At 53.1% G+C, this 57,671-nt stretch carries 48 protein-coding genes and 1 pseudogene (1 of these 49 running past the window's edge); 24 read left to right on the top strand and 25 right to left on the bottom strand.

Annotation, left to right across the window (positions count from 1 at the left end; genetic code table 11):
- The 10 genes and pseudogenes from ACKWMY_RS21920 to ACKWMY_RS21875 form a co-directional block, all read right to left on the bottom strand.
- A protein-coding gene (locus ACKWMY_RS21920; RefSeq protein WP_409487030.1) for a phosphoenolpyruvate synthase crosses the window boundary here: on the bottom strand, positions 1 to 1,602 show its 5' portion. Its footprint begins 1,152 nt before the window's first position; only the first 1,602 of its 2,754 coding nucleotides appear in the window; it begins with the start codon at positions 1,600 to 1,602; the stop codon falls past the left edge of the window.
- A gap of 79 nt (positions 1,603 to 1,681) precedes the next feature.
- On the bottom strand, positions 1,682 to 4,057 hold the full coding sequence (locus ACKWMY_RS21915; RefSeq protein ID WP_409487029.1) for a phosphotransferase: 2,376 nt from the start codon (positions 4,055 to 4,057) through the stop codon (positions 1,682 to 1,684).
- 17 nt (positions 4,058 to 4,074) lie between these two features.
- On the bottom strand, positions 4,075 to 5,016 hold the full coding sequence (locus ACKWMY_RS21910) for a UbiA family prenyltransferase (protein ID WP_409487028.1): 942 nt from the start codon (positions 5,014 to 5,016) through the stop codon (positions 4,075 to 4,077).
- A gap of 43 nt (positions 5,017 to 5,059) precedes the next feature.
- Positions 5,060 to 5,536 (bottom strand): ABC transporter permease, encoded by a 477-nt coding sequence (locus ACKWMY_RS21905; RefSeq protein ID WP_409487038.1) that lies wholly within the window; start codon positions 5,534 to 5,536, stop codon positions 5,060 to 5,062.
- A gap of 51 nt (positions 5,537 to 5,587) precedes the next feature.
- Positions 5,588 to 5,734, bottom strand: a pseudogene (locus tag ACKWMY_RS21900) (ATP-binding cassette domain-containing protein); the annotation flags it as partial.
- Positions 5,735 to 6,988: 1,254 nt separating this feature from the next.
- On the bottom strand, positions 6,989 to 8,362 hold the full coding sequence (locus tag ACKWMY_RS21895) for a DUF3999 family protein (protein ID WP_409487027.1): 1,374 nt from the start codon (positions 8,360 to 8,362) through the stop codon (positions 6,989 to 6,991).
- Positions 8,359 to 11,130 carry a DUF2339 domain-containing protein gene (locus ACKWMY_RS21890; protein ID WP_409487026.1) on the bottom strand — a complete coding sequence of 924 codons (2,772 nt, stop codon included), beginning with the start codon at positions 11,128 to 11,130 and terminating at the stop codon, positions 8,359 to 8,361. The genes ACKWMY_RS21895 and ACKWMY_RS21890 overlap by 4 nt, the downstream gene beginning before the upstream one ends.
- 103 nt (positions 11,131 to 11,233) lie before the next feature.
- Positions 11,234 to 12,691, bottom strand: coding sequence for an EmmdR/YeeO family multidrug/toxin efflux MATE transporter (locus ACKWMY_RS21885; RefSeq protein WP_024528198.1), 1,458 nt, complete (start codon positions 12,689 to 12,691; stop codon positions 11,234 to 11,236).
- A gap of 731 nt (positions 12,692 to 13,422) precedes the next feature.
- A complete protein-coding gene (locus ACKWMY_RS21880; protein ID WP_098929743.1) occupies positions 13,423 to 13,896 on the bottom strand; it encodes a FidL-like protein in 474 nt (157 codons plus the stop codon).
- Positions 13,897 to 13,904: 8 nt separating this feature from the next.
- Complete coding sequence (locus ACKWMY_RS21875; protein WP_409487025.1) at positions 13,905 to 14,720, bottom strand: transcriptional regulator; 816 nt, start codon at positions 14,718 to 14,720, stop codon at positions 13,905 to 13,907.
- Between the two features lie 468 nt (positions 14,721 to 15,188).
- Here ACKWMY_RS21875 and ACKWMY_RS21870 point away from each other — a divergent pair, with 468 nt between their 5' ends.
- From ACKWMY_RS21870 to ACKWMY_RS21850, 5 genes are all read left to right on the top strand, one after another.
- Positions 15,189 to 15,836 carry a fimbrial protein gene (locus tag ACKWMY_RS21870; protein ID WP_309046697.1) on the top strand — a complete coding sequence of 216 codons (648 nt, stop codon included), beginning with the start codon at positions 15,189 to 15,191 and terminating at the stop codon, positions 15,834 to 15,836.
- Positions 15,837 to 15,883: 47 nt separating this feature from the next.
- Positions 15,884 to 16,390, top strand: a complete 507-nt coding sequence (locus tag ACKWMY_RS21865; protein WP_309046698.1) for a CS1 type fimbrial major subunit — start codon at positions 15,884 to 15,886, stop codon at positions 16,388 to 16,390.
- A gap of 62 nt (positions 16,391 to 16,452) precedes the next feature.
- Positions 16,453 to 19,143 (top strand): TcfC E-set like domain-containing protein, encoded by a 2,691-nt coding sequence (locus tag ACKWMY_RS21860; RefSeq protein WP_409487024.1) that lies wholly within the window; start codon positions 16,453 to 16,455, stop codon positions 19,141 to 19,143.
- Positions 19,144 to 19,173: 30 nt separating this feature from the next.
- Positions 19,174 to 20,424 carry a CfaE/CblD family pilus tip adhesin gene (locus ACKWMY_RS21855; protein WP_409487023.1) on the top strand — a complete coding sequence of 417 codons (1,251 nt, stop codon included), beginning with the start codon at positions 19,174 to 19,176 and terminating at the stop codon, positions 20,422 to 20,424.
- Positions 20,425 to 20,694: 270 nt separating this feature from the next.
- Entirely contained in the window at positions 20,695 to 21,318 is a 624-nt protein-coding gene (locus tag ACKWMY_RS21850) for a LuxR C-terminal-related transcriptional regulator (RefSeq protein WP_409487022.1), read from the top strand.
- Positions 21,319 to 21,699: 381 nt separating this feature from the next.
- Here the strand turns inward: ACKWMY_RS21850 and ACKWMY_RS21845 are convergent, their stop codons facing one another.
- From ACKWMY_RS21845 to ACKWMY_RS21820, 6 genes are read right to left on the bottom strand one after another with little or no spacing between them, the layout of a single operon-like run.
- Positions 21,700 to 22,389, bottom strand: coding sequence for a VIT family protein (locus tag ACKWMY_RS21845; RefSeq protein WP_065684708.1), 690 nt, complete (start codon positions 22,387 to 22,389; stop codon positions 21,700 to 21,702).
- 26 nt (positions 22,390 to 22,415) lie between these two features.
- Positions 22,416 to 23,027: a tetratricopeptide repeat protein gene (locus tag ACKWMY_RS21840; RefSeq protein WP_173408649.1), complete on the bottom strand. Its 612-nt coding sequence runs from the start codon at positions 23,025 to 23,027 to the stop codon at positions 22,416 to 22,418.
- Positions 23,024 to 23,833, bottom strand: a complete 810-nt coding sequence (locus ACKWMY_RS21835; RefSeq protein ID WP_309046702.1) for an SDR family oxidoreductase — start codon at positions 23,831 to 23,833, stop codon at positions 23,024 to 23,026. The genes ACKWMY_RS21840 and ACKWMY_RS21835 overlap by 4 nt, the downstream gene beginning before the upstream one ends.
- Positions 23,830 to 24,486 carry a TenA family transcriptional regulator gene (locus ACKWMY_RS21830; RefSeq protein ID WP_409487021.1) on the bottom strand — a complete coding sequence of 219 codons (657 nt, stop codon included), beginning with the start codon at positions 24,484 to 24,486 and terminating at the stop codon, positions 23,830 to 23,832. The genes ACKWMY_RS21835 and ACKWMY_RS21830 overlap by 4 nt, the downstream gene beginning before the upstream one ends.
- On the bottom strand, positions 24,483 to 25,922 hold the full coding sequence (locus ACKWMY_RS21825; RefSeq protein ID WP_409487020.1) for an AMP-dependent synthetase/ligase: 1,440 nt from the start codon (positions 25,920 to 25,922) through the stop codon (positions 24,483 to 24,485). Before ACKWMY_RS21825 ends, ACKWMY_RS21830 begins: the two co-directional genes overlap by 4 nt.
- Positions 25,919 to 26,566 (bottom strand): thermostable hemolysin, encoded by a 648-nt coding sequence (locus ACKWMY_RS21820; RefSeq protein ID WP_409487019.1) that lies wholly within the window; start codon positions 26,564 to 26,566, stop codon positions 25,919 to 25,921. The genes ACKWMY_RS21825 and ACKWMY_RS21820 overlap by 4 nt, the downstream gene beginning before the upstream one ends.
- 188 nt (positions 26,567 to 26,754) lie before the next feature.
- Here ACKWMY_RS21820 and ACKWMY_RS21815 point away from each other — a divergent pair, with 188 nt between their 5' ends.
- Both ACKWMY_RS21815 and yfcF read left to right on the top strand, forming a co-directional pair.
- On the top strand, positions 26,755 to 27,408 hold the full coding sequence (locus tag ACKWMY_RS21815) for a Qnr family pentapeptide repeat protein (protein WP_074031196.1): 654 nt from the start codon (positions 26,755 to 26,757) through the stop codon (positions 27,406 to 27,408).
- A gap of 119 nt (positions 27,409 to 27,527) precedes the next feature.
- Positions 27,528 to 28,163, top strand: a complete 636-nt coding sequence (gene yfcF / locus ACKWMY_RS21810) for a glutathione transferase (protein WP_409487018.1) — start codon at positions 27,528 to 27,530, stop codon at positions 28,161 to 28,163.
- 111 nt (positions 28,164 to 28,274) lie between these two features.
- Here yfcF and ACKWMY_RS21805 read toward each other — a convergent pair whose 3' ends face one another.
- Together ACKWMY_RS21805 and ACKWMY_RS21800 are read right to left on the bottom strand one after the other, a co-directional pair.
- The gene (locus ACKWMY_RS21805) at positions 28,275 to 29,729 is read right to left on the bottom strand and encodes an NAD-dependent succinate-semialdehyde dehydrogenase (RefSeq protein WP_021180637.1); all 1,455 of its coding nucleotides are present in this window, start codon (positions 29,727 to 29,729) and stop codon (positions 28,275 to 28,277) included.
- A gap of 12 nt (positions 29,730 to 29,741) precedes the next feature.
- Positions 29,742 to 31,007, bottom strand: coding sequence for a 4-aminobutyrate--2-oxoglutarate transaminase (locus tag ACKWMY_RS21800; RefSeq protein ID WP_024528194.1), 1,266 nt, complete (start codon positions 31,005 to 31,007; stop codon positions 29,742 to 29,744).
- A 120-nt stretch (positions 31,008 to 31,127) separates the two neighbouring features.
- On the opposite strand from ACKWMY_RS21800, the gene ACKWMY_RS21795 reads away from it, so the two are divergent.
- Complete coding sequence (locus ACKWMY_RS21795) at positions 31,128 to 32,600, top strand: PLP-dependent aminotransferase family protein (protein ID WP_409487017.1); 1,473 nt, start codon at positions 31,128 to 31,130, stop codon at positions 32,598 to 32,600.
- Between the two features lie 573 nt (positions 32,601 to 33,173).
- On the opposite strand, the gene ACKWMY_RS21790 is transcribed toward ACKWMY_RS21795, so the two are convergent.
- From ACKWMY_RS21790 to ACKWMY_RS21780, 3 genes are all read right to left on the bottom strand, one after another.
- Positions 33,174 to 34,514, bottom strand: coding sequence for an APC family permease (locus ACKWMY_RS21790; RefSeq protein ID WP_309046709.1), 1,341 nt, complete (start codon positions 34,512 to 34,514; stop codon positions 33,174 to 33,176).
- A 303-nt stretch (positions 34,515 to 34,817) separates the two neighbouring features.
- Positions 34,818 to 36,524: an amidohydrolase gene (locus tag ACKWMY_RS21785; RefSeq protein ID WP_409487037.1), complete on the bottom strand. Its 1,707-nt coding sequence runs from the start codon at positions 36,522 to 36,524 to the stop codon at positions 34,818 to 34,820.
- 74 nt (positions 36,525 to 36,598) lie between these two features.
- Positions 36,599 to 38,218 carry an ABC-F family ATP-binding cassette domain-containing protein gene (locus ACKWMY_RS21780; protein ID WP_409487016.1) on the bottom strand — a complete coding sequence of 540 codons (1,620 nt, stop codon included), beginning with the start codon at positions 38,216 to 38,218 and terminating at the stop codon, positions 36,599 to 36,601.
- A 286-nt stretch (positions 38,219 to 38,504) separates the two neighbouring features.
- Between ACKWMY_RS21780 and ACKWMY_RS21775 the strand changes: the two genes are divergently transcribed.
- Positions 38,505 to 40,526, top strand: coding sequence for an FAD-dependent oxidoreductase (locus ACKWMY_RS21775; RefSeq protein WP_409487015.1), 2,022 nt, complete (start codon positions 38,505 to 38,507; stop codon positions 40,524 to 40,526).
- 39 nt (positions 40,527 to 40,565) lie between these two features.
- Here ACKWMY_RS21775 and rlmG read toward each other — a convergent pair whose 3' ends face one another.
- A complete protein-coding gene (rlmG, locus tag ACKWMY_RS21770; RefSeq protein WP_409487014.1) occupies positions 40,566 to 41,705 on the bottom strand; it encodes a 23S rRNA (guanine(1835)-N(2))-methyltransferase RlmG in 1,140 nt (379 codons plus the stop codon).
- A gap of 149 nt (positions 41,706 to 41,854) precedes the next feature.
- Here rlmG and ACKWMY_RS21765 point away from each other — a divergent pair, with 149 nt between their 5' ends.
- The 4 genes from ACKWMY_RS21765 to sstT all read left to right on the top strand — a co-directional run bounded on the left by ACKWMY_RS21765 (position 41,855) and on the right by sstT (position 45,699).
- Positions 41,855 to 42,361 (top strand): M48 family metallopeptidase, encoded by a 507-nt coding sequence (locus tag ACKWMY_RS21765; RefSeq protein WP_024528187.1) that lies wholly within the window; start codon positions 41,855 to 41,857, stop codon positions 42,359 to 42,361.
- Between the two features lie 89 nt (positions 42,362 to 42,450).
- Positions 42,451 to 43,431, top strand: coding sequence for a Gfo/Idh/MocA family protein (locus tag ACKWMY_RS21760; RefSeq protein WP_409487013.1), 981 nt, complete (start codon positions 42,451 to 42,453; stop codon positions 43,429 to 43,431).
- A 1-nt stretch (position 43,432) separates the two neighbouring features.
- On the top strand, positions 43,433 to 44,170 hold the full coding sequence (locus ACKWMY_RS21755) for a glutamine amidotransferase (protein ID WP_409487012.1): 738 nt from the start codon (positions 43,433 to 43,435) through the stop codon (positions 44,168 to 44,170).
- Between the two features lie 293 nt (positions 44,171 to 44,463).
- Positions 44,464 to 45,699 carry a serine/threonine transporter SstT gene (sstT, locus tag ACKWMY_RS21750; protein ID WP_024528185.1) on the top strand — a complete coding sequence of 412 codons (1,236 nt, stop codon included), beginning with the start codon at positions 44,464 to 44,466 and terminating at the stop codon, positions 45,697 to 45,699.
- Positions 45,700 to 45,984: 285 nt separating this feature from the next.
- Here sstT and ACKWMY_RS21745 read toward each other — a convergent pair whose 3' ends face one another.
- From ACKWMY_RS21745 to uxaC, 3 genes are all read right to left on the bottom strand, one after another.
- Entirely contained in the window at positions 45,985 to 46,548 is a 564-nt protein-coding gene (locus tag ACKWMY_RS21745) for a YgjV family protein (RefSeq protein WP_065684720.1), read from the bottom strand.
- Between the two features lie 76 nt (positions 46,549 to 46,624).
- Positions 46,625 to 48,115, bottom strand: coding sequence for a UxaA family hydrolase (locus ACKWMY_RS21740; RefSeq protein ID WP_199062749.1), 1,491 nt, complete (start codon positions 48,113 to 48,115; stop codon positions 46,625 to 46,627).
- Between the two features lie 20 nt (positions 48,116 to 48,135).
- Positions 48,136 to 49,548, bottom strand: coding sequence for a glucuronate isomerase (gene uxaC / locus ACKWMY_RS21735; RefSeq protein ID WP_308870982.1), 1,413 nt, complete (start codon positions 49,546 to 49,548; stop codon positions 48,136 to 48,138).
- 396 nt (positions 49,549 to 49,944) lie between these two features.
- Here uxaC and ACKWMY_RS21730 point away from each other — a divergent pair, with 396 nt between their 5' ends.
- From ACKWMY_RS21730 to ACKWMY_RS21680, 11 genes are all read left to right on the top strand, one after another.
- Positions 49,945 to 51,243, top strand: coding sequence for an MFS transporter (locus ACKWMY_RS21730; RefSeq protein WP_024528181.1), 1,299 nt, complete (start codon positions 49,945 to 49,947; stop codon positions 51,241 to 51,243).
- 117 nt (positions 51,244 to 51,360) lie between these two features.
- Positions 51,361 to 52,137: a transcriptional regulator ExuR gene (exuR, locus tag ACKWMY_RS21725; protein ID WP_024528180.1), complete on the top strand. Its 777-nt coding sequence runs from the start codon at positions 51,361 to 51,363 to the stop codon at positions 52,135 to 52,137.
- A 187-nt stretch (positions 52,138 to 52,324) separates the two neighbouring features.
- Positions 52,325 to 52,774 carry a hypothetical protein gene (locus ACKWMY_RS21720; RefSeq protein WP_024528179.1) on the top strand — a complete coding sequence of 150 codons (450 nt, stop codon included), beginning with the start codon at positions 52,325 to 52,327 and terminating at the stop codon, positions 52,772 to 52,774.
- 199 nt (positions 52,775 to 52,973) lie between these two features.
- Positions 52,974 to 53,648, top strand: coding sequence for a DedA family protein (locus ACKWMY_RS21715; RefSeq protein ID WP_024528178.1), 675 nt, complete (start codon positions 52,974 to 52,976; stop codon positions 53,646 to 53,648).
- Complete coding sequence (gene mzrA, locus ACKWMY_RS21710; RefSeq protein ID WP_409487036.1) at positions 53,648 to 54,019, top strand: EnvZ/OmpR regulon moderator MzrA; 372 nt, start codon at positions 53,648 to 53,650, stop codon at positions 54,017 to 54,019. Before ACKWMY_RS21715 ends, mzrA begins: the two co-directional genes overlap by 1 nt.
- A gap of 213 nt (positions 54,020 to 54,232) precedes the next feature.
- Positions 54,233 to 54,604, top strand: coding sequence for a DUF1090 domain-containing protein (locus tag ACKWMY_RS21705; RefSeq protein WP_024528177.1), 372 nt, complete (start codon positions 54,233 to 54,235; stop codon positions 54,602 to 54,604).
- A gap of 163 nt (positions 54,605 to 54,767) precedes the next feature.
- Entirely contained in the window at positions 54,768 to 55,073 is a 306-nt protein-coding gene (locus tag ACKWMY_RS21700) for a YqjD family protein (protein WP_021180656.1), read from the top strand.
- A gap of 2 nt (positions 55,074 to 55,075) precedes the next feature.
- Positions 55,076 to 55,495, top strand: a complete 420-nt coding sequence (locus ACKWMY_RS21695) for a phage holin family protein (protein ID WP_024528176.1) — start codon at positions 55,076 to 55,078, stop codon at positions 55,493 to 55,495.
- Positions 55,473 to 55,760, top strand: a complete 288-nt coding sequence (locus ACKWMY_RS21690) for a YqjK-like family protein (RefSeq protein ID WP_024528175.1) — start codon at positions 55,473 to 55,475, stop codon at positions 55,758 to 55,760. Before ACKWMY_RS21695 ends, ACKWMY_RS21690 begins: the two co-directional genes overlap by 23 nt.
- Positions 55,761 to 56,039: 279 nt before the next feature.
- A complete protein-coding gene (locus ACKWMY_RS21685; RefSeq protein ID WP_024528174.1) occupies positions 56,040 to 56,435 on the top strand; it encodes a DoxX family protein in 396 nt (131 codons plus the stop codon).
- A gap of 117 nt (positions 56,436 to 56,552) precedes the next feature.
- Positions 56,553 to 57,539 (top strand): glutathione S-transferase family protein, encoded by a 987-nt coding sequence (locus ACKWMY_RS21680; RefSeq protein WP_024528173.1) that lies wholly within the window; start codon positions 56,553 to 56,555, stop codon positions 57,537 to 57,539.
- Positions 57,540 to 57,671 lie beyond the last annotated feature (132 nt).

The following is a 57,671-nucleotide window of genomic DNA, read 5'->3' as shown; positions in this document are numbered from 1 at the left end:
TTCAACTCCCGCAGCAGCCAAAGTACGGTATACCCGCCCGTTGTACATCATGACGTAAAAGTCATTGAGGATCGGCGTAGTCCAGCGCCGTAGCAAGTGTGTATCCAGATACCTAAGCAGTTCTGTCAGTTGGTTCGCCGTGAGCGTATGCAGGCGGTCGCGCGGAATGTTTGCCGTGAGGGTCCTGAACTGCTGTAAAAACTGTTCAACGTGGTTATCCATATTGCGAAACGAAGCCAGCAGGCGGACCAAAGCCTTCACCATGCCCGGCAGTTTGGCCGCTTTCTCCCACAGGGTGAACTGCCTGGATTGGACAAAATCCACCTGTTCCGTCAGCCCCATCATCCGTTCCATATCCTGCTTGTTGGTTTTGAATGATGGCAGTATCAGCAGGCAGCGATACCAGTTATTGATATTGTAATAAACCCGCCCTTTAATCAGCCCCAGCATGTTATCTAACATCTCCTGAGACTGGCTAACTTGCTTATCAGAACAGCCAAGAATACGTAGGGTTTGCTCATATACCGTCGCATAGGCGGCTCTGGCAAACGAGAACGTCAACGGCGTGGTTACCCCACAATAGGATTCCTGAATATTGGCGTTGTTAAACACCAGACAGCGGTCAACCGGTTCGGCGACTTTCGGCAGGCGGGTAATCGGACGAGTTTGTAAAATATAGAGCAACTGGTCTTTAATGGTCCACTCAATATCCTGCGGGCAACCGCAGTGGTGGGCAATGCTATTACCTATATCCCGTAACGCATAAATTTGTACATCGGTGAGCGTTTCGGCCCACTGGCTGGCTTGATCAATATTCTGAGTGACCGTACCCCGCTGACGGGTTTTATCAAACACTAACGCAACGCGCTTTGCGACAATACGGCGCTCAATCTCATCCTTGAACAGATGGACACTAAACTCATCCGTATCACATTCACCAGAAACCACCCCTTCACCGACACCCCAGGCTGAGGAGATCAATCCATGCTGGCGGCTCCCTGTCACAGGATTTGCAGTAAACATCACGCCGGAAACCTCACCGTCCACCATTTTCTGAATAATGACGGCACTGCGGATATTATCCACAGGTATTCCCCTGTGCAGCCGATATTGCAGTGCCCGGGTATTAAAAGCAGAAGCCATCACGGCACAAATGCTTGCGCTAATCGCTTCAACCCCCTGCTGGAACAGATAGCTGTCCATCTGCCCGGCAAAAGAGGCATTATCCGCATCTTCACCAATGGCTGACGAACGAACAGAAAAGAAAGTATCGGGATAGTCCGCCAACAGTGCCGACAGGGGTTTTCGTAGACCCGCAGGCAACTGTGCCTGCTGTATCCGTTGTCGCAACGGGGTGGCTAGCTCTTCCAGTGCCTCAAAGGTGATATCCGCTGTGACGGTAGTTAACCGCTGCACCATTTCGGCAGTAACCGGATCCTGAGTGACCAGTTGAGTAAGGATATCGCTTGGCACCACCCACCATTCTGGTACGGGATACTGTTCCAACGATAACCATAAAAGATTGGCGGCTTTTCCGCCCAATTGATCCAGAGTTAATTGTACGGCCTGATGCTGAGAGTATAAGTTTGTCATAGAGTCCATTTGAGCGATCAGATCGGGTCAGTTGCCCAACAGAAGAACTTCTGACCAATCTTGCACGCCTCTCCTTGGCTAAAATGAATTAAGTGGTGCTGTGAGCTCGTGTCAGTTCAATAAGTTTTCGCAGGGTCTGCATAGCTCGATCGATAAACGGATAGGGGCTGACGTGGTGTACCATTAAATAGAATGGAATACGCCGTAGCCAAAAATCATGCAGTGCCAGCACGTAACCTCTCTGCCACTGAATGGCATCAACAGCGCTTTGGCTATGGTGCTCTAGCTGCTGGCGGTGAAATTCGAGGTAGTGCGCCACCGCCTCAGCGCTAATATCTGCCTGCTGAGTAAAAACCAACAGCTCGACCAAATCCCTCTGAGGCAGGTGCAGCGTGGCCAGTTCCCAATCCCAGCAGCATAGCTCCAGCCCCTCATCACACTGCCGAAAGGCAATATTGCGCGGATTAAAATCGTTATGTACCAGCGTGCGTGGCATCTGCTCTATTTCGCTGCACCAGATTTCTATGCTGGCTACCCATGACAAGAAATCGTCATGCTCTGAAGGGGTAAAGTAGTGGGCTAAGTTTTGGGCCATAAAACCCGCAAATGCCTGTAGCAGGGGACGTTGCGCCAGAGTGTTCTCTTTGCCCTGCGGGCTGATTTCAGGGAATTGCTGTAACAGCGCGCCCTCCTGCCCCAGCCAAACAGCATGGATTTCTGCAATACCAGCGATTGCTACTTCAATATGGCGGGGTTGCCATAAGCCGATGCCGTTGGCGGAATCCATCAGCACTAAATCGTGTAGGTGCTCTTCAATCAAGGCATAGGTGCGCGTTTTGTCATCACGAATAACACCATAAACCTTTGGCATATACCGCGTCAGACGTGGATCCTGCTGATTCATTACCGCCACTTCGCGGCTGTGGGTGTTAACAAACTCTATCAGGTGTGTCGCATCTGAAAGAGCCTGAAGCAGAACCGGTGAACTCTTCCCGGCAAAAAACTTCATCATTGTGAAGATGTCTTGATCCAGAGGCTTGAGCTTCAGCATCACCGGAATATCCTGCCGTGCCGCATTGGTCAAAGTACCGGGAAACAGCCCCATCAGCCTGTCCGAGTGTTCGGTGCTGAGGGTGGTTAACAGACTGTATTTTTCGTCTGAACCTGCCGATATAGCAGCAGATACCGGCAGTTTACTGCCCCAGACCGGGTTATAGGATGCGGAGTGGAAGAAAGCGAGATTGAGCTCCGCCAATGTGGTGGGAGCGGCGGCAAGGTGTGGGCGGTTGCGCCCCAGCTTCTCATGGGATTTGGCAAATTCATCTGCCGCGATAGCGGACAGCGTGGAAATATCCAGGGCAAGGCAATAGCTGGCAATAATTTCCGCCAGCTTGCTGGTACCGTCCGGCCCACTACAGCCTAACATGTTCAAACATTCACGCTGATGAGGGAGATAAGTGCCGCCGCCAACGGTACCTATGACCAGAGAAGGCAATGTGATGCTGCAATAAAGCGCCCCCTCGTTGTTCAGCTCCATGCGTAAATGAGCTACGGAAGATTCATGGATGCAGGCAATATCCTGCCCTAGGGCAGTAAACAGTGCCGCAATAACATTAGCAACGTTGATATTCACACCGACCATACCGGCAGCTATGGCGCCTTCCACAGCACGGTGGTAAGCATTAACTAACTGAACAGGAGTGACCCGCAGGATGGATTGACACACTCTGGCACTCAGGTACACCTCGGCAATCACCCGCGTACCCCGGCCGTGGATCAGCGACTGATAAGAGACTTTCTTATCGCTGGATAAATTACCATCGATCATAAAGTGATGAGGCTTAAGATCAGTGGTCGTCGCCAGCTTCTCCTGGATCCACCGGCAGACATGCCAGGTGCAGGTTGTCGTCATATTCTGCCCGGCGGCAGCACCTGTTTCATAGATAAAGTGTAGGTGTACACTGCGCCCGATAATCTGAGGTGTTAAGGCCACCAACTGCGCATAACGAGAGTGGCTGGAAATTTCGCTGCGTAACTCATCGAGATAGTTGACTACCCAATGACTGAACTCCAGCGCCTCTGTCACACTGAGAAATTCAAAGTGTGGCACACGCATCATACGCTGGCCCAGCACCCTGGCCATGGCACCGCCAGAACGGGTAATCGCCGTGGCGCCCCGTGAAATAGAAGCGATCAATGCCCCTTCCGTTGTCGCAAACGGGGCGTAGAACAGCCCCTGAGCGTGCAGCCCGTTGATTTGCAGCGGGCCACCAATACCTACAGGGACTTCCACCGAGCCAATAAACCCTTCAATGTTGTTGGATAGCGCGGTGGCATCAAACGAGTTCTGGGCAACCTTATCCAGCGAACACTGCATGTGCTTTGACAGATAGGCTAAACGCTGCTGCCGGGCTTTTTCCGTATAGGTATACAGATGACGTGGTGACAGACCTTTCATCGACATGATAATATCCTTAAATATCAAACTATTATGGAGTTTAAAATCGTTATTGCACACACCAGATAACCAACGGCCAGGTAGAGGCCAACAATGGCTTCATTGCGCTTTCGGTTGCGAATATAGGGGTGATGTAAAAACGTAACGAGCTGATACAGGGTTAAAATATAGAAAATCACTAACGGGATTAGGGATAAGAAAGGAACATTCCCGATAGTCGCCATAATCAACTCTAGCTGGATGAGCAGCATCACAGAAATCAGTATGTTCAGAATGATAAAAATGGTTTTTATCCCATAAATTGAGGAGTAGGTAGGGATCTCTTGCCTATCTTCATCCGGGCCTTTAAATTTACGAGTGATTTCGAAAATAAATCCCGCAGTAAAAGAGAGAAGCATCAATATTTGCATCGGAGCGCTGAGCGTAACGCCAGGAACCGCTATATTGGCCAGCCACAAGATGATTAACGGCATCACCAACATATGGGAGATGGCATAACAGGTCAGGTATTGATTGAGCCACTGACCAATAAAGAACTCTTTACCCATCAGGCATGTCCAGGCGAATAGCAGCACCCACGCCAAGGTCGCCCCAGCGATACCCCCATCAATGGCCATACTGGCGAAAAGCTGTAGTACAATACAACCTGCACCGACAAATTTAAGATGTTTGAGCGTAATCAATCCCCGTTGAAGAACCCGCTGAGGATGGTGCTCACAATCGATGAGATAATCCTTATGTTCGTCAAAAATTCGCAACAGCAGAAAATAGGACCAGGATAGTAGGCAGCCTATAATAATATTCCATGAGAAAATCACTTCCCTCTTTTCTGAACTGGCCGCCACGGCATAAGCGACAATAAACAGCAGAACAAAGAAGGGGGCATTCGGCAGTGGAAAACGCTCGTGTACCCATAGCATAAAGCGCCATACCAGCGGCTTTTCATATAATCCATTATCTTTCATAAATCACTTCCATCGGGTTTTGAAATCGGGATAGCGGTATTAATTAATCAAGAGTGCGGTGGTGGAAATAGAGGCCTATGAGCATAAATCCGCAGGTAAATCCGATCAGCGGCCAAACATCTGACCCCATCTCAAAGATGGTGTTACCCTTCAGGATCACGCCACGGGCCAGCCGGATAAAATAGGTCATAGGTAAAAAACAACCAATAACCTGCGCCCACTCTGGCATCCCCCGGAACGGGAACATAAATCCGGTCAACAACACCGAAGGTAAAAAATAGAAGAAAGTGAGTTGCATTGACTGCAACTGGTTTTTAGCAAAGGCGGACAGCGCAGCTTCAGGCAAGTTTCTGTTTAACACCCGTTCCGACAGCATATTCGCGGCCATCAGCGGTTGAATAATGGCTACCGGTTCGGTGGCGTCAGCCTCAATCAGCATACTGGCTTTTTCACCGCGCAATAATTTATGACTAAAGTCAGAGGGGAAATTAATAACAAACTGTACTTTTCCCTGTGCCAACGCCTCTGCCGCCTGTTGCTCCGTGGCCAATTCCGTTTTAAAAGAGAAATAACCGGAATTATGTAGCGCATACAACATTTGCCAAAACTCCTGCCGGGCGTTAGGGTCAACCCCTGCAGTGGGTTCATCCAGCAACAAGAGTTTCGGGTTATGCAGCAGGCTGGCGGAGAGTGCCAACCGCTGCTTCCAACCGCCGGAACCCACTCCCCGACCTGATAAAAAGTGTCAAATACTTGCGCGTTTACCAAGGAAGCGCGTGTCATTTGATCCAGTGCCCACTTGCTTTGATTAAGCACCGACTTTGCCGCTTCAATACGGGCTGTTTGAGCCCGTTGTTGAGCATCGCGGGCGGGGAGTTCATCAGCGGAAAGGCGATTTTGTAACTCCTCAACTACCGCTGCTTTTTGATTATAGTCCGAGCGGTAGGCTTCCAGTTCAAACTCAGAAATAGCCCCGCATTTTGCCTGTTTTTCATTACGTGCCAGTTTTGAATGGGCGAGCCGCGTTGCAATAATGGCACCGTTGAGCTGGGCTCGCAGAACATCTAATTCCGTTTTTCTTCTACCAGACTGTAAATCCACAAGCGTGGATTGTTCTATATCTAACTGATGCTGCACCTGTAAGTAGCGCTGGGTTTCACGTTCATTATCCAAAGCAAACAATAAAGCATCAGATTGAATTCGATCGCCTTTTTTGACATAGAGATTTTTTAGCATACCAGAGACTGGGGCGGCAATATACATAAATTCCCCCTCGACATCCCCCTGGATCAACAGATCATTCTTATTATCACAGGCAGAAAGCAACCATGACATTAGAGTGCACGCTATTATCTTTTTAAATCTAATAGCGATACTCAGCGACAAATAGAGCATCAGGGAATTATCCTTTTCCATAACACCATAATAATTAAGCAGTAAGACAAAACCGTTTTACATACCCGAGCGATTCTCCCGTTAAGCTACTGGTCGTGGCTGCATCCTAAATGCAGCATACGATTTCAGGGAGCAGACTGCTTACACCACTTCATCAGCAATGAGTAGGAAGCAAAGAATAGCCATGATATCTATATCGGTCAACATTATTAGTTAATGAAATCAATACCTATAACGGGCAGCCGAATATCCACCGACTGGAAATACTGAATATATAAGAATTTATTAGAATACTCTTTAAATCATAACCCAGTTACTTTAATCAATGGCAGGTTATTAATTTTCAGTGGTTTTATTATGGTATTTAGCTATTAGTACCGAAGTAAAAATGCCCATACATCAATATAAATCAGACCCACCTGAGGTAAAACTGATCCTACCTACGAACAATGGGCACCATCTTTACTGGATAGCGCCTTAGCCTATAGGGCGCTTCTATATCTATAAATGCACAAGGGGCAACGCCACCGCGTCACCCCTTGTTTTCTATCCCACCAGCCAGCAATCACCTGCCCTATTACGGCTTCTGCTGAACCTCTTTCCACAGCTTCAAGGCCAGCAACACTAAACCACCCGCCCCTAGAACCAGCAGGAGCCAGAGCAGGCCTTTCTTCCACATGCTGGCCTCTTCTGCGGCATCCACCGAGCTCAAGCGTTCGGTGCCGCCTAGGGTCACTTGAGATTGCAACCCGGCCTGTGGCAATGCATCGGCATCTATCGTTTTACGCAGCTCTGCCGGGATCAGGCTATCTAAAGGGATCGCCTGAGGCTGGGCCGCTTTATTTCCCCACGCCAGCAGGAATGGTGTGGTTCCCTGGGCATTGAATATCAAGGTTTGGCTATCGCGCTCCGCCTTAACCTCTGGCAGCGAATCGCCCCATTGCTGGTTGATGCCTTTCAAACGAATACCCTGCACCAGTAAGCCATTCATCGGGATTGCCTCTGCGGTGCGGCCATTCACCGAGAACACCACCTGCTTGGTCAGAGGGTGCCAATTGTCACTGGCTGCGCTGCGGTAATCGATCTCGAGTGGCAGCACCGTATTCCCTTGCGTCGGCCGAATGCTGATATTGTTCAAGGGCTGAGGATTCGGCCAGCTATATTCAGCCTCACTGGCCGAAATGGCTTTTTGGTTGAAGGTCAGGCCGATCCTTTGCTGTTCGGTGTGTCTGGAGGCCGCAATCCCCTGTACTGACTGGATCTTCAAATCAGGGGCCGTTTTGGCATCGTTGAACACCAATAGCAGATAACGAGGTCTGGCATAGTCATCAAGATCGATGGTATCCAACAGCAACCGATCGCTGCCGGAGACCAGATCCATCAAGGGCACATCCTCAGCGCTGCTCGACCAGTCTTTTAAATCGCTGCTATAAAACAGGCTAACGCGGGTCTGCCAATTCTCGGGCAGACGCTCCCAGGACAGTTTCAGCTGGGTCAGGCGGGGATAGTTGCCCTCATGCTGCGGGATCTCCAGCAGATAGGTGTTCCCCATTGGCTTGTCACTATCCACTGGCAAGGTCACTTCAACACCACCTGCGGATTTTAACGAAATCACCTGCTGTTCCTGATTGGTGACCCTTTTGCCATTCATTGGGAACAGGCGCAGAGGGAAAGTCTGGCTATTCTCCTGAGTGGTGACGTTCGCGGCCAGCGCAAAGGGGACAGCCTGCCCCTGATTGTTGAACACCCGCACATCGCGCAGATCTGGCCAAACGCTCTCGGTATACACCGCCTCAGGCAGTTCAATACGGAAAAACGGCGCGCTGCCTTCAGTGGCTAGCGAGATGCCATAGGCGAAATCCTGCGGTTTTTCAGCTACCGGCTGCGCATTGGCTACACCAGCCAGACAAAGTGACCCCAGCAGCAACCCGTTATTCAATTTTACTTTCATACATTCCCTCGTTCGCTTGCCACATTGGGTTCCTTACCGCGCACCGCTTTGGGTGGCAATGGGGAAAAATATCCCACGATCAACACCAGTATCGCCACGCCGATAAACGCGATGGCACGAGCCAATCCACCACCCCGGGCGCTATCCACCAGCATCAGTTTAACAATGACGATACCGAGCAACGCCGCACCGCCAAACCAGACCTCACGTTGTCCACGGCGGGTTGATAGCACCATGACGATCAGCGCTATCAGCATCCACAGCAAAGCGAAGGTGGTCTGTACCAGGCGCGAGCCCCAGAGCGTATCGGCCCGCCAGGCAATATCGGCGTAATAGGCCAGCGCACGCAGAACCGCCCCATTGCCCCACCAGAAAAGCACTGCGATAGTAAACAGCGGCAGCGCCTGTCGCAGCAATGCGGCAAATTGCGGGTATTCCCGCCGGATAAACAGCCCCAGGGTCACCAGCGCCAAGAGTGCAAAACCAGCGCCCTCTTCCAACGGGTTTAACAGCGGCAAATAACGCCAGCCTAGACTGACCCCATCAAACACGTTGCCTACCAGCAACAGCAGCAGAGCCAACGCCGCCAATGGAGCCAAGGCAATCGCACCATACAACTGACGATGCTCGGCAAACGGCCAGCATCCTTTGCGCAGCGCACCATGTGTAGCCAGGATGATCAGGGAGAGGAAGCCCATTTGCAGGCCCAGTTGCCACTCATCCATGCCCCATGGCAAGCGCATCGTGCGCCAAAAGACTTCATAACCCAGCGCAAACACCACCATCCAGAACAGCGACAGGTGTAACCCTTGCTGCATACGCAGTAACCGCAGAGAGCCCGCTTCACGCTTCAGCAGCCAGTACGCCACCGGCAAGGCCAGCAACCAGACCAGATTCGGCCAGCCGAAGGACAATAAAGAATCAAAGTCAACCAATTGGAACATCAGCATGGCCAACATGCCCGGCCACAGCAGCCAAATGCTATAACGCAGTTCGAGCCAGGCCAGCCTTTGTGCCACCCAACGCCAAAGCACTACGGATAGCGTCAACAAGGCCAACGCCAGGAAGGCTCCATAACCATAGTTGAGCGGCAATCGGCCAGCAAAACCGAGCAGGCAAACCAGCCAGAGCAGGATGCCGCCAGCCAGGAAGGAACGGCTGACAACCTGTCTGAATGCGGCTTCGCTCTCCAGATCGCGCCAGAGGAATGCCACCGCGAGCCAAGTTAATGCCAGTACGGCGAACACAAACGTGAAGGAGAGCGTCGTCATTCCAGCGCCAAGAGCGACCAGGGCAGAAGCCAAGGCCAGCACCAACAGACCAGAACCGCTGAGGCTCATGCGGATTTGCTTTTGCTCACGACCAAGCCACAGAATGCCCAGCCCTTCCAGCGCCCAAGCCATGGATGTCCACTCAGCAGACAGTGCCAATGGGATCGCCAGCGTAGTGAACACCCCGCCCAGCGCCAAACCGGAGACCGCCAACATACGGCCCAGGGATGGGTAGCGCTTCAATGCTGCCCAGGCCAGTAACAGGTAAGCCAAACCGAAGCCCAGCGCCGAGAACGCCGGGCCAAACTCCCACTGGCGAACGATCAGATACTGCATGCCAAAACCGATTAACGGCGGGCCAAACAGCAGCGCGCCATCGATAATCTTCTCGCCAGGCAACTGTGCGCGCAGAGTCAAAGCCAGGCATAGCACGCCAAAAATCACGATATTGGCAATCAGGAACAGCTGGCAACCCAGGTAGTATTCCGGCAGGTAGTTGTTTACTCCCCACATCCCAGCGACGCCAAAGGAAAAAACAAAACCCAGCAGGTTAAGTGGCCGCCACGGTTGCCAGACGCTGATCGCCAAAATGCCCAGCGAAAGCAGCAGGTAATAGGAGAATAGCGCGATATAACTGCCGCCACCGGTGGACAGCAACAACGGTGAAAGGTAGCCACCAATGCTGGCAAGCATCGCCAGGCTGAGGGCGCGCTGCAATACGGCCAGCCCCACGCTGGCGGCGCAGATCACCAGCATCAGGCCAAATGCCAGCATATGGGGCAACAGTTGATAAAGCCGGAAGGCACCAAATACGGTGATATAGAGCGCGCCAACCGCGCCCCCTTGCAGGATCAGGGCATACATCGTCTGTTTAACACGCAGACGCCAGCCAAACCACAGTAAAACGCCGCTCGCCACCGCCGCGCCCATTAACCTGAACTCAATAGGCAACATGTCGCGTTCAACGGTGTATTTCATCAGGTAGGCCAAACCGAAGAACAGCAGCAAGACCCCCAGCTTCGCCAACGGGTTGCCTTGCATAAACCAGCCCACCAGCCCGCTGAGCAGGTCGTTTTTCGGTTGCTGCGGCTTATCAATGGCGGGTTTATCAGAAACAGGTGGGTGAGGGATGGTTGTTACTGGTGCGGGTGGTTTTGGAACTGCAGACTCCCATGGCGATATAACCGAAGGGGGGGCGGCCATGTCAGCTGCGGGTTTAACGGTAGACTGTTGTGCCGCATGCGCCGCAAAGTCATGCCTTGTCTTCGCAGCCACAGGTTGCGCCTGAGAAACGGGCGTTGGCGTTGGCCACGATCTCCCGGTTTCCTCGAAGCGGAGATCATCCACCTGTTTTTGCAACTGGGTGATGGTCAGTGTCAGTTGGGCAATTTCCCGCTGGTTACGGTTGCCACGGCCAAGCGATACCACCACAGAAATGGGTAATACCACCAGGCACAGGAACAACGCCAAGCCAGCGATAAATATCAATCCATCCATGGTGCACCTTTAGATCATTTATCGTGGCATCAGTCTTACACCAAAACATAACCGCCGACAATGGATTGATACCGCCAACCCGGCTCAGGCTAATAAAATACCGTTAGCTTGGTGGCTGTTCTTCGGCTGACTCTGGCTGGTTTTTTCTCAGGCGTGGATATTTCCATAACCAGCGCCCGCTGACCATACGCCAATAGAAGAAGACTCCACGCACGGCCCAGTCCAAGAACATCCCCAGCCAGACACCCACCACGCCCATACCAAGCACGATGCCCAGGATATAGCCAGCGACCACTCGACAGCCCCACATGCCCAACATCGTCACCCACATGGCAAACCGGACATCACGTGCGCCCTTCAACCCGGCGGGTAACACCCAGGACGCGGCCCAAATCGGCATAAACGCGGCGTTGAGCCAAATCAGGATTTTGACCACCTCTTTAACATCGTCTTCCTGGGTATAAAATGAGGCAAACAGCCCGGCAAAGGGGGCGGTTCCCCAGGCAATCACCGTCAGGCCAATCGTCGCCAGCCAAAAGACGTGCTTCATCTGCCGCTCGGCCTGAGCAATTTGCCCTTTCCCCAGACGCCTACCGACGATAATGGTCGAAGCAGATCCCAAGGCATTCCCCGGCAGGTTAATCAGGGCCGCGATAGAGAAAGCGATAAAGTTACCGGCGATGACGTTGGTCCCCATCCCCGCCACAAACATTTGTGTCAGCAGCTTGCCAGCGTTGAACAGCACCGATTCGATACTGGCGGGAATACCAATCCCCAGCACCTCACGCAGTATGCTGCTGTTGAGTGGCGTAAAATAGCTTTTGAGCGTAATACGCAGCGCCGGATTAAAGCCCACCGCCAGAACGGCAATAATGGCGATCGCGCCGATATAGCGGGCAATGGTCAGCCCCAGCCCCGCGCCAACAAAACCCAGGCCTTGCCAGCTAAATACCCCATAAATCAGCGTACTGCTGATGAGGATGTTGAGGATATTCATACCGCCATTGATCAACAGCGGGATCTTGGTGTTACCCGCCCCACGCAGGGCGCCGCTACCAATCAGGGCGATGGCGGCTGCCGGATAGCTCCAGACGGTGGTTTGCAGATAAGAGAGCGCCAGCGCTTTGACTTCGGGCGTGGCTTCACCGGCGATCACGTTAATGATCTGTTGCCCGGCTAAATGGATCCCAACCGCCAGCAGCACCGCCAGCACGGTCATTAATACCAGCGACTGGCGTGCCGCCGCCCGCGCCCGTTTGCGATCGCGAGTGCCAAGGCTAAAGGCCACAACCACTGTAGTACCCAGATCCACCGCCGCGAAAAAGGCCATGATGACCATGTTGAAGCTGTCTGCCAGGCCAACGCCTGCCATCGACTCTTTGCCGAGCCAACTCACCAGGAAGGTGCTGAGGACCCCCATCAGCAGTACGCAGGTGTTCTCTAGAAAGATCGGTACTGCCAGTGGCGTGATTTCGCGCCAAAAAAGCACCCGATAGCTTTTTCGCTTGGCATACCAATGCGTCTTGGCAACGCGCTGGGGCAGTAGCCCGTGTAAGTTCAAGGTTGACCTGTAGCAAGGAAGTGAAACGTCGTTTCAAATGATGATTTATCGGCGCTTATTCTGCAAGGCATTTTTTGGGTTGTGTATTCAATAAGTTGATACCGCTTCAAACGTAATACTCTTGTTCAATGGAAGTACCGATGATCCTGTTTTGCATGTCGGATGATTTTGAATACCCCTACGTCTTACAATTGAGGCGTTCAACATATTGAGTATTTGACCCGGCGGTGTCTACTTTAAAAGAATCGATAAAATAGTTGGGCCGAAAAATTGATGTATGCAGTTTTCCTGGTCAGGTGTGGTCTTCTTTCCCCTGGCCGGGATCACTCTTTCCGATGTCTGCTCTTCTCGGAAGGTCTCCGCCAGCTCTGGGCCGTGGTTTTCGTTCTCGGGTAAAGTTGGAAAGTCACAATTGCGATACTGCTTGCCCCGGCAGAACCTGGCTTCGTAATGCAGCCTGTCTACCGTCTGGTTTTCAAGACAATTTTTCCAGTAGAACCAGTTGAGCGAATTAGCATTTCACCTCTGCGATAAAATTTTTTATTTTTCACTGCATTACCCGTTTAGCTCAGAGGTGAACATATCACCTCTGTTTAGGTAGCCAAATTCAGTGTGCCACTACGCTGTAGCTGGAAGACTCAGGTATTCCGTGCGTCGGCGAGAACCCTATTTCTGGGCACAGGTGGTTACTATATTCCTCTTCATTCCCTGAAGCTAATTGCAGATGTCACCTAATTTTCTGTGCGTACGCATACTAACAGTGGATTAGAAAGCGACTGAAGTAATATTGCATTTTTGTTCAATTCCCTCACCTCAGAGTAAAATTCAACACCTGTAGACTTCGGGAAAACATATTTCAGCCATAAATCCTCTGGAAGCTCATCTCTTTTATCAATTTCTTCACGACTTATTTCTACTTTATAATTATTTTTCAATCCTGATTTTTTGATAGTAAAAAATAGCGTTCTGCTTACAAGATAGTCTTTATCATTCTGTTTAATTGTTCCTGTCATTGATACCAGCCCTTCAGTAGGTAACGTCAATATGAGATTGTCATGCAGATTTAGCTCAACATGATTACTATCCTGTTCGACAAGTGCAATCAAATGAGCATCGCAGCGAAAGGGTTTGCTGCTATAATTTTTATGATAAAATGAGCCGCATAAAGCGACGATAAATAGCAACGAAATAATAATTTTTTTCATTTATAAGCTTACCTGACAATTTTATAATTTTCGCAATTCTGATAATGGCCATCATCGATAGGGTAACAAACAGCCATAAAACGAACCGTCAATACGTTACTGCCTTGGCGTGTGTCAGTGTAATAAATTTCAACGGGCTCATTGTTACAGTCCACTTTCTTTTTTTTGATCATATCTTGCACATGCTCAATAAAATTGGAGCGAGTGGGGGTGTTACTTAAGCTATGGATGCTACATTTCCCGATGGTGGTAACCGGGCGAATAACTTCGCTTTGAAGCAAGATCGTGAGAGTGATACCTACAGTAACAGCAGTCACAAGTATACCTATACCAGCGACAAGGACGCTTGTTTTCGGCCCACTTTGTTTTTGTACCTTGTCTGCTTGATCTTCTGATGGAGATAGGACATGTTCATTAATTTGTGGTGAGGATTCATCCATAATGGCCACATTTTCAACTTCTGTCTTCATCTCTTCGACTAATTTATCTTTTTTATTTGCCGGGTGAATTTCCGCCTCCATTCTGAAACCTATTTTCGGCACGGTGACAATGATTTCCCTATCGAACCCCAGATTTGAGAAAGCTTTCCTTAACTCACTGATGTTGTTATTCAAGGTGGCCACTGATGTTGAAAACCCATAATCTGCCCACACTTTTTTAATAATATCCTCTCGAGCAAGAGTGATATTGTTGTTAATAATTAGCTCGCATAACAATCGATTAGCGGGTTTTGATAACTCCATGGATAAAGTGTCATCGTTTTTTAGAGCTAGCATTCTGGTGTTAGAGTCAAAAAAAAGAACAAGATTAATTATATATTTCATATAGATAGGAATCTTCTTGGTGTTGAAATTTAAACTCCAAGGACTTGAAATAGTCCTTTTGTGCTGAGCATAATTTATTTTAGATGTCTACCAAGAGTCAACCATTGATTACTATATTTATTTTTTATTTAAAAAAATCACATAATGAATAAAATTAAACACTAAAAAAAATCATTATTAAATACTATATTAGCATAAAATGCTTAATTTTTTGATTAAAAAAGAGAAATATTCTTAATGTTAAAATTAAGCAGTATTAAATATAAATATAATTTCTTTGGCAGTAAACTTTATTGAGTTATCGAAGCACAGTGAAGCCGTGCGAATAACAAATATTTTTCTCCAGAGAAGGTTTTATAGGAAACACCAATGAACAGGTATTTTTTGCTACAACGCCCTCTAGCGTGCGTCGCCTTTGCACTGGCTTTATTTTGTTTTACAAGTCGGGCATCTATGGTGGTGTACCCGATGGAGACCTCAGTAGATAAAAATGGCTCAGCGCAAATTAAAGTGCTTTCTCAAAGCGATGAGGTGCAATTTATTAAGGTTAGTTTAAAAAGAATAACCAACCCTGGAACTCCAAATGAAAAAGAGGTTCCCGCTGATATATCCTCTGGAGAGGCACTTATCGTCACACCGCAAAAACTGGCGCTTACGGCGGGGGGGGAAAGAATTGTACGACTGGTTTCTCTTTCTTTTCCACCAAAGGAAACCACTTGGCGCGTTTACTTTGAAAGTGTATCTGAAAATATTTTCAACAAGACAAACAACGAAGAAAGTCCCAAGCGCAGTACGGCAGAAGTTGGCGTTAGCATCGTATGGGGCGCATTGGTGCATGTTGCACCTGCGCACACTATTGTTAGCCTGAAATATACCCCTGACTCAGCAGAGGTGATGAATAGCGGTACCATTCGTCTGCCACTGCGAGAATTAGCAATATGCGACACAACAGGTGCTTGTTCATGGAAAAAAGAGACGTCGACTCTGTATCCAGGTACGACGATACGACTTGCCAACGCGCGTTTCTCACCCCAAAAAAAATACCGCGTAAAATATTACAATTGGCTTAAAAACGCGACGGAAGAAATCGAATTACCTGCCAGTCAGGTGAACTAACCCCTTTTGAATTAAAGGGAGCATCAATATCACTTATGGAGTCTTCAATGAAAAGTATTTTCAAAATAGCACTGAGCTCAGCGGCTTTATTGACCGCCATTAACGCCAACGCCGTTCAGCAGGATATTACCGTGACGGCAGATATCGATCCCACTATCGCCATCACGCAGGCCGATAACAGTGCGCTGCCAGCCAGCATTACGATGCAGTATCTACCGAGCAAGGGGTTGGAGGCGTATCGTAATAACATCAAGCTGTGGTCAAACACTGCCGATCGCGATCTCAACGTCAGCCTGGCCTCTTCTCCTTCATTGACCGACCAGAGCGGTAACAATGCCATTCCGCTTAGCGTGACGTTGAACGGGCAGAAATTGAGCGCGACCACTACGGTGTTTAACTACGCCACGACCTTCCCTGCAGGCATCACTAATGGTTCTGCGGCAATGCCGCTGATTATCTCGCAGACTACCGCTGGTGTGGCCACTGCCTCGGGTAAGTACAGCGGTATTGTCAGCCTTGTCGTTACCCAAGCAACTGCAAAAAACGCTGGCTAACGGCACGTATTACCTCTGACAGGCGAGGCTTATAGCCTCGCCTGATTTCCTGGATGTCACGGATGAATATCAGAATAAAGCCTTTATCCGCTGCGCTGGCAGCCCTGTTTTGGGTCGGCACCCACTCGGCGGCTTCCCCTCTTGTTCCCGCTGGCTTTGAAGACCTGGCCAAAGGGCAGGTTATCTGGCTGGAGATATCGCTGTACGGACGATCTCTGGGGCTTTTTCAGGCCAACGTCGATCTCGAAAATGTGTTTTTTTTGCAACCTGATCAAATTGCCTCCGCGATCCAGGAAAAATATAACGATCCATCTGCGCCTCAATTACTGCTGCGCAGCTCATTAAACCAGCCGTTTAAACGCAATGGCAACCTTGCATGCAGCACCAGCGGCAATGCGCCGGGCTGTGACTTTATTGATACTGACACCGTCGCCATTATTTATGACGAAAACTACGGGCGAATTAGCCTGTTCCTCGGAAAAGCATTTCTGCCAGAAAAGAAAAACGACGATAAATATTACGATGTTACGATCGACAGCCGTAACGCCCTTGTACACCAGCAAAACGTTAATTTTGTCGCCGATCAGGACTATCAATCGGCTTCGGTGCAAGGCAACGGTTCTCTGGGGGTAACGGAAAACGGCTTTATCAACGTCGACTGGAACTGGCAGGGGCAACGCTTCCGCTCGGACAGTGTTCAGCAGATTGACGTGAACAACGCCTATTTTCGCCAGGACATCCTGAAACAGATCTACCTGCAGAGCGGCATCATGGACTCACGGGATATATTCAGCAACATGGGTGGCAACATCAACCTCAGCCAGCTTCCGCTGGGTAAAATCCGTGGTGCCCGCATTGGCTCGACGCTGGCGTGGATCAATCGGGACAACGTTGTTCAGGGAACGCCGGTGACCGTTTTCCTGGCGCGGGAAGCACGCGTAGACGCCTACCGTGATGGTCAACTGCTGTCATCATTTTATCTGAGGGCCGGTGCGCAGACGCTGGATACCCGAACCTTTCCCGTCGGCAGCTATACGGTGACCCTACGTATCCATGAAGATAATCAACTGATCAGGACGGAAACCCTTCCCTACACCGCTACGGGCAGTGCACCGCTGAATACTTTTCAGTGGTTTTTACAGGGGGGCAACCTGGTTAGCCGTGAACAACATCGCGCCGACGAGAGTCAACGTGTGGTTCAGGGCGGTATCCGTATTCCTCTAACCGATACGTTCTCCCTCACGGCAGGTAGCACCCTGTTGAGCGATGCCCGCTATTGGGAAAACGCCGCGGACTGGAGCCACGGTTTCAGTAGCGGCCCCCTCGATGGCGTATTGACCTCGCGGATAAGCTATTTGCACGGTAGCGAGGGTTCCCAGGGCAATATTCAACAGTTGAATTATAACGATGGCTTTTCACTCAGTTTTTACCGTGCAGAAATGACGGCTGCAGACTGTAGCCAGCGGGTGGAGAACCGCTACAGCTATAGCGGTTGTTACAAGAGTACTAACCTGATGTTGTCGGTTCCCATCGCACAATGGAACGCCAGCCTGGGCTATGCAATTAGCAGCAACCAAGGGAGTTACGTCTATCGCCGCGAGCTTTCGGACGAGGACATAAAACACCGGGGTGGCGCGCCATGGGAGCAGGTCTACACCCGGCGCTCTAACAGTCGCACCTGGCAGGTGGGGCTCAGCCGCGCCTTCACGATGAATGATATCAACATCAATACCAACATTAACGCCTTTACCCGCCGGGAATCGAGCGTTGATAGGATCGACAACGTGGCGTTTTTGAATGTTAGCCTGACGTTTGGCAACAAGCGCAGCCAATCCTCGCTGGGGGCCAACTGGCAGAAAAGTCAGCGTAGAGGGGAGCGACTGAGCTACAACGCCGCCTACAGCCGCTACGCCGACAGCAACGGTGAAAACGAACTCGGTGCATCGCTTTACGGCATCAATGCGCAGACGGCAACCGCATCGGCATATGGTCGCATGGGGGGGCAGTACGGTAACGCCATGCTCACCGTCAGCGACGCGTATGACCGGGCGGAAAACCGCCACGCGGTGAGCAGCAGCGGTAACTACGGTTCCTCGCTGGTTATTGATCGGACTGGTCTCCTATGGGGGCGCTGGGGGGACGGCTCTCCCTCATCTGCCATTGCGTTGAGTGTGGCGACGCCTGAAGGGGATTGGGCTTCACGGGTTAACGTATCCGTCGACAGTGCCGGGCAGGCTGACGTCAGAGGCAACAGCCGGACGGTATTTACCGTACCTGCCTATCGCCAGTCGACTTTTAGTGTCAACGAGTCCTCCTCTGCGCTGGCGGGGATTAACAGCCAAATCAGCAAAGGGGCCGGTTCGCGCACGGTATTTTTGACGCCAGGTAAAGTGTTTAACCGCAGTATCGAAGTGACATCCCACTACACCTGGCTGGGCAGGATGGCCGATGAAAATAACCAGCCACTTGAGGGGGCGATCCCGCTAAACGTACTGTCCTGGACGCCGCTTGGGCAGGGCGGTTTTACGCTGGAAACAACGAACTTGCTGAAAACGCTGTACTTGATGAAAGAAAACACGTTCTGGCAGTGCCAACTGAAGGTAAAAGCGATACGAGATGTGGTGCGCTGGGTAGGCACCACACAATGCGCCAGCACTGAGATGGCGAATCTGCCCAATGCCGAGCAAAAACAGGTGGAACTGATGACGGCGGGTAACCGCCATAAAGACAGCAGCACAGTTCAAAACAGGTGATGGTAAAAAACCATCAGATCAGGAGTTGTCATGTATCGCATTTTTTCTTTTGGGTTTAATCCCGTTGTTGTCGTCAAACTATTGCTGTTATTGACGTATGGTTTCCTCTGCTCCGCCTCTGCGGCGGATATGCCGGGTTCCGCGTCAGCGGTGGATGTGCCCCGTTCCCTGTTAACGCGAAACGCACCTCGTTCCGTCACTATGGTGGACGTTCCTCCTCAGCCACAGAATACGTCGATCAATGTGAAGTTTGACAAAAAGGGCACGCCGGCTCGCCTGTCTATTTGGGATAACGTTTTTGGCGGAAGTTCAAACCCTGGATGCGCAGATAGCAATGACTGTAATAATAGGGATATCCTGAATAATTTGATTTGTTACTCACAAAACGACGCGACCAATGGCGCCTGCCCGACAAAACTTGTCTGGTACAGTACCGTGCCAGCTAACAGCCTCAAGCTCATCTTCAAACATGAGGGTAATACCAGCGTTACGCTAAATTTAACCAGTGGTAAAGTTCGTGACGTGAGCATGTCTGCATCATGGAATGCAGCCACTCTTCAGAACGGGTTCTCTGTTTATATTCCCGCATCGGAGCTTAATAAACTTAACTTGTCAGGAAGATGGCAGGCCCGTTTAAAAATGCGTGTGATGGCATGGAGTACCTGCAGCACACATTTAACCACCGGGTGTGACGGTTTTCACCGGGCTGACTGGAATGCCGACATCGTGCTGAACGTAACAGACGTCGGTAGACAGCAAATCTACTTCCCGGCATCCCCTAATGCTACGCCGCAGGTAAGCCTTAACCTGAATAACCGGCCGGGGGCGCAAAACACCACCGCTAGCGGCACAACCTCGTTGGATATGTGCTTGTATGATGGCAGCAATTCATCCAGTAACCGCATCAGCCTGCTATTTCAGGACGAAGGTGCCAGCGCGTCTGGCCGCCCGGCTGGGCAGTTCTCCGTTTACCGGCAAGGAGCGGATAAAAATCAGGCGGCTAATCGGCTGGACTATCAGGTCAGCGTGATAAACCCGACAACGGGAGCGGTACAGAATGTGTCAAACGGCAGCGAAATCATCTGGACGAATACCAATCGGCGTAATATCCAGCGGCAGGTAGTATTACCGGGTGTGCAAGGTGTCGCGCTGTGTGTACCTGCACCCATAACCCTGACAACGCCAATCTTTCGTCTGGCAGACAAGACGGCTGGACGTTATACCGGCAGTTTGCGCATCATTTATACCCCCACAACGCAGACCAGTACGCCATTACTATAAAGTCTCATCCTCACCAGATTGGTTGGGTATAAATATCGCCCTCCAGCCTGGGCAGGACGGTGTGAAATCCAGACAGATATGACCAGTTTCACAGTTACGCCTTATTTATAGATACATGCAGGAGGGCTATTGTGATCACCAGAGAAGAGAATATTACTTAGGCAATTAATCAATATATAATCAGAAAACCAAAGTAAGACTTATTATTTTTAGTAAAAATAATTAAGCAATGAGCCATTTATTTCTTATAATTTATGAGTGAAAAAAATCATGCTAAGTATAGTCATAAGAGACAGTAATAAATTTTATACGGATGCCTTGCACATCGTATTAAATCAATATTTTACCGATAGGAATACTCAGATCATCTTTACCGATCCTGATTGTACTTTCTTGTCGCACGCAGACTTAGTTTTTCAGGAGATTGAACATGAAACTCACTACCTCGATGCCCTGCCACTTCTAGGAAGGCATTTTATGGGTATTATTTTCCCCATCTGTGAATATGAAGCGAACAAAATAACCCCCAATCAAAGACATACCTGTATTCAAGAACTCCCAATTATCTATAGGCAAGATCCGCCATCGACAGTCATCCAAAAGGTCAGCAGACAACTGTCTCGCCTGCATGAAAAAGACAAATACTTCTATAACAAAATCATGCAAAAACAATGTGATATATGCGACAAGCATCAAATGACGAAAAATGAAATCGAGGTACTTAGATTAATTAATCAGGAGTACGGCCTAACCTCGATTGCCAACATCTTGAATAGAAACGTCAAGACAGTCCATTCGCAGAAAAAATCCGCCATGAATAAGCTTAACATCACTAGTAATATCGGGCTCTATGCCTTCCTTAGGAAAAATTGGAAACTTTTAGAGTACTGTTAACTTAAAAAACACCCTATCGCAAAAACCACTACTGCAGGTATTTACCACCAATGGCCCAACTCAGAAGTGGGCCGCCGACATCACTAGCTTATGATTGGATTGTGAATAACTCATAAATTCCACTAAAAACTGCTTAGTAAGTTATCAGACAAGTCACTTTAACTTATGATAATTAAAATAAGGTAATATTTGAATGGGAAAATAAAGAATTGATATTATATTCAATCACAATTAAATGGATCTCTACGTGACCTTGGCTTTATCGGAACATGCAGCTCCCTTTTATACCTAACACTATCCACAGGAATTACCCCTTTGAGAAAGGCCGTACTTTTGAGTGACTGCGACGCAGAGAAAAATATCGCGCTATTGGTTTACCCCTTACCCCGTAACCAAACCAAATAACGCCCCGATCCCCGATGACACCCCCATGGCCAGTGCGCTCCAGAAGGTAATGCGCATCACTCCAGGGCCTATGGGTGCGCCGCCCACTTTGGCCGAAACGCCCCCAAGCACCGCCAGTGAGACCAATGCTGAGCAGGCAATGGCGGGGATGGTCCATTCAGTTGTCGCGATGGCCGCTACACATAGCGGTAATATTGCCCCGGCAGCAAAACTCAATGCTGAAGCCCACGCGGCCTGTAAAGGACGCGCGGTGGTGATTTCTGAGATCCCCAGCTCATCACGCGCATGGGCGCCTAGCGCATCATGGTGCATCAGTTTTTCTGCCACTTGTTTAGCCAGAGCCAAATCAAGCCCACGATGGACATAAATCGAGGTTAACTCCCGGTGTTCACCCTGAAAATCGCTATTCAGCTCAGCTTGCTCTTCAGCCAGAGCGGCCTTTTCAGTATCAGCCTGGGAAGACACTGAAACATACTCACCGGTTGCCATCGACATCGCACCAGCCACCAAGCCAGCCACCCCGGTCAAGAGCAAACTTTGCTGAGTTACGTTAGCCGACGCTACGCCCAACAGCAGACTGGCGGTAGACACTATCCCGTCATTAGCCCCGAGAACGGCAGCCCGCAACCAGCCTATTTTTTCCATGCTGTGTCGTTCCCGGTGCATTTTGTTTCCCTTTATTGACCCTAGTATCAAAGTTTATCGAGTCGTTGTTGAATGTCCTGATGGCGGCCTTTATCGGCTAATTCTCTGCCTGGGCGGGCAGGGGCCGCCAGTGCTTTCTGTAAATAGAGTTTGCCCTGTGCCTTATGCCCTTGATCTATCAGAAAGTCACCGTAGAAATAGTTGGGATCGATACCCGTTGGATTAATCTGTAAAGCCTGTTTCAACAACAGTTCAGCCTGCTTGTCATCACCAAAGCCAATGGGCCAGCCAGGAACCTGATAATAGAGGGCGCCAAGACTGGTATAGGCTGAGCCATCCAGCGCCTTGGCATCCAACTTTATTGCCAGTTCCAACTTCATTTTCGCCTCTTTGGCCAGTTCCAAAGCACCCAGCCCCCCTTTCTCACCGGCCCAACTACTCTTGACGATCGCAGACCAGATCAACAGGTCTGCGCGTGACCCGTTAGCTGCACTGGCTTTATCCGCAACGGCGCTGAGTTGTTCCAGACAGCTTTCTTTCTGTTTCGCCGCAACCTGATACTGGCAAACTGCCCATTGGTTCTGAATATCGGCCAAATCACTCTGGGCAACAGCGGTTGTACTACCAAAGAGCGTCAACACCAACAATAACTTTTTCATCGCGAGTCCTTCTTCTCAAGGGCAGCATTGGCATGGCGGGCAATAATATGCCGCTGTTTAGCCAGCGCTTTATCGACCACTGCAGGGAACAGTGCATTAAGTTTGACAAAGAACCGCTCTGGCCAACCCAACCATCGTCGTTTTATCTGTTTGTCTAACGCAACAATCACCTCATCAGCAACCCATTCAGCACTGTCACTTTTGGTGCCTAACTCAGCATTCATGGCATTAACAGCCGCAGAGTTAAGCGTGGTTTTTGTCGCCCGGGGGGCAAAATAGAGCACGTTAATGGATGAACCGGCAAGTTCTCTGCCGAGTGCTTCACTAAAACCACGCAGCGCGAACTTGCTCGCGCAATACACGCTATATCCGGCATAACCAATGCTGCCAAAGCTGGAGCCGATATTCATAATGATGCCGGGCCGGTCTATATAAGGCAGTAAAGCCCGAGTCAATAATATTGGAGCCTGAATATTTACGGCTAACTGCTGCATTATTTGTTGTTCGCTTTGATCCTCAAGCCAGGCAAAATGATTGGCCCCGGCATTGTTGATCAGGATATCAATACGCTGTTGTTGGCAAAGCAGCTCAACTTGCTGTGTCAATTGGGTGAAATCGCCAAGATCGGCGATCCAAACCTGATGTTTTTCCGGGTGGGGCAATGTGTTAAGCAGCGCGGTGAGCGCCGTTTCATTACGCCCATGTAATATTAGACAAGCCCCCTGCTTTGCCAAGGCATGAGCCAGTGCCTGGCCAATACCGCCACTGGCACCGGTAAGCAAAATACGGCTGTTGTCGAGCCTCATTGTGCTGGCTCCATCAGGCCACGCAGCATGTCGCCATAAAGTTGGTAGACCACTTTGGCAGTATGGATAATCGCGGCACGATCTTCGCTCTTTTCCACCTGGTCCATTAATGATGCAAAAAAGGCCAGATGTTCTTTGTCCAGTTCCCCATGCGAGCTGAGGTAACTCATGGCTTTCTCTGGTAATCCCAGTCCCTGTTTAAGCTGCTCGGCAACGGTGGTGGCAATGGCGACGCTGGTGCCCTCAAGGACATGCACCATACCGAAAATACCCATAGGGTTGAGGCGAGAGACGTGATCGTAGAGGAACGCAATCATCAACTCGATTGCCAATACCGGCTGGCCATGACGAACCGCTTCTGCATCCCCGCCACACGTCCTGATATCATTTAATATCCATTCCTGATGGCCATACTCTTCATCAATATATTCGGCAATGGCTCCGCGAACCCATTCATATTCTGAGTTCATCCGGCCGCCCGCTGTCATCAATAAAGGCACGGTATGGCTGACATGATAAAAAGCCTGTGTCAAAAAGGCGATATACATTTCGGCATTAATATTTCCGCAGCGGCAAGCTTCTATGACCGGGGAGGAAAGGAGCTTCTCTCTGTCCACCGCCGTCTCTCGCTGTAACAATTGATAAAAACTCATGTGATATCTCCCGCGATTAACTGATGAATACGTGTGTGATAGGTGGACAAAATCTGCTGTCTTTTCGGGCGCCCATTGGTGGTTAATAAACCGTTTTCAACCGTTAACTGTGCCAAAAAATAATGATGGATCCGTGCATAGTCAGGTAACCGTCCATTAAGTTGAGATAGCTGCTCGGCAAGGCTACTTTCATAACCGGCTGTCACTTGGATCAGCGCAACATTTACGGGTAAACCATCACCAAAGATGACCATGCGGGATATTGCTGGAAAAAGCTGAGCCTCTGCCTCGATCCATTCCGGTGAAAAATTTCGGCCAAAGGCGGTGATCTGAATATTCTTTTTGCGGCCGGTGATATGAAGGAAGCCTTGGGCATCAAAATGGCCGAGATCGCCGGTTGCTACCGGGGATCTTGCAGCAAGTTCCCCCAGATATCCCAGCATTGTCGCGCCAGAAATCAAGATCTCCCCATCCGGTGCGATGGTTATCCGGCAGTGCGGTAACGGTTCACCCACCGAGCCAGGCAATGCACGCCCTAGCGCATTGAGGGCAACAACCGAGCCGCATTCTGATAAGCCATACCCTTCAAAAACCGGCAAACCCAACTGATGCGATTTAACCACTAAATCCGCAGCAACCTTACCCCCGCCGACGGCAACAAAACGCAGGCTCTCCGCCAACCCTGGGTTGTGGGTGCACAACATGACGAATAGACGCAGCAATTCAGGTACCAATACCAGACTGTGCGGCCGCCATTGAGTAATGGCTTGGGCAAGGATCTGAGCGGAAAACTGGCTAGAGCCTGTCAATCCCACTTCCGCCAGCGAGGGGATACGGCTACATACGCCACTGAGCAACGGAACATACAGCCCGGTAATGTTTTCAAGCAAGGTCGACAGTGGCAGCAATGTCAGATGCTGCTGTATGTTTGCCGCAGCAACCCGCTCGGCAAGCGCCAGACTGACCTGCATCAAGTGCTCCTGACTCAAACATACCCCTTTGGGATGCCCGGTTGTCCCTGATGTATAGGTGATTTTGGCTGTATTAGCGGGTAATTCAGCAACAGATAGTGGCTGCCGACGTTGCAAAGGGTAATCAAGGAAAGGGGTCGTTATCCACCCTTGCCGGGCAGGCCCAATCAAGGCATCGGCACCGCTACTTTCCAACAACCAGTCTTGTTGTTCGGCACTGAAAAAAACGGGCACCGGTATAATGACAATATTGGCTAACAAGCAAGCCAGATCGATCATGGCCCACTCCAGGCCGTTATTCAAAAACAGGGCCAGCCGCGATATTTTCTCATTACTGAGTCGCTCGGCCAGAGAGGTAGTTTGCCGCAATAAATCAGCGTAGCTGATGCTCTGCTGACTATCACATAACGCAGGGCGAGAGCCATCTGTGACCGCGATGTGTTCAATTCGCTCAAAAAGGATCATAGCTGCACGCTCATTTGCACGGGAAAGATATCCGGCATGGGGCCAAACAATGAAAGCAATAAGCTGGTTTCACTCAGAATTTGGCGGCCTTGTTTAAGATCGCCAACCATGACACAGGGCTGCCCCTGATAATATTCTCCCCAGGCCTGGGCATCTTCACCCATTCGATCCGGCAATGCAGGGGCGAGTTCCAGAGGGGTCAGGTGCAACCGGTGGAAGATATTTCTCAACTTTTTGGTCCCGGTAAATGCCACGTATTCGAATTGGTTTTCGTAGAGTAGCCGGCAAATCGCCGCAAACATGATCCGGGCATTTCCGGATTCAGAACAGGCAAAGTTTCCTATTTCAACCAGACGGTTACGTGGCAAGATTATTCCCGTCTGCGCGACAGCCACCTCTTCAATCGGCGCATCCAGATAACGCTCAAGGTACAGCACCGAGTTGTCAGCACGGTTCAGACCACAGGCACCAACCAGAACGCCATCAGCGCGGTACATGCCTAACAGATAAGGCAGGAAGTGAGGAATGAGCGCATTAAACTGCCGACCGTATTCGTGCTGTATATAAGCCTGTAATAAGGCCCTGTGCTCATGGTCCTCAGCAAACGACAGCTGGTACGGTGCCTGGATATATATACTCATCATCGCGCCCCTCTGACTGATAATGAGCAGTGTAGTGATATAAGCTTAAGAAAGAGTTAAGCCGATGAGAGCACAAACCTCTATTTAAAACCCAAGGCCATCAAGCAAGCTGACCGCTTTATACACTATTTCCCTTCACCGTTAACCTCAGGTAGTATCACCATAAGCTGTATAAAAAAACAGGTAACAACATGCAACCCTTACTGCTGCATTCCGCCAAGATTTCCCGTGATCAATTCCGTGGTGAAACCATCACCAACGGCAAGTTTCTGAACTGCGATTTCTCCGGCACCGATCTGACTGATACCCAGTTTATCGGCTGTGTTTTCTATGACGAAGAGACCCAGCTCGGGTGTAACTTCAGCCGCGCGGTGTTGAAAGATGCCAGCTTTAAAAGCTGCGATCTCTCACTGGCCGATTTCAGAAATACCCAGGCCCTCGGCCTGGAGATCCGCGAATGCAAGGCACAGGGGGCTGATTTCCGTGGTGCCAGCTTTATGAACATGATTTCGCAGCGCAGCTATTTTTGCAGCGCCTTTATCATCAAAAGCAATCTGAGCTACAGCAACTTCTCCAAGGTGGTACTGGAGAAATGTGAGCTGTGGGAAAACCGCTGGAGTGGCGCTAACGTGTTGGGAGCCAGCTTTATTGGCTCTGATCTGTCCGGCGGGGAGTTCAACCAGTTTGACTGGCGGGCCGCCACCTTCAACCACTGCAATCTGACCGGCGCAGAGCTGGGGGAGATGGATATCCGCCAGGTTGATCTGGAGGGAGTACAGCTGGATAGCCAGCAGGTCGTTGGGTTAATCGATCGGCTGGGGATAATCCTGGTCAGTGACTCCTGATTACCAGCCGCCATCACGGTGCCTAATACGCCATTACGATTAATCATCGGCCATCGCCTTGATTTTATTGCGCCCTTCGCCAATGATTCCAAATACCTTTCCCATCCTCAAGGATCCGTATGAACCCATCGGCCACTGTTCTCTACACCGATAGCGACTTTTTCAGCCCCTATGCCATGTCGACCTTTGTGGCGCTCACGGAGAAAGGCATGCCGTTTACCGTCAAGCCGGTGGATCTTTCACTGGGGGAACAGCAAAGCCAGGCCTACGGCAGCCTGTCATTAACGCTGCGGGTGCCGACGTTGGTGATGGGTAGCTTCCAGCTTTCCGAGTCTTCCGCCATTGAGGAATATTTGGAAGAACTCCACCCAGCTCATCCGCTCTACCCGCGTGACATCAAACAGCGCGCCAAAGCCCGTGAGATCCAGGCATGGTTGCGTAGCGATCTTTTGCCGTTGCGGGCCGAACGCCCAACCGAGGTAATTTTCAGCACGGGTAAATTTGCCCCATTGAGTACGGATGCCCAACGGGCAGCCAACAAACTGCTGACTGCGGCGCAAAAGTTGCTGAGCCACGGCCAGGATCATCTGTTCCACGAATGGTGTATCGCCGATACCGATCTGGCCCTGATGCTCAACCGGCTGGTGATACATGGCGATCCGGTACCGGAACCGCTGCGCCACTATGCACAAAAACAGTGGCAGCGCCCATCGGTGCAGGCGTGGTTGGCATTACCAGAGAAAATGCGCGGTTAAAAAAAACCGGCGGCCACGACGCCGCCGTTCTCAACGGTGAGAAACATCACTTCTTGCTCGGAGGAAACGCTCCCCAGCGTAGGCCACCGGGGAGCGTTCAAGTCTTGAGGGTTAACAGCTCACGTCAATACACAGGTATTTCAGTTCCAGATACTCTTCGATGCCGTAGCGGGAGCCTTCACGCCCCAGCCCAGACTGTTTGATACCGCCGAAAGGCGCTACCTCATTGGAGATCAAACCGGTATTGATGCCCACCATGCCGTATTCCAACGCCTCCGGCACCCGCCATTGACGGGCAGCGTTTTGCGTGAACAGGTAAGCGGCCAGACCAAATTCGGTATCGTTGGCCATCGCGATAGCTTCTGCTTCGTCATGGAAACGGAACAGCGGTGCAACCGGGCCAAAGGTTTCTTCTTTGGCAAAGCGCATCTGCTGGGTCACTCCGGTAACCACCGTCGGCTGGAAGAAGGTACGGCCCAACGCATGCGGCTGCCCACCGGTCGCGATCTGCGCCCCTTTGATCAGCGCATCATCAATGTGGCTCTGCACTTTTTCTATCGCAGCCTCATCGATCAGCGGCCCCTGCGTCGTCCCTTCCTGTGTGCCATCACCGACTTTCAGTTGTTCAACCGCGGCCACCAGCTTATCCACCAGGCGATCGTAGATGCCGTCCTGCACGTAAATACGGTTGGCACAAACGCAGGTCTGCCCGCTGTTGCGGAATTTGGAGGCCATGATCCCGGCAACGGCCGCGTCCAGATTCGCATCGTCAAACACAATCACTGGTGCGTTGCCGCCCAGTTCCAACGAAAGCTTTTTAATGGTTGGCGCACATTGCGCCATCAAGATGCGCCCAACCTCGGTCGAGCCGGTAAAGCTCAGCTTGCGTACTACCGGGCTGTCACACAGCACTTTACCCACCTGAGCCGCTTCGCCGGTTACTACTTGCAATACGCCTGCGGGAATACCGGCATCCTGCGCCAGTTTGGCCAATGCCAATGCCGTCAGCGGCGTTTGCTCAGCCGGTTTGACGATCATGGTGCAGCCTGCTGCCAACGCTGGGGCCGCCTTACGGGTGATCATCGCTGCTGGGAAGTTCCACGGCGTGATCGCCGCGCAGACGCCGATCGGTTGTTTCACCACAACCAGACGTTGCGAAGCCTGTGGTGCCTGTAATACGGCGCCGTCTACACGCTTGGCTTCCTCGGCGAACCAGGTAATAAACGAGGCGGCATAGGCCACTTCGCCACGCGCTTCCGCCAGCGATTTACCCTGCTCAGCGGTCATCAACTGCGCCAGATCTTCCTGAGCCGCCATGATTTTATCGGCCCAGGCCAGCAACAATACGGAACGCTGCTTGGCGGTCTGTTGCTTCCAGCCGATTTGTGCCTGCTGCGCGGCGTTAATTGCCTGCTGGGTTTCCTCTGCGCTCACCAGAGGCACCGTTGTCAGCTCCACACCGTTGGCCGGGTTGATCACGGCTTCACGTTTGCCGCTGCGCGCATCACACCACTCGCCGTTAATCAGGCATTGGCTACGCAGCAGATCGGGGTTTTGCAGTTTCATGAATATTGCTCCTTATTGGGCCAGCGCGCGGGAAAGGATTGCCAGCGCCTGGTTAAACTGGGCATCAGGAATGGTCAGCGGGTATAGGAAACGGATCACGTTACCGTTCACCCCACAGCTGAGTAGCAACAGTCCTGCTTCCTGGGCTTTTTGCTGTACCTGACGGGTAAACTCCGGCGACGGTTTACCGGTTGCCGGGTCGTTGAACTCTACCGCCACCATGGAACCCAGCGCGCGAATATCTACAATCGCCGGGCAGTGGCTACGTGCCTGTTGCAGCACTTCCACCAAATGTTGCCCCAAACGCTGGGAGCGTTGGCACAGTTGTTCTTCTTCAATCACGTCCAATACCGCCAGCGCGGCAGCAACGGCTAATGGGTTACCGGCGTAGGTACCACCAAGGCCACCAGGGGCCGGGGCATCCATCACTTCAGCACGGCCCGCCACGGCAGACAACGGCATACCACCAGCCAGGCTCTTCGCCATGGTGATCAGGTCCGGTTTCACCGCATAGTGGTCCATCGCAAACAGCTTGCCGGTACGAGCAAAGCCGGTCTGCACCTCATCGGCGATCAGCAGGATACCGTGTTGGTCACACAGCGTACGCAGCGCCTGCATGAATTCTGCCGGAGCCACGTTAAAACCCCCTTCCCCCTGCACCGGTTCCAGTACAATAGCGGCAACCTGCTTAGGATCGATATCGGCCTTAAAGATGCGTTCCAGGCTATTCATGGCATCTTCGGTGCTGACACCATATAGCGCATTCGGATACTGGCCATGGAACACGGAGCCAGGGAACGGGCCAAAGCCCAACTTGTAAGGGGCCACTTTACCCGTCAGTGCCATGGTCATATAGGTACGGCCATGGAATCCGCCGCCGAAGGTGATCAGGCCTGGGCGCCCGGTGTAAGCACGAGCGATCTTCACCGCGTTCTCTACCGCTTCTGCGCCAGTGGTGAAGAAGGCGGTTTTACAGGTGCCTTCGATCGGAGCACGTTGGTTGATGCGCTCTGCCAGCGAAATATAGCTTTCATAAGGCACGATCTGGTATGCCGTATGGGTAAACGCCTGAAGCTGCTTTTCAATGGCGGCGATCACCTTGGGATGACGGTGGCCGGTATTGAGCACCGCAATGCCCGAGGCAAAGTCGATCACCTCATTGCCTTCCACATCCCACAGGGTGGCATTTTCTGCACGCTCGGCGTAAAAACCACACATCACGCCAATCCCTCTTGGGGTAGCGGCCAGACGACGTTGATTCAGTTCTGCGTTTTTCATGCTGTTCTCTCCGGGCGGGACCAGTTATCGGTTTTGTTCACAAACGTGAAACATTGCGTTTATTTACACCGGATGTGGCCCTATAATCGAGTGCCAGTTACGATTAATTGAGGGATCCAATTGCGCTCATTGAGTGGTGACCTGCTGCTGCAACGCCTCGGCGAGCAGCCCGATGATAAACTGCACAAGCGGTTATACAATGCCATTCGTACCAGTATTCTGGACGGCAGCCTGCCCCCTTCCAGCCGCCTGCTGGCGTCACGCGATCTGGCAAAAGAGCTGGGCCTCTCACGTAATACGGTTTTAACCGTTTATGAACAATTACTGGCGGAAGGATATGTGTTTTCGCGCCAGGGAAGTGGAACCTTCGTCGCAGAAACGGTACCCGACAGCTGTTTATCCACCGCCAGCCAGCCGATTGCCGTTGACGGTGAGCAACGGCGTGCCGAGCTGTCACAACGTGGCATCACGCTACTGCAACACGCCAGCGCCAGCCCGAAACAGTGGGGAGCGTTTATTCCCGGCGTCCCCGACGTGAATGCTTTCCCGCATCACATCTTCAGCAAACTCCAGGCACGCATCAGCCGCCGCCCGACTTCACAGCGCTTAACCTACAGCAACCAGGGCGGCAGCCCGGAGCTGCGGCATGCGCTGGTGGACTATCTACGGGTGTCGCGTTCGGTGCGCTGCTCGCCGGAACAAATTCTGATCACCGAAGGTATTCATCAGGCGATCGATCTGGTCACCCGCATGCTGTGTAATCCTGGAGATGACGCCTGGATCGAGGAACCTGGCTATTGGGGGATCCGCAATATCCTGCGCATGAACGGCGTCAATATCTGCCCCTGGGCGGTGGATGAGGCCGGGATGGTGCCACCAGAACAACCGGCGGCCTTGCCACGGCTGATTTTTGTCACCCCTTCACACCAATACCCGTTGGGCTCGGTCATGAGCCTGGCTCGTCGGCAACGGCTGCTAGCTTTGACCCGTGCGGCTGGCGGCTGGATCGTGGAGGATGATTATGACAGTGAATTCCGCTTCTCCGGCCAACCTATCCCGGCCTTGCAGGGGTTGGAAGCCGATGCGCCGGTGATCTACATCGGCACCTTCAGCAAAACGCTCTATCCGGCCCTGCGGCTGGGCTATGTGGTGCTTCCCAAGCCATTGATGGACGAGTTAAAAACGGCTCACGCCGAGCTTTACCGTGGTGGTCATTTGATCATTCAGGCGGCGCTGGCGCAGTTTATTCAGGAAGGCCACTATACCGCGCATATCCGCCGTATGCGGTTGCTGTATGCCAAACGCCGTGGGTTCCTCACCGCGTTGATTGAGCAGCATCTGGGTAAGGAGGCGTTGAGCGAGTTCAACAGCAACGCCGGGCTGCACCTGGTACTCAACCTGCCGGATGATGCCGACGATGTCGCCATCGCTGCGGCGGCCAATGAACGCGGTGTGCTGGTAAGAGCGTTGTCACGGTATTACATGCTGCCAAACGCGCGACGCGGGCTGCTGATGGGCTTTGCTTGTGTGCCGGAAGAACAAATGGCGGCGGCGTTTGACGTGTTGTTGGAGTGTATAGGCCCCTCACCCTAACCCTCTCCCACAGGGAGAGGGAACCGATCGAGTGGGCTGAAAGTATCGTGATTCTTCATGAGCACCGGCTGATTCGCCTTGGCTGAAGGGGGCGCTCGCGTTTGCTGAGATTGCCTATTTACTGCCAAAAAGAGCAGAAACTAACAGCCCCCCTCCCTTGTGGGAACCGATCGAGTTACAGCCAAAAGAGCAGAAACTAACAGCTCCCTCCCTTCTGGGAACCGATCGAGTGACTGCCAAAAGAGCAGAAACTAACAGCTCCTTCCCTTCTGGGAACCGATCGAGTGACTGCCAAAAGAGCAGAAACTAACAGCCCCCTCCCTTGTGGGAACCGATCGAGTGACTGCCAAAAGAGCAGAAACTAACAGCTCCTTCCCTTCTGGGAACCGATCGAGTGACTGCCAAAAGAGCAGGGACTAACAGCTCCCTCTCCCTGTGGGAACCGATCGAGTGACTGCCAAAAGAGCAGAAACTAACAGCCCCCTCCCTTCTGGGAACCGATCGAGTGACTGCCAAAAGAGCAGGGACTAACAGCTCCCTCTCCCTGTGGGAGAGGGTTGGGGTGAGGGGGCATCAATCCAGCAGGTGATTGATATCATCCTGGGTGGATGGGGGATCCTGACGCATCCCCTTGGTCAGCCACAGCAGATAAATAAAACCAGCAAACAGCCAGGTGAAGCCCACTTTCAGCGCTTCGGGATCCAGGTTGACCCACAGCCACACTGACATACCGAAGCCAATCAGCGGCAGCAGGCCGTATTTGAACATCGCGTTCAGCCCACGGCGTTTTTGGTTGATCAGGAAATGTTTGATCACGCTGAGGTTAACGAAGGTGAATGCCCCCAGTGCGCCAAAGCTGATCATCGACACCACCATGCTCAAATCCATCCACAGCGCCAGCAACGAGATGATGGCGACAAACACAATCGCGCGCCACGGAGTGCGGAAACGAGGATGAAGGTGGTAGAACACTTTACGCGGCAACACGCCTTCACGCCCCATGGCGTAGAAGATACGTGAGACACCGGTTTGTGCAGACATGGAAGAGGCATACACCCCGGTGAGGTAAGTGGCCATAAAGAAGTTGTACATCCACTTGCCGCCCACGTGTTCCGAGATAATCAGGCTGGCGGTATCCTGATGCGGGATCAGCGATTGCCAGTCAGGATAGGCCAGATGCGCGGCGTAGGAGACGGCAACAAAGATGCCACCGGCACAGATCACGGTAATCAGGATCGCGCGCGGCAGAGTACGTTTGGCGTCGGCGGCCTCTTCGGCCATGGTGGCAATGGCATCAAAACCCAGGAAGGCCAGGCACAACACCGCAGCACCGGCGATCAGACCAGAGAAGTCACCGGCATCCACCAGCAGCGGTTTCATCAATGACGCCGGGCTGAGGTCGGCCTCGCTAAATGCCAGCACGATAAACAGCACGATAAACACCATCTGCAAGGCAATCAGCGTGAAATTCACCGAGCTAAGTAGGCGCACGCCCAGAATATTCAGCGCGCTGACGCTGGCAATGGAGCCAAGAATAAACACGTAAGCAGGGATCGATGGGAATGCCTCGTGCAAGAAGATACCTAAAACCAGATAGTTAAGCATCGGCAGGAACAGATAATCGAGGATCTGCGCCCAACCTACCAGGAAACCGGTTTTACCACCAAAACTGCGCTGTACGTAGGAATAGGCCGAACCTGCCAGCGGCATGGCGTTGGTCATCCGGCAATAGCTCAGAGCGGTAAACAGGATGGTCACGATGGTAACCAGATAAGCGACGGGTAAGTGACCCTGGCTTAACACGGTAACCTGACCGTAGGTGGTAAACACGCCCAGTGGCACCATATAGGCAAGGCCAAACGCAACCAGGGCGGGGGTTTTAAGAACTCGTTGCAACCGAATGTTTTGCGGCATTACCGTATCATCTCCTGGCGCAGCTCAGCGCTATTCAGGGCCAATCCCAATAGGCTATTTGATTCGCTGCGGTAAAAACAAGGGGACGGATTCTGGCACAAGTTAGGCTGCCGGGGAAGCTAACAATCCGCTTTCAGAAAACCGGGTGGCAATAGGTAAAGAACTGGGGCACAACCCGTTGATTTATTGTTTGCAGGATGAGGAAAAGCGGTAAAAATTACCCTTCACGGCAATGTGCCGAATTTGTAGAGGCGCTGCATGCAACGCCCCCAGGTAAAAATGACCGCTTAATTCACATTGCTATCAGGATTGATAGCTGATCTTCCCGCCAACCAACGTCCGCTCGATGCGGGTTTGGTACAGTTTCTCTGCCGGTTGCTCAAACAGATTATGGTGCAGGACGATCGCATCGGCAAATTTGCCCACTTCCAGCGAGCCAATGTACTGCTCTTTGGCGATCATATAGGCCGCATCGATGGTGGCTGCGCGCAACGTCTCAATCAGGGTCAGATCGCGATCGTTGTCCAGGCGTGGCCCGGCAGGATTACCTTCGCTATCCCAGGCGCGGCGGGTCATCCCCACCTGCAGGTTATACCACTCATCCAGGCGATCGATTGGCCAGTCACTGCCATAGGCCAGCCGCGCACCGGCATCCAGGAAGCGTGCCGCGGGCTCAAGGTGAGGGAAACGGGCTTCACCCAGCATCTCGCGCTCTTCATCGATCAGCACGCCCGGTAAACCGGCCCACTGGAACGAAAGCACCGCCGTTGCCGCCAAAGAGGCAAAGCGCGCGTACTGATGCGGCGCAACCAATTCGTTATGGGCCAAGCCTGGGCGGATATCCTTGCCCGGGCAAGCCGCACGCATTAGCTCAACCGCATCCAGCACCTGCTCGATTGCGCCATCGCCTACCGTATGGGTATGCGGATGCAGACCAGCGCGGCCACACTCGACGATCAGCGCGTTCAGCACCGGCGTGGTGAAGTAGAGATCGCCATAACGCTCACTCTTGGCTTCCCCATGATGTTCACGATAAGGCTCTAGCAGCGCCGCCGTCATAGTCGGTGGCTGCAACACGCCGTCGACGAACAGCTTGAGATGGCCAACAGAGATCCCGGCCTGCGGCGTCCAAGGCTGGCTACTCCACCGTTCGGCAAAGGCGACAACCTCTTGCACCGCCCGGGCAGCGTCTTCCGGCCCTTGTACGCTGTCTGGTGTGACTTCTTTGGCCCCCAGCACACGTAAGGTCAGCTCACCGCGATCGCGCAGTTCGGCGAAAGCCTCCAACTGTTCCGCAAACACGCGGGTATCCATCACAGTGGTCACGCCTTGCGTATGCAGCACCTGCTGCACATGAGCCGCTACCTGCACGTTCTGTTCCGCCGTGCCGGAAGGAATGCTGTCAAAGGCGCGCATGGCCGGAGCATCCTCCAGGATCCCGGTCAGTTGACCATCAGCATCGCGGGCGATCTTGCCGTCCGGCGGCACCGGGGTATTTTCATCAATGCCCAGCATCTCCAGCGCACGGCTGTTGGCCGCCAGCGTGTGGCAATCGTTAGAGAACAGTGCCACCGGGCGGCGAGTGTTGAGGGTGTCCAGCAAGCTACGGCTCATATCCGCGCCAACCGGGATCATCGCCTGACGCTGCCAGGCACGTACCGTCAGCCATTCGTCATCGCCAGCCGGATACTTATCCAGATGCGCCTGAATATGTTGCAGGGTTTGCTCAGCCGTCAGCGCCGCATAGTGCAAGCTGCAACCCTTGAGCTGTTTGCCGCCCCAGAATGGGTGCATATGGCTGTCGATCAGGCCCGGCATCATCATTTTGCCGTGCAGATCGATGCGTTCGGTGGTGGGTGTCGCCAGCGCAAGCACCTGCTCATCAGTCCCTACCGCAAGAATGTATCCCTGCCCTATCGCCAACGCACTACAAACACGATTTTCCGCATCTGCGGTGAAGATAGTGCCGTTGTAATAAATTACCTCGGCTGCTGTTGCCACTGGAGTCATAGTCATTGTCTCGAAACCTCACAAAATGACCTTAAGTATACCAAAAACTCCCCAGCTTGGCCCCTCAGGCAGGGTTACATTGCTTGAAAGCACCAACCCGCTGCCGACCAGGACAAACGATGGGTCAGCCGCAGCGCCCGCAAGAAATCCTCATCGTGCGACACTACCAGCATCGCACCAGGGAACTCCGCCAGCGCCGCTTCAATTGCCTGCGATGAGGCCAGATCCAAATGGTTGGTCGGTTCATCCAGCAGCAGGAGCTGCGCAGGCTCACGCCGCCACAGCACACAGGCCAGCGCCGCTTTCAACCGCTCTCCACCACTCAATGCCGCCAACGGCAGCGTGACCCGGTCGGCATTCAGTTGCAGTTGCGCCAGTTGGCTACGCAACACTCCTTCGGCTAACGGGGTATCCTGTAAACCTAGATGATCGACCACCGAGCGAGTCAGATCGAGCTGGGACAGGTTTTGATCGAGGTAGGCCAGCGATACCGAGCAATGGCAATGGCCAGCGCTGGCAGCCAGTTGCCCCAGGATCACCTTCAGCAGCGTGGATTTGCCACAGCCGTTCGGGCCGGTGATGGCCACACGCATCGGGCCATCCATCCTCCAGTCGAGCGGTGGCAAGGAGACGAACGGCAGCTGTAACTGTTCCAGTACCAGCACCTGCTTACCTGTGGCTACCGCGCTGCCCGGTAAGGTCAGCATCACCGGGTTATCTTCTTCAACCCGTTCCCTCGCCTCGCGCACAGCTTCATCCAGCGTGTTCTTTTGCCCCTGATGCTGTTTACGCAAGGTCCCCATCGTGTCGCGAGCAGCCCCCTTGAGGGCAGCTTTCTCAAAAGAGGCGATATTCAGCGAGTCCACGGTTCTCAGCGTACGGGCGGAGTGACGCTGGTAATTGTCGTGTTCTTTTTGCTGGCGGGCGCGGACGCGCCGTCTTTCCAACGCGGCATGTTCCAGTTGAGCACGTGCCGCCTGTTGCTCTTGCTCCCGCAGCCGATGGTATTCGTGATAATTGCCACCGTAACTACGTAATGCCTCAGGAGTCAGTTCGACAATCCGCTGCATCCGTGACAGCAGTTGCCGATCGTGGCTGGCAATCAACAGACCGCCGCGCCACTGTCCCAATTGCTGATACAGCCATTCACGGCCCGTGCTATCGAGGTGATTGGTCGGTTCGTCCAGCAACAGGAAATCAGCCCCCGACATTATCGCGCCACACAAAGCCGCACGCATACGTTCGCCACCACTCAGTTCGCTGGCTGGCCGTTGCGGATCAAAATCAGACAATCCCGCCGCCGCAAAAGCCGTGCTCAAGCGATCCGCCAGATCCCACTGGCCCTCAAGACGATCGATATCGTCCAGCCGTGGACAACCTTGCTCAAGACGGGCCTGGGCGGCAAACACCTCACCGTAGCCCAGCAACGTTGCCAGGGTCGTCTGTTCGGTGAAGTGCGGCTGCTGCGCCACATAGGCAAAGGTTGCCTGCGTCTCAATATGACCTGACGCGGGTTGATCCAGCCCGGCAATCAGACGTAGCAGGCGAGTTTTTCCCACGCCGTTACGCCCCACCAGGCCACAGTGCAGCTGTTCAACGGCCAGATTAAGCGGGCCAAACAGCGTTTCGCCATTGGCAAACTGACAGGTTAATTGATGTAAAACGAAATAAGGGGACTGCGCAAAATGAGCCATAAGCACTCCTGAATGAAATCAAAACCTCCCCATACGGCACGAGCGTGCTCGGTACAGGGCCAGATATCAGCAGGTGTGGTTGTTCATTTTCGGTAATGGCTCCGCAGAGAGAAAAGGGATAAGGCGAGCCGATGTTAGCCGATCTTTTATACCGATTGCAAACATGAGGTCTATCACATTCAGCACATCCGCGTTTCCCAAGTACGCCGACAACGGCTAAATTTATCTCATCCGACCACTTGAGGGTCGTCTATAACTATAACGATAAACCCGATTGGAGACTGCAATGAGTGCTTACCCCAACCTGCTTGCGCCGCTGGATCTCGGCTTCACCACCCTGAAAAATCGGGTGCTGATGGGATCGATGCACACCGGCCTGGAAGAACTGCCTAATGGCCCCGAGCGTATGGCGGCATTCTACGCCGAGCGGGCCGCTGCCGGTGTCGCCCTGATCGTGACCGGCGGTATAGCCCCCAATGAGAAAGGCGTGGTGTATCGCGGAGCATCGGTCCTAAACCAACCACAGCAGGTTGCCCATCACCAGATAGTGACCGAGGCTGTCCATCAGGCTGGGGGTAAGATTGCCCTGCAAATCCTGCATACCGGGCGCTATAGCTATCAGCCACAGCCAGTCGCCCCTTCCGCACTGCAAGCGCCGATCAACCCATTCAGCCCAGCGGCGCTGACTACCCAGGAAGTTGAACAAACCATTGCCGACTTCGCCAACTGCGCAGCATTGGCACAGCAGGCTGGCTATGACGGCGTGGAAGTCATGGGGTCTGAGGGCTACCTGATTAACCAGTTCCTGGTCTCGCGCACCAACCAACGCACCGACCAATGGGGCGGCAGTTTCAGCAATCGCATGCGTTTCGCCGTCGAGATTGTGCGGGCCGTGCGCGAAGCGGCCGGGCCGGAGTTTATTCTGATCTACCGTCTGTCGATGCTCGATCTGGTGGAGGATGGATCCAGTTGGCAGGAGATCGAACAGCTTGCCGTGGCGATCGAACAGGCTGGCGCAACGCTGATCAACACCGGTATCGGCTGGCACGAAGCACGTATTCCCACCATCGCCACCATGGTGCCACGCGCCGGGTTCAGTTGGGTGACGCGCAAGCTGATGGGCAAAGTGAAGATCCCGCTGATCACTACCAACCGCATCAACGATCCGGCGGTGGCGGAGCAGGTTTTGGCCGATGGCTGTGCTGACATGGTGTCCATGGCACGCCCGCTCCTGGCAGATGCGGCGTTCGTGCAGAAGGCCGCTGAAGGCCGTGCAGACGAAATCAACACCTGCATCGGCTGCAATCAGGCCTGCCTGGATCAGATTTTCGATCACAAACTCACTTCCTGCCTGGTCAACCCTCGCGCCTGCCGCGAAACCGAAATGCCATTGATCGCCACCGCAACGCCTAAAAAACTGGCCGTGGTGGGTGCCGGGCCAGCCGGATTAGCGTTTGCCACCACCGCCGCCAGCCGCGGGCATCAGGTAACCCTGTTTGATGCCGCCGAGCAGATCGGTGGCCAGTTCAATATCGCCAAGCAAATCCCCGGCAAGGAGGAGTTTCACCAGACGTTGCGCTATTTCCGCCGTCAGTTGGTGCTCAATGAAGTGGAGCTAAAGCTGGGGCAGCAGGTGCAACCGCAGGATCTGGCGGATTTCGATGAGGTGATCCTCGCCTGCGGCATCGTACCGCGTATGCCAGCCATTGCGGGCATCGAACACGCCAAGGTGATGAACTATCTCGATGTTTTGCGGGATAAAAAACCGGTTGGGCAACGGGTCGCCATCATTGGGGCTGGGGGAATTGGCTTCGACGTCGCCGAATACCTCAGCCAGCATGGCACCTCCAGTAGCCTGGATCTGGCAGCGTTTAACCGCGAATGGGGGATCGATTCACAACTAGAGCAGCGCGGGGGGCTGAGCGCCCTAGGGCCGGAAGTGCCATCCTCGCCACGCCAGATATTCCTGTTGCAACGCAAAACCAGCAAGGTAGGTGAAGGCCTGGGTAAAACTACCGGTTGGATCCATCGCACCAGCCTGGCGGTACGCGGCGTGAAAATGCTCAATAGCGTGAACTATCAACGTATTGACGACGAAGGTCTGCATATATTGCGTGCCGAGCAGGAAAGCTGCTTGCCGGTAGATACGGTGGTGATTTGTGCCGGGCAGGAACCGCGCCGTGAATTGCAGCAGCCGCTGCTGGAAATGGGGAAAACGGTGCATCTGATTGGCGGTGCCGACGTGGCTGCAGAGCTGGATGCCCGCCGCGCTATCGATCAGGGCACGCGGCTGGCCATGGCACTGTAATCCATTGATTTTACGGGCGCAGCATGCTGCGCCCCTACATCAATAACGCGCGCCAGACTTGACCGCTTTGAGGATCAAGAACTTCTGGTTGGAGGCCACGGTGGTGCAGTTGCCGAACAAACGCCTCAGCTTCTGGTAGTAATCCAGATGGCGGTTGCCGACGATCCACAGCTCCCCCCCCACTTGCAGGCAACGCTTGGCGTCGCAGAACATCTGCCAGGCGGTGTGATCGGTGATCGCATGCTGCTGGTGGAACGGTGGGTTGCACAGTACCGCCTGCAGGCTTTCACGCTCAATGCCCGCCAGCGAGTTGTTCACCTCAAACTGACAGCGATCCATCTCCTGCGGCAGGTTGTGCGCCACGTTCAGTTCACTGGAAGCCACCGCCATGTAAGACTCATCGACGAAGGTCATTTGCGCTTGCGGGTTCTGCACCAAGGCACGCATCCCGATAATGCCGTTGCCACAGCCGAGATCGACAATATGGCCCTGCAAATCCTTCGGCAGATTTTCCAGGAACAGACGTGCGCCAATATCCAGGCTACCGCGTGAGAACACGTTGGCGTGGTTGTGGATCAGCCAGTCCGTGCCGTCGAGCAGCCAGTCGGTGGTTTCCGGCGCTGCTGGTGGCACGACGTCAGCTACCTGGCAATAAATCAGACGGGCCTTTTTCCAGGCCAGGCTAGTGCGGGTTGGGCCAAGCACCCGCTCAAACACTTGCATGGTCGAGGTATGTACGTCACGCGCTTTGGCACCGGCCACGATCAGCGTATCGGGTGCCACTACGTCACGCAGGGCACGCAATTGCTGCTCCAGAAGCGCCAGCGCTTTCGGGATACGGATCAACACCACCGCCGGGTTGGCAGGCAGTTCGGCCAGGCTGTCTTGCAAGGTGACCTGCTCAACATCGAGCTCATTCAGCTTGAGGTTATGGCGCGTCGCCAACTGGCTCATGTAAGAATCGCTGATGCTGAAAGGCTTATAGCCATGCAGAGCACAGGCCAGCGTGCCAAAGTTGTCGTTGAAAATCAGTACCGGGCGTTCACCGATATCGACATTTTCCAACTGTTGCAGCAGATATTCGTCCGCCGCTTCCCACGCCTGCAGCTGGGTGGCTTCTTCCTGTTGGGGATAACGCTCCAGCTCAAGTTGCTGTGTTCCCAGATCGAGTTGGCTCATTGCCCCTCCTAAATGATAAATTTGGGCTGTTTATCCCCTAAAAACGCTCGGCAGTAAAATGTTTTTTGGGATTAATTGCCCATTAGGGGATTTGAGCAAGAAAACGTCATACAATGCTCGCCCCGGTTTACTACTGAATACTGAATAACATGTCCGAACTGAGCTACCTGCAAGGCTACCCCGATCATCTGCAAATGCAGGTGCAACAACTCATCAAGCAACAGCGGCTGGGCGAGGTTTTGTTGCAACGCTATCCGCAGGTGCATGGCTGCACCACCGACAAGTCGCTTTATCAGTTTACCGTCGATCTGAAAAATCAGTATCTGCGTAATGCTCAACCGCTGAGCAAGGTGGCCTACGACAGCAAAATCCAGGTGATGAAGCACGCCTTGGGGCTGCATACCGCCATTTCTCGGGTGCAGGGTGGCAAACTGAAAGCCAAAGCCGAGATCCGCGTGGCGACGGTGTTTAAAAACGCCCCAGAACCTTTCCTGCGCATGATCGTCGTCCACGAGTTGGCGCATCTGAAAGAGAAAGACCACAACAAGGCGTTTTACAGCCTGTGCTGCCATATGGAACCCAGCTATCACCAGTTGGAGTTTGATACCCGTCTGTATCTGACCCATCTCTCATTATTCGGCGAACTCTATGAGTAATAAGCCTTTTTAAGCAAATATTCGCCTATTCTCTGCGGCGTGATAATCTGGTTCCTTGAGCTATCTTCCTGTGGAAACTGGAGTCACCCATGATTCGCTTTGCTGTTGTCGGCACCAACTGGATCACCGAACGTTTTATCGATGCGGCTCACGAAAGCGGCAAGATGAGGCTGACCGCCATCTATTCGCGTAAGCTCGAACAGGCGCAGGCCTTCGGCGCCAACTATCCGGTCGAACACTTCTTTGATTCGCTGGAAGCGCTGGCGCAATCCGACGTGATTGATGCGGTGTATATTGCCAGCCCCAACTCTCTGCACTGCCAACAATCTCTGCTATTCCTCAGCCATAAAAAGCATGTGATTTGCGAGAAGCCGCTGGCGTCAAATCTGCGCGAAGTGGAACAGTTGGTGGCCTGCGCACGGGAACATCAGGTGGTACTGTTTGAAGCGTTCAAAAGCACCCACTTGCCCAATTTTCTTATCCTGCAACAAGCATTGCCGAAGATTGGCAAACTGCGTAAGGCATTTATCAACTATTGCCAATACTCCTCCCGCTATCCCCGTTACCTGGCCGGTGAAAACCCGAACACCTTCAACCCGCACTTTTCCAACGGCTCGATCATGGACATTGGCTATTACTGCGTGGCCAGCACCGTGGCGCTGTTTGGTGCACCGCAGTCGGTATTGGCTAGCGCAACATTGCTTGATACCGGGGTCGATGCCCACGGCAGCGTGTGCCTGAACTATGGTGACTTTGACGTGGTGATCAGCCATTCCAAGGTCAGCAACTCGGACATTCCGAGTGAGATCCAGGGCGAAGAGGGCACGCTGGTGATCGAAAAAATCTCCGAAGCCCAAGGCGTGGTGCTGACGCCTCGCGGTGAAAATAGCCAGGTACTGACCCAGCCGCAACACATCAATACCATGCTGTATGAAGCGCAAGTGTTTGCCGAACTGGTAGAAAAACGGCAGGTCGAGCATGAGGGCCTGGAAAATTCCCTGATCGTCGCCAGCCTGCTGACGGAGATCCGCCGTCAGACCGGCGTAGTGTTCCCCGCTGACGGAGAATAAAATGAAACCGCTGTTGTTGATGCAAACCGGTGATGCACCGCAGATGATCCAGCAGGAGCAGGCCAATTTTGAGCAGATGTTCCTAAAACAAGGGAATATCGATGCAGATCGCGTGCATATCGTGCACGTCCTTGCCGGTGAGACACCGTTGCCCCCAGAAGATTACTGCGGAGTGGTGATCACCGGTTCAGCAGCTATGGTGACCGAACGGCTTCCCTGGAGCGAACACGCAGCGGAATGGTTGCGCCAGGCAATGCAAATCAATCTGCCGATCTTTGGCGTGTGCTATGGCCACCAGCTTTTGGCTTATGCGCTGGGCGGCGAGGTGGGTTACCACCCGCAGGGCATGGAGGTTGGCACTCTCGAGATCGAGTTATTACCCGCTGCCCGCTCAGATAAGCGTCTGGCTCCCCTGCCTGCGCGCTTCAACGTGAACCTGATCCATGCGCAAAGCGTATTAACGCCGCCGCCAGGGGCTGAAGTGCTTGCTCGCTCGCAACAGGACGCCTGCCAAATCCTGCGTTACGGCGATAACGTCCTGACCACCCAGTTCCACCCGGAATTTAACGGGGCGATCATGCAGCGCTACCTGAGCTGGCTCAGCGAGTTGGAACCGGCCAAGCAGAAAATTTATCAGCTTAAACAACAACAGGTTAGCGATACGCCATTCAGCCAGCAGTTACTGCAAGACTTTGTCGCCAGCCTTGGGGCCCAGCAGCCATTGGCCGGAGTCGGTTAAGGTTGGCTACCATAATCTGTTATCCGGGGCGCTAGACGCCCCGCGATTATTTGGCAAATAGCCATAAACGCCAAATGTTATGACGATCACACAAATGTAAACAGCATGTTATCAATCATTGATCCATGCAGGTAATTTCATCTTCTCCCCTTTTCAAGATCCCCCGTTTACTGAATACTGGCATAGCAAACATACTTAGTTACAGATATGACGATAAGTTGCCCGGCCACGTTTCAGCCGAGGCGCAGCAATCTGTACATCACATTCTCAGGGAGCGGAAACGCAAGAGCATCATGAATAAACTATTACTACGCATCACTCAGGGCAGCCTGGTTAAGCAAATATTGATCGGCCTGGTAGCGGGCATTGTGGTGGCACTGGTTTCGCCAGCCGCCGCCACAGCAGTTGGCCTGCTCGGCTCGCTGTTCGTTGGCGCGCTGAAGGCGGTGGCACCGCTGCTGGTGTTGATCTTGGTCATGGCTTCCATCGCCAACCATAAGCAGGGCCAGAAAACCAACATCCGCCCCATCCTGTTCCTTTACCTGTTAGGCACCTTTGCTGCCGCACTTACTGCCGTATTGGTCAGCTTTATTTTCCCTTCTACGTTGGCACTGGCCGTGGGCACCACCGACATCAACCCACCGGGTGGCATCGTTGAAGTGCTCAAAGGCTTGCTGATGAGCGTGGTGGCGAACCCATTCCATGCGCTGATCAACGCCAACTATATCGGCATCCTGGCCTGGGCCGTGGGGTTGGGGCTGGCACTGCGTCATGCCTCTGATACCACCAAATCGCTAATCACCGACATGTCCCATGCCGTGACCATGGTGGTTCGTGCGGTGATCCGCTTTGCGCCGCTGGGTATCTTTGGCCTGGTGGCGTCGACGTTGGCCGATACCGGCTTTAGCGCGCTGTGGGGCTATGCCCAACTGCTGTTCGTGCTGATCGGCTGTATGCTGCTGGTGGCGCTGGTGCTGAACCCGCTTATCGTCTACTGGAAAATCCGCCGCAATCCTTATCCACTGGTGTTCACCTGCCTGCGCGAAAGCGGTGTTACCGCCTTCTTTACCCGCAGCTCCGCAGCCAACATTCCGGTGAATATGGAACTGAGCAGAAAGCTGAATCTGAACGAAGATACCTATTCGGTTTCCATCCCGTTAGGGGCGACCATCAACATGGCCGGTGCTGCAATCACCATCACCGTGCTGACGCTGGCTGCGGTTCATACGCTGGGCATTCCGGTGGATGTGCCGACTGCACTGCTGTTGAGCGTGGTGGCTGCGATTTGCGCCTGTGGGGCTTCCGGCGTAGCCGGTGGTTCACTGTTGCTGATCCCGCTGGCTTGCAACATGTTCGGCATTCCTAACGAAATTGCGATGCAGGTCGTTGCCGTCGGCTTTATCATCGGCGTACTGCAGGACTCGGCAGAAACCGCGCTCAACTCCTCCACCGACGTGCTGTTTACCGCAGCGGCCTGTCAGGCGGAAGACCAGCGTTTAGCCAATGAAGATCCGCTGAAAGTTCGCTAAGTCCCCTCACCCCAACCCTCTCCCACAGGGAGAGGGAGCTGAGAGTCTCTGCTCTGTTGGAAGCGTCGAGGTTATCTCAGCAACCTGCATTTTATTACTTAATGGGCTGACATTCTCTCCCACAGGGAGAGGGAGCTGATAGCCTCTGCTCTGTTGGAAGCGTGGAGGTTATCTCAGCAACCTGCATTTTATTACTTAATGGGCTGACACTCTCTCCCACAGGGAGAGGGAGCTGAGAGTCTCTGCTCTGTTGGAAGAATGGAGGAAATCTCAGCAACCTGCACTTTATTGCTTAACTGGCTGGCGCCCCTCTGAAACGGGCGCCTTTTTTTCGACCGCAAAAGGATCGATGCCGCGCAGTTGCAAGCGGCGGAAACGGATAATGTTGAAACCGTTCATCAGCAGGAAACTGCCTTCAATCAGCGAGCCCCCGATCGAGCCAAGCCAGATGTTGTGGGTAACCCAACAGGCCGTTGAGCACCACATTACGCAGCGGGTGGTCAAACCGCGGGTGCGGAACAACGCCCAGGTGCTGACGGTTGTACCGCAGATCGGGAGTATTTCGATCCAGTGGTGAAAGCGGGATAAACCGATGATGAGCGTGAGGCAGATAAAGATCCACATCACCCATAGGCTGCGAGTCTTCATCGAGACCAGGTTGCGGCAGGCGCTAAGCAGAGCGCTACTCCCTGCAGCATTCGCCCCCATCAGGATAAAGTGGATGCCGATAATCAGGCTGTAGCCCGACAACTGCAGTTTGAAACGCTGGTCATCGCGATTAAAAAAGCTGGTGATGCCTACCAAAAAAGCCAGCACGCCAACGGACTGCGCAAACCAATAAAACGTCATTAGGGAGATCCTGGGGCGGAAGTAGCAAGGCGTTTAAAACAAAACGCCGTTTTATGCTACTCCCGCCGGCTAGGCTTTACAACGTGACACCGCTTTTAAAGATCGCCAACTCGCGGAAATCATTCACTTCATTACGCGCCGGTGCGCCATCGGCAATGTCCACGATCAGATCGACAAACTGCTCCAGCATCTGCGCCATCGGCAAGCCGTGGATCAGGCGGCCTGCGTCAAAATCGATCCAGTGCGGTTTCTTCGCCGCCAGCTCCGAGTTGGTCGCCAGCTTCACCGTTGGCACAAAGCCACCGTAAGGTGTCCCCCGCCCAGTGCTGAACAGCACCATATGGCACCCGGCTCCCGCCAGCGCGCTGGTAGCGACCGCATCATTGCCCGGCGCACTCAGCAGGTTCAGCCCCGGCAGACGCAGACGCTCACCGTATTTCAACACGTCCACCACCTGGCTCTGCCCGGCTTTTTGGGTGCAACCCAGAGATTTCTCTTCTAACGTGGTGATGCCTCCAGCCTTGTTGCCCGGTGAAGGGTTCTCGTAAATCGGTTGGTCGTGGGCAATAAAATACTGTTTGAAGTCGTTGACCATGCTGACGGTTTTTTCAAAGGTGTCTTCATCGCGGCAGCGGCTCATCAGAATGCGTTCGGCACCAAACATTTCTGGCACTTCAGTCAGCACCGTGGTGCCGCCGTTGGCAATCACATAATCCGAGAAGCAGCCCAATAACGGGTTGGCTGTGATCCCTGATAAACCGTCCGATCCCCCACATTCCAGGCCAAACTTCAGCTCGCTGAGCTTGCCCGGCTGGCGGCGATCGTCGCGCATAATCTGGTATAATTCATGCAAATGTGCCAATCCGTCGGCAACTTCATCATCCTGTTGCTGGCAGACCATAAAACGCACGCGCTGTTCATCAAACTCACCCAAAGTAGTGCGGAAAGCATCCACCTGGTTGTTCTCACAGCCCAGGCCAATCACCAGAACAGCACCAGCATTGGGGTGACGCACCATATTTTGCAGCATGGTGCGGGTATTTTCATGATCCTGGCCGAGCTGTGAGCAGCCGAAGGGATGGCTGAAAAGATGTACGCCGTCGATCCCCTCTGCTTCCCCGGTTTCCTTCAGAAAACGTTGCAGGATCTGGCGAGCGATGCCGTTCACACAGCCCACGGTCGGGATGATCCACAGTTCGTTGCGGATCCCTACCTCACCGTTGCTGCGGCGGTAAATCTGTACCTCACGATCTGCCGCCTGCGCCGGTAAGGTCTGGAACTCCGGTTGATACTGATAGCTATCGAGATCGCTCAGGTTGGTTTTGGCATTTTGCGAATGGATATGTTCGCCCGCAGCGATAGCCACCAGTGCATGGCCGATCGGCAAGCCGTACTTGACGATCATCTCACCGGCAGCGATCGGCTCAAGGGCAAACTTGTGCCCCCGAGCTACATCTTGCGCCAGTGCGATCGCCTGCCCTTCCCAGACCGGCTGCTCACCAGCCGCCAAATCACACAGTGCGACCGCCACATTATCTTTTGCATGGATCTTTATGATGCTTTGCATAAACCAACCTCGAGCTAAAACTACGCTAATTCGATAGCGAAATAGTGTTTGGCATTGTCGAAGCAGATGTTTTTCACCATCTCACCCAGCAACGCAATATCCGCCGGTGCTTCGCCATCTTCCACCCAGCGGCCAATCATCTGGCACAGGATACGGCGGAAGTATTCGTGACGCGTGTAGGAAAGGAAGCTGCGGCTGTCGGTCAGCATGCCCACAAAGCGGCTAAGTAGCCCAAGCTGGGCCAACTGTGTCATCTGGCGCTGCATGCCGTCTTTCTGATCGTTAAACCACCAGCCTGAGCCAAACTGGATCTTGCCCGGAGTACCTTCGCCCTGGAAGTTACCGACCATGGTGCCGATCACTTCGTTATCCCGTGGGTTCAGGCAGTAAAGAATGGTCTTCGGCAGCGCCCCCTGCTTGGCCTGAGCATCCAGCAGGCGAGACAGTGATTCGGCTACCGGCTGATCGTTAATCGAATCAAAGCCAATGTCCGGGCCGATGGTAGTGAACATCCGGCTATTGTTATTACGCAGTGCGCCGATGTGATATTGCTGCACCCATTCGCGGCGCTGATATTCGGCAGCCAGGAACAGCAGGACGGCGGTCTTGAACTGGGCAACCTGCTGTGGCGTTGGCAACTCCCCGCTGAGACGCTGAGCCAGGATCTTATCTAATGTAGCCTCATCAGCCTCGCCGTACATCACCACGTCTAATGCGTGATCGGAAACCTTACAACCGTGAGCGGCAAAGTGATCCAGGCGTTTTTTCAGCGCATCGCACAAATCGCTGAAGCGGTTGATGGAAGTATCTGCGGCGGCTTCCAGCTGTTGCATATAGTCATTAAACCCAGCGGCTTCAATATTGAAGGCCTTATCTGGGCGCCAGCTTGGCAAGACTTTGATATCGAAGCTGCTGTCGGCGGCGATGGTTTGATGGTGGCGCAGATCGTCGATCGGATCGTCGGTGGTGCCCACCATTTTCACCTTCATCTGTTTCATGATGCCGCGAGCGCTGAAAGCCTCCTGCGACAACAGTTCATTGCCGCGCTGCCAGATTTCATCTGCAGTAGTCGGGGAGAGCAGCTTGCCGGTGATGCCAAACGGGCGGCGCAGTTCCAGGTGCGTCCAGTGATACAACGGGTTGCCGATGGTATGCGGCACCGTTTCTGCCCAGGCATCAAATTTTTCACGGTCAGAGGCATCGCCGGTACACAGGCGTTCAGCCACGCCGTTGGTGCGCATCGCGCGCCACTTATAGTGATCGCCCTTCAGCCAGATATCGTACATGTTCTTAAAACGAGTGTTTTCGGCAATCTGTTGCGGTGGCAGATGGCAGTGATAGTCGAAAATAGGCTGATCCGCTGCATAGTCGTGATACAGGCGGCGGGCAAATTCACTGTCTAACAAGAAATCATCGCTCAAAAACGTGGCCATATGGGTTCCTCACCTTTTTCCTGGCTAGCCTTGCTGTCAACTTTCGCAAAGTTATCACACCAATTTATCATAGAGTCTAGCTAAATTTCACTTTGGTTAACCCATCATTACGGCCTCCAAGCGCCTATCCAGACGACTCCCATTAAACCAATGCCTTATGATGGCAAGCATTATCACTTAAAAAAATAATGGTTTTTGTGATATCACTCAACTTTTAAATCTGTATGACAAGTTATCTTCTCGCCACCCTGCTACTGGTTTATAACCACGGTTCAATGGCAATACGCAGGACGGCGTCGGTAAGCGGAATACCGGCAACCAAATGAAAGGGAATCACCACCATGACCGCCACAGGCTTGCCGGTGGCCGAAATTTTTAGACTGGGAGAGATTTGGGATGCGTAAAATTAAAGGCTTACGCTGGTATATGATCGGCCTGGTGACTATCGGCACCGTGCTCGGTTATCTGACCCGCAATGCGATGTCCGTCGCAGCCCCCTCGCTGGAAGGTTCACTGGGGATCACGACCCAACAGTATTCCTATATTGTTGCCGCCTATTCAGCCTGCTATACCCTGATGCAGCCCGTTGCAGGTTATATCCTTGACGTGCTCGGCACTAAAATCGGCTATGCGATGTTTGCCATCCTGTGGGCCATCTTCTGTATGGGCACCGCGCTGGCCAACAGCTGGGTCGGCCTGGCGATGGCCCGTGGTGCGGTCGGTATGGCCGAAGCAGCGATGATCCCTGCCGGGCTGAAAGCCAGTAGCGAATGGTTCCCAGCCAAAGAGCGCTCCATCGCGGTGGGTTATTTTAACGTCGGCTCCTCGGTGGGCGCGATGCTCGCTCCTCCGTTGGTGGTCTGGGCGATTGTGGCGCACAGCTGGGAAATGGCGTTTATCATTACCGGTGTCTTGAGCCTGATCTGGGCCATCTGCTGGCTGATCTTCTATAAGCACCCGAAAGACCAGAAGAAACTCAGTACCGAAGAACGCAGCTACATTCTGGATGGGCAGGAAGCGCACCACCAGACCAGCAATGCCAAGAAGATGTCCGCCTGGCAGATCCTGCGTAACCGCCAGTTCTGGGGTATAGCGCTGCCGCGTTTCCTGGCAGAACCCGCCTGGGGAACCTTCAACGCCTGGATCCCGCTGTTCATGTTCAAGGCTTACGGCTTTAACCTGAAAGAAATTGCCATGTTCGCCTGGATGCCGATGCTGTTCGCCGATTTCGGCTGCATCCTGGGTGGCTATCTGCCGCCATTCTTCCAAAAGCATTTCGGCGTCAACCTGATCGTCTCACGCAAACTGGTGGTCACCCTGGGCGCAGTGTTGATGATCGGCCCAGGCATGATCGGCTTGTTCACCAGCCCTTATGTCGCCATTGCCTTACTGTGCATCGGGGGCTTTGCCCACCAGGCACTGTCCGGTGCGCTGATTACCCTGTCGTCGGACGTCTTTGGCCGCAACGAAGTCGCTACCGCCAATGGGCTGACCGGGATGGCCGCCTGGACGGCGAGCACCATGTTCGCTCTGGTGGTCGGCGCATTGGCTGACACCATGGGCTTCAGCCCGCTGTTCGCCGCCCTGTCGGTGTTCGATATCCTGGCCGCCATCGTGATCTGGACCGTGCTGCAAAACAAGCCGGTTTCCGAGCTGGAACAGGAACGATTACAAACGGCAGATGCCAGCAGCTAACCCCCACAGCCCGGCCTTTGTGCCGGGCTTTTCGCATCTGACTCGCTAGCAGCTACAACGGATAAGTGGTATAACAGGTCCTATGGCATTACGCCCTTCTACCACCGAGTATTCACTATGGAATTCACTGAAACCAGACGCCTTTATCAGCAATTGGCCGCCGAGCTAAAACGGCGCATTGAGGGCGGGGTCTACCCGGTCGGTGAGAAACTGCCAGCCGAGCGTTATATTGCAGAAGAGATGAACGTTAGCCGTACCGTGGTGCGTGAGGCGATCATCATGCTGGAGGTGGAAGGTTACGTCGAAGTGCGCAAAGGCTCGGGCATCCATGTGATCTCCAACCAGCAGAAGCACCTGGTAGTGCCGGGTGAAAGCCTCGAATTCGCTACCTCTGGGCCTTTTGAACTGCTACAGGCACGCCAGTTGATCGAAAGTAACATCGCCGAGTTCGCCGCCACCCAGGTGACCAAGCAGGATATCGTCCAACTGATGGAGATCCAGGAGCAGGCGCGCAAAGAGGATCGCTTCCGCGATTCGCAGTGGGATCTCAAATTCCACGTGCAGGTCGCGCTGGCGACTCAGAATACCGCCATGGCCACCATAGTGGAAAAAATGTGGGCCCAGCGTGTCAGCAACCCTTACTGGATCAAACTGCACGAACATATCGATGAGCGTTCCATTGCCAGCTGGTGCGACGATCACGATGAGATCCTTAAAGCGCTGATACGTAAGGATCCTCACGGTGCCAAACTGGCCATGTGGCAACATCTGGAAAACACCAAGCAGATGCTGTTCAATGCCACCACCGACGATTTCGAATACAACGCCGATCGCTACCTGTTTGCCGAGAATCCGGTGATCCATTTGGATAACATGGCCAGCACCACCAAATAGGGTTTTGGCGTCAAGAAATCGCACCGAATGTCAGGTATTGTAAAAACGGCTGAATCGATCCCGGTACAGCCGCCCACTGCGCGATATTTCCCCAGCGACCACGTAGATTTCCCTGTTGCCAATCGTGCTATTTTGGTAGAGTTAGCCCACTTTTTTATCGACTGACTTTGGGGTGGAACGCGAATACATGCGCTGGTTGTTTGCCATGCTTATTGCTCTTTCCTGCTGGACCGGTTCGGTCTCCGGCCCAAAGCTCTATGCAGCACAAACCGCAGCCTTAGCCTCCGCGTTAAGTGCTCAGGCATTATTTGATGAGCATGTGGTTTCCCCCTACGATCAGGATTACCGTCCGCACAGTGAACTCCGCCGCAAGCCCCTCAGCAAACTACTGCTGTCTTTGCCCCGGATGCATTCCTATCCCAGCTCGTTGCAGGCCCCGTCCCAATCGGTTCCGGCCTATACTTTAGCAACGGATCTGGGCTACCGCCTGTGGCCACAACCGCAGGCAGATAACCCAGCCCCTAACCGGTTGCGGCAGGTCAATTGGACGCTGAACTTCCCGCAGCAACAAAGCAGGCTCGGGGGTTGGAAAGAGAGCAATATACTTTACCGTGGCTCGCTAACGTATCACTCATGATCCGGTGTCGCCCCGTTTTACCCTATGGATTTCAAGTTGCAGCAAGTGCAGATAACAACGCTGCAACTTGAAAGACGACGGGTATAGAACCAAAGAATAAAGCAACACCGTTCATCATCTTCAGCAGCCAGGGCCCTCCGCGAGCTTACCGCCCCCAGCCGCTGAACGAAAATAACAATGACGTTTTTAGGAACACCGGATGGATATCATTAAGCAACTGTTGGATGCCTTATGGCAGCAAGACTTTGAAACGCTGGCCAACCCCTCGTTGGTCTGGACGCTGTACGTCTTGCTGTTTATGATCTTATTTCTGGAAAATGGCCTGCTGCCCGCCGCCTTCCTACCGGGTGATAGCCTGCTGATCCTGGTCGGCGTCCTGGTCGCCAAAGGCACCATGAATTTCCCGGTGACCATTCTTATCCTGACCACCGCAGCCAGCCTGGGGTGCTGGGTTAGCTACATACAAGGCCGATGGCTAGGCAATACGCCGACGGTGCAGAGTTGGCTAGCCCATCTACCGGCCCATTACCACCAGCGTGCTCACCAGTTGTTCCACCGCCATGGCCTGTCGGCTCTGCTGGTTGGCCGTTTCCTGGCTTTCGTCCGTACGCTGTTGCCTACCATTGCCGGGCTGTCCGGTTTGAGCAACGCACGCTTCCAGTTCTTTAACTGGATGAGCGGCTTGCTGTGGGTTCTGATCCTGGTATCGGTCGGTTTTGCCCTCGGGAAAACCCCGATGTTCCGCAAGTATGAAGACCAGTTGATGTTCGGCCTGATGATGCTGCCACTGGTGTTACTGGTCGTCGGGCTGGTCGGTTCTCTGGTGGTACTGTGGCGCAAAAAGCGCGCCGATCGTGCAGGGAAAGACGCGTGATAGCCAAACGCCCACGCTGGCAATACGCACTGATGCTTTCATTGCTACTGCTGGCATTGGCCTCCGTGCTGGCGCCGTACATCTTGCGTACGGAAAACGAGCTGCGTATTCACGTGGTTCAGCAGGGCTTATCGTTGCCAGATGGTTTTTATGTCTATCAGCGCCTGGATGAACGCGGTATCCGCATCAAAAGCATTACGCCGGAGGGCGATGGCCTGGTGATCCGCCTGGATTCCCCTGAACAGCAGTTGCTGGCCCGTGAGGCCCTGGAAAACATCCTGCCCCCCGGTTACACCATTGCCCTGAACGAGTCTCCTCTCCCCGGCCGCTGGGTGCGTAAATTTGCACGCCCGCCACTTAATCTGGGATAATCCCTTTCTCATTTAAGGGATTATCTTAGCCGTCGTTACATCCGGCTAATCGGGCGCAGCATACAGCGCCCCTACATTTGGGGTTCTACGCAATTTGTGACTATGCTGATTGTCTGCATGGGTCAGCCGCGTAGGCCACCTGTCGCACTGCCCCTTGGGCAGCAGGAAACCGGGAGCATCCTTGTGATCTCCCAGCATTAAGGAATTGAAATCATGAAATTACGCCACACATTGTTACTGGCCATCCCCCTGTTCACTTTTTCTGCGCTTTCACAGGCAGCGGTCGAGACTTGTGCCAGCAAAGCCCAAGATATCCAGACACAAATCGATTATGCCACTAAGCACGGCAACAGCCACCGCGTGGCAGGCCTGCAGAAAGCCCTGAGCGAAGTACAGACCCACTGCACCGAGGCCGGTTTACAAGCCGATCGCCAGAAGAAGATTGCTGATAAGCAGGAGAAAGTGGCCGAGCGTGAGCAGGAGCTGAAAGAGGCTCAGGAAACCGGCAAGGCAGATAAAATCGCCAACAAGCAGAGAAAGCTGGCAGAAGCCCAGGCAGAGCTGAAAGCCGCGCAGGCCGAATAATTTTTATATTAGCGGATTTATCGCTAAGAGCCCCATCTGGCGGGATTTTACCAACCGATAATGACATTGGTTAGTGATATCCACCGGGGATAAGCCCTTTGCTTAAGTGAATAAATCCGCTATGTTAAAAGTCTGTCGAAGTTAATGTTAAGGAGTTATCGAAATGGCACATGATTCACATGCAGAAAATTTACGCGCTGAACTGAAGTCCCTGGCCGATACGCTGGAAGAAGTGCTGAACTCTTCCACCGATAAACCTAAAGCTGAACTGGACAAACTGCGCTCCAAAGCAGAAGGCGCACTGAAAGAAACCCGTGCCCGTCTGAGCGATGCCGGTGACAAACTGGCTCACCAAACCAAGCAGATGGCTGGCCAGGCCGATGATTACGTGCGTGAAAACCCGTGGACTGGTATCGGTATCGGCGCTGCGGTTGGCGTGGTGTTAGGCGTTCTGCTCGCGCGCCGCTGATTATGGCAGAGCAGCCGCAAACGCGCGCACAGGGCCCCGGTAAAGGGGTCCTGGATATCGCCCAACGGATTGTCACCATTATGGTCGGCATGGTGGAAACCCGGGTGCGTCTGGCCGTTATCGAGCTGGAAGAGGAGAAAGCCAACCTCATTCAGTTGCTGATGATGGCGGGGCTTACCCTGCTGTTTACCGCCTTCGGCCTGATGAGCCTGTTAATTCTCATCTTCTGGGCCATCGACCCCGCTTATCGCCTGATGGCGTTGGGCACGACTACCGCCGTTCTGCTGTTCCTGGCCGTTGTGGGCATCGTCTGGACATTGTCCAAGGCTCGCCGTTCGACACTGTTAGGGGCAACACGTCAGCAATTGGAACTCGACCGTGCTGAACTGGAGGAGAAACATGAATCGCCGCCAGTACCGTGAACGCAGAAAAGAGCAACTCATCCGGCAGATCCAGCAGCAACGCCTGGATCTGACCGCCAGCAAAAGCCAGTGGCTACAAAAAACCGAATCCTTCGATCGCAGTTGGCAGACCTTGTATGGGCTGCGTAAATATATGGCTATCGGTTCCAGCGTGATCGCGCTGTACGGCATACGCCATCCTAGCAAGTTGATCCGCTGGTCACGGCGGGCGCTCAGCGTCTGGGGTACCGTTCGTCTGATCCGAAACGCCCTTCCCAAAAAATAACCGCGCTGTAACAAGTTCAATTATCCCGTTGGTAATCCCTTTTATTTGCGTGGATTTTATCCAAATACGCCTTATTAATCGTTAATTAAATGATTTATAACTACTTTTATAGATTTTTTAATATTCAGATTTTTTGAAAAATTACGACAGTTTTACTTGCTAACAACCCGCAGCATTCCCGTCTAACATTCACTCCATCAACCGGACATGGCAGCTACAAGGCCCCCTGGCGGTACCAATGCCAAGATTGGCAAGCAACAACACTTTTTGGAGTTAATGATGAAGAAATTAGAAGATGCAGGTTTGCTGGTTGCTCGTATTCTGATGCCAATCCTGTTTATCGTTGCAGGTTACGGCAAAATGGGTGATGCCTATGCTGGCACCCAACAATACATGCAGTCGATGGGTGTACCTGGCTTCTTGCTGCCACTGACCATCCTGCTGGAGTTCGGCGGTGGCCTGGCAATCCTGTTCGGCTTCCTGACCCGTACCGTGGCGCTGTTCACTGCCGGTTTCACCATCCTGACCGCGCTGCTGTTCCACACCAACTTTGCAGAAGGCGTGAACCAGCTGATGTTTATGAAAAACCTGACCATTGCCGGTGGCTTCATCGTGCTGGCGGTTGCAGGCCCTGGCGGCTTCAGCATTGACCGCATTTTGAACAAAAAGTGGTAAACTTATAAAGCATACCCTATGGATTTCAAGCTGCAGCTTGAAAGACGACGGGTATAAAGGCTCGGCTCTTCACGCCGGGCCTTTTGACTTTATCTCTCAGACACATTGGAGGATCTCATGGGACAACTCGTTGATGGCGTTTGGCAAGACACCTGGTATGACACCAAATCCACCGGGGGCCGTTTCAAGCGTTCAACCTCTCAGTTTCGCAATTGGGTCACTCCAGATGGCGCTGCGGGAGAGCATGGCAAAGCAGGTTTCAAAGCCGAGCAAGATCGCTACCATCTGTATGTTTCCCTGGCTTGCCCTTGGGCACACCGTACGCTGCTGATGCGCAAATTGAAGGGGCTGGAGCAAATCATCCCGGTTTCCGTGGTGCATCCGCTGATGTTGGAAAACGGCTGGACCTTCGGCCAGGATTTCCCGGCAGCAACCGGCGATGCGCTGTATCACTCCGATTTTCTTTACCAGCTCTATCTACGGGCCGATCCGCAGTACAGCGGCCGCGTTACCGTGCCAGTGCTGTGGGATAAACAGCAGCAGACCATCGTCAGCAATGAGTCTGCCGATATCATCCGCATGTTCAACAGCGCTTTCGACGCCGTCGGCGCACGGGCTGGAGATTACTACCCGGCAGAACTGCGTGAGAAGATCGATTCACTCAACGGCTGGATTTACGATTCGGTGAACAACGGGGTGTACAAGGCCGGTTTTGCTACCAGCCAGGAAGCCTATGACGAAGCGGTGAACGGCGTGTTTGCCTCATTGGAGCGGCTTGAGCAGATCCTCGGCCAACACCGTTATCTGACCGGAGATCGACTCACCGAGGCCGATCTCCGCCTGTGGACTACACTGATTCGTTTCGATCCGGTCTACGTCACCCATTTCAAATGCGACCAACGCCGCATCAGCGACTATCTCAACCTTTACGGCTTCCTGCGCGATATCTACCAGATGCCAGGGATTGTCGAAACGGTCGATATGGCGCATATCCGCAACCACTATTATCGCAGCCATGCCACCATCAACCCGCACGGGATCATTTCGATCGGCCCCGCGCAGGATCTGGATGAACCCCACGGGCGCGATGTGCGTTTTGGTTAATTGCAGATTGCTGTGAGTCAGGGGATCCGGTCATCGCTGTTCCCCTCACCCCAGCCCTCTCCCTGTACAGACCGGGAACATCATGAACACTTGTTCGGGGACATGGAAGACACTTACAACATAGGTATGAGT

This window comes from Serratia sp. J2 (genome assembly GCF_046269175.1).
GTDB lineage: Bacteria > Pseudomonadota > Gammaproteobacteria > Enterobacterales > Enterobacteriaceae > Chania > Chania fonticola_C.
Note: the sequence above shows the minus strand (reverse complement) of the source record. Positions and strands in the feature narration are given on the sequence as shown.

Excerpts from the sequence above, each read along its gene's own strand:
- ACKWMY_RS21915 (WP_409487029.1), bottom strand. The coding sequence starts at position 4,057 with ATGTCGATGAAAGGTCTGTCACCACGTCATCTGTATACCTATACGGAA.
- ACKWMY_RS21910 (WP_409487028.1), bottom strand. The coding sequence starts at position 5,016 with ATGAAAGATAATGGATTATATGAAAAGCCGCTGGTATGGCGCTTTATG.
- ACKWMY_RS21895 (WP_409487027.1), bottom strand. The coding sequence starts at position 8,362 with ATGAAAGTAAAATTGAATAACGGGTTGCTGCTGGGGTCACTTTGTCTG.
- ACKWMY_RS21890 (WP_409487026.1), bottom strand. The coding sequence starts at position 11,130 with ATGGATGGATTGATATTTATCGCTGGCTTGGCGTTGTTCCTGTGCCTG.
- ACKWMY_RS21880 (WP_098929743.1), bottom strand. The coding sequence starts at position 13,896 with ATGAAAAAAATTATTATTTCGTTGCTATTTATCGTCGCTTTATGCGGC.
- ACKWMY_RS21875 (WP_409487025.1), bottom strand. The coding sequence starts at position 14,720 with ATGAAATATATAATTAATCTTGTTCTTTTTTTTGACTCTAACACCAGA.
- ACKWMY_RS21870 (WP_309046697.1), top strand. The coding sequence starts at position 15,189 with ATGGAGACCTCAGTAGATAAAAATGGCTCAGCGCAAATTAAAGTGCTT.
- ACKWMY_RS21865 (WP_309046698.1), top strand. The coding sequence starts at position 15,884 with ATGAAAAGTATTTTCAAAATAGCACTGAGCTCAGCGGCTTTATTGACC.
- ACKWMY_RS21860 (WP_409487024.1), top strand. The coding sequence starts at position 16,453 with ATGAATATCAGAATAAAGCCTTTATCCGCTGCGCTGGCAGCCCTGTTT.
- ACKWMY_RS21855 (WP_409487023.1), top strand. The coding sequence starts at position 19,174 with ATGTATCGCATTTTTTCTTTTGGGTTTAATCCCGTTGTTGTCGTCAAA.
- ACKWMY_RS21850 (WP_409487022.1), top strand. The coding sequence starts at position 20,695 with ATGCTAAGTATAGTCATAAGAGACAGTAATAAATTTTATACGGATGCC.
- ACKWMY_RS21845 (WP_065684708.1), bottom strand. The coding sequence starts at position 22,389 with ATGCACCGGGAACGACACAGCATGGAAAAAATAGGCTGGTTGCGGGCT.
- ACKWMY_RS21840 (WP_173408649.1), bottom strand. The coding sequence starts at position 23,027 with ATGAAAAAGTTATTGTTGGTGTTGACGCTCTTTGGTAGTACAACCGCT.
- ACKWMY_RS21835 (WP_309046702.1), bottom strand. The coding sequence starts at position 23,833 with ATGAGGCTCGACAACAGCCGTATTTTGCTTACCGGTGCCAGTGGCGGT.
- ACKWMY_RS21830 (WP_409487021.1), bottom strand. The coding sequence starts at position 24,486 with ATGAGTTTTTATCAATTGTTACAGCGAGAGACGGCGGTGGACAGAGAG.
- ACKWMY_RS21825 (WP_409487020.1), bottom strand. The coding sequence starts at position 25,922 with ATGATCCTTTTTGAGCGAATTGAACACATCGCGGTCACAGATGGCTCT.
- ACKWMY_RS21820 (WP_409487019.1), bottom strand. The coding sequence starts at position 26,566 with ATGATGAGTATATATATCCAGGCACCGTACCAGCTGTCGTTTGCTGAG.
- ACKWMY_RS21815 (WP_074031196.1), top strand. The coding sequence starts at position 26,755 with ATGCAACCCTTACTGCTGCATTCCGCCAAGATTTCCCGTGATCAATTC.
- yfcF (WP_409487018.1), top strand. The coding sequence starts at position 27,528 with ATGAACCCATCGGCCACTGTTCTCTACACCGATAGCGACTTTTTCAGC.
- ACKWMY_RS21805 (WP_021180637.1), bottom strand. The coding sequence starts at position 29,729 with ATGAAACTGCAAAACCCCGATCTGCTGCGTAGCCAATGCCTGATTAAC.
- ACKWMY_RS21800 (WP_024528194.1), bottom strand. The coding sequence starts at position 31,007 with ATGAAAAACGCAGAACTGAATCAACGTCGTCTGGCCGCTACCCCAAGA.
- ACKWMY_RS21790 (WP_309046709.1), bottom strand. The coding sequence starts at position 34,514 with ATGCCGCAAAACATTCGGTTGCAACGAGTTCTTAAAACCCCCGCCCTG.
- ACKWMY_RS21785 (WP_409487037.1), bottom strand. The coding sequence starts at position 36,524 with ATGACTCCAGTGGCAACAGCAGCCGAGGTAATTTATTACAACGGCACT.
- ACKWMY_RS21780 (WP_409487016.1), bottom strand. The coding sequence starts at position 38,218 with ATGGCTCATTTTGCGCAGTCCCCTTATTTCGTTTTACATCAATTAACC.
- ACKWMY_RS21775 (WP_409487015.1), top strand. The coding sequence starts at position 38,505 with ATGAGTGCTTACCCCAACCTGCTTGCGCCGCTGGATCTCGGCTTCACC.
- rlmG (WP_409487014.1), bottom strand. The coding sequence starts at position 41,705 with ATGAGCCAACTCGATCTGGGAACACAGCAACTTGAGCTGGAGCGTTAT.
- ACKWMY_RS21765 (WP_024528187.1), top strand. The coding sequence starts at position 41,855 with ATGTCCGAACTGAGCTACCTGCAAGGCTACCCCGATCATCTGCAAATG.
- ACKWMY_RS21760 (WP_409487013.1), top strand. The coding sequence starts at position 42,451 with ATGATTCGCTTTGCTGTTGTCGGCACCAACTGGATCACCGAACGTTTT.
- ACKWMY_RS21755 (WP_409487012.1), top strand. The coding sequence starts at position 43,433 with ATGAAACCGCTGTTGTTGATGCAAACCGGTGATGCACCGCAGATGATC.
- sstT (WP_024528185.1), top strand. The coding sequence starts at position 44,464 with ATGAATAAACTATTACTACGCATCACTCAGGGCAGCCTGGTTAAGCAA.
- ACKWMY_RS21745 (WP_065684720.1), bottom strand. The coding sequence starts at position 46,548 with ATGACGTTTTATTGGTTTGCGCAGTCCGTTGGCGTGCTGGCTTTTTTG.
- ACKWMY_RS21740 (WP_199062749.1), bottom strand. The coding sequence starts at position 48,115 with ATGCAAAGCATCATAAAGATCCATGCAAAAGATAATGTGGCGGTCGCA.
- uxaC (WP_308870982.1), bottom strand. The coding sequence starts at position 49,548 with ATGGCCACGTTTTTGAGCGATGATTTCTTGTTAGACAGTGAATTTGCC.
- ACKWMY_RS21730 (WP_024528181.1), top strand. The coding sequence starts at position 49,945 with ATGCGTAAAATTAAAGGCTTACGCTGGTATATGATCGGCCTGGTGACT.
- exuR (WP_024528180.1), top strand. The coding sequence starts at position 51,361 with ATGGAATTCACTGAAACCAGACGCCTTTATCAGCAATTGGCCGCCGAG.
- ACKWMY_RS21720 (WP_024528179.1), top strand. The coding sequence starts at position 52,325 with ATGCGCTGGTTGTTTGCCATGCTTATTGCTCTTTCCTGCTGGACCGGT.
- ACKWMY_RS21715 (WP_024528178.1), top strand. The coding sequence starts at position 52,974 with ATGGATATCATTAAGCAACTGTTGGATGCCTTATGGCAGCAAGACTTT.
- ACKWMY_RS21705 (WP_024528177.1), top strand. The coding sequence starts at position 54,233 with ATGAAATTACGCCACACATTGTTACTGGCCATCCCCCTGTTCACTTTT.
- ACKWMY_RS21700 (WP_021180656.1), top strand. The coding sequence starts at position 54,768 with ATGGCACATGATTCACATGCAGAAAATTTACGCGCTGAACTGAAGTCC.
- ACKWMY_RS21695 (WP_024528176.1), top strand. The coding sequence starts at position 55,076 with ATGGCAGAGCAGCCGCAAACGCGCGCACAGGGCCCCGGTAAAGGGGTC.
- ACKWMY_RS21690 (WP_024528175.1), top strand. The coding sequence starts at position 55,473 with ATGAATCGCCGCCAGTACCGTGAACGCAGAAAAGAGCAACTCATCCGG.
- ACKWMY_RS21685 (WP_024528174.1), top strand. The coding sequence starts at position 56,040 with ATGAAGAAATTAGAAGATGCAGGTTTGCTGGTTGCTCGTATTCTGATG.
- ACKWMY_RS21680 (WP_024528173.1), top strand. The coding sequence starts at position 56,553 with ATGGGACAACTCGTTGATGGCGTTTGGCAAGACACCTGGTATGACACC.